The organism is Kribbella sp. NPDC023972 (assembly GCF_040639075.1).
GTDB lineage: Bacteria > Actinomycetota > Actinomycetes > Propionibacteriales > Kribbellaceae > Kribbella.
Map to the genome: position 1 here is coordinate 565,491 of NZ_JBEZZH010000001.1, position 57,671 is coordinate 623,161.

At 68.3% G+C, this 57,671-nt stretch carries 48 protein-coding genes and 1 pseudogene (2 of these 49 cut by a window edge); 20 read left to right on the forward strand and 29 right to left on the reverse strand.

Annotation, left to right across the window (positions count from 1 at the left end):
- Both uxaC and AB0F43_RS02535 read left to right on the forward strand, forming a co-directional pair.
- On the forward strand, positions 1-669 hold the end of the coding sequence (gene uxaC / locus AB0F43_RS02530) for a glucuronate isomerase (protein WP_360469571.1). Its footprint begins 750 nt before the window's first position; 669 of the gene's 1,419 nt are visible here — the last part of the coding sequence; its start codon lies beyond the left edge, outside the window; the stop codon is at positions 667-669.
- 160 nt (positions 670-829) lie between these two features.
- The gene (locus tag AB0F43_RS02535; RefSeq protein ID WP_360469574.1) at positions 830-2,368 is read left to right on the forward strand and encodes a right-handed parallel beta-helix repeat-containing protein; all 1,539 of its coding nucleotides are present in this window, start codon (positions 830-832) and stop codon (positions 2,366-2,368) included.
- A 129-nt stretch (positions 2,369-2,497) separates the two neighbouring features.
- On the opposite strand, the gene AB0F43_RS02540 is transcribed toward AB0F43_RS02535, so the two are convergent.
- Together AB0F43_RS02540 and AB0F43_RS02545 are read right to left on the reverse strand one after the other, a co-directional pair.
- A complete protein-coding gene (locus tag AB0F43_RS02540; RefSeq protein WP_360469576.1) occupies positions 2,498-3,769 on the reverse strand; it encodes a hypothetical protein in 1,272 nt (423 codons plus the stop codon).
- A gap of 2 nt (positions 3,770-3,771) precedes the next feature.
- Positions 3,772-5,397, reverse strand: a complete 1,626-nt coding sequence (locus tag AB0F43_RS02545) for a Wzz/FepE/Etk N-terminal domain-containing protein (RefSeq protein ID WP_360469578.1) — start codon at positions 5,395-5,397, stop codon at positions 3,772-3,774.
- A gap of 156 nt (positions 5,398-5,553) precedes the next feature.
- Here AB0F43_RS02545 and AB0F43_RS02550 point away from each other — a divergent pair, with 156 nt between their 5' ends.
- From AB0F43_RS02550 to AB0F43_RS02560, 3 genes are all read left to right on the forward strand, one after another.
- On the forward strand, positions 5,554-7,767 hold the full coding sequence (locus AB0F43_RS02550) for a LamG-like jellyroll fold domain-containing protein (RefSeq protein ID WP_360469580.1): 2,214 nt from the start codon (positions 5,554-5,556) through the stop codon (positions 7,765-7,767).
- A gap of 149 nt (positions 7,768-7,916) precedes the next feature.
- Complete coding sequence (locus AB0F43_RS02555; protein WP_360469583.1) at positions 7,917-9,437, forward strand: fibronectin type III domain-containing protein; 1,521 nt, start codon at positions 7,917-7,919, stop codon at positions 9,435-9,437.
- A gap of 182 nt (positions 9,438-9,619) precedes the next feature.
- On the forward strand, positions 9,620-10,561 hold the full coding sequence (locus AB0F43_RS02560; RefSeq protein WP_360469586.1) for a type IV toxin-antitoxin system AbiEi family antitoxin domain-containing protein: 942 nt from the start codon (positions 9,620-9,622) through the stop codon (positions 10,559-10,561).
- A 103-nt stretch (positions 10,562-10,664) separates the two neighbouring features.
- On the opposite strand, the gene AB0F43_RS02565 is transcribed toward AB0F43_RS02560, so the two are convergent.
- The 5 genes from AB0F43_RS02565 to AB0F43_RS02585 form a co-directional block, all read right to left on the reverse strand.
- Complete coding sequence (locus AB0F43_RS02565) at positions 10,665-11,930, reverse strand: hypothetical protein (protein ID WP_360469588.1); 1,266 nt, start codon at positions 11,928-11,930, stop codon at positions 10,665-10,667.
- A 9-nt stretch (positions 11,931-11,939) separates the two neighbouring features.
- Positions 11,940-12,689, reverse strand: a complete 750-nt coding sequence (locus AB0F43_RS02570) for a WecB/TagA/CpsF family glycosyltransferase (RefSeq protein ID WP_360469591.1) — start codon at positions 12,687-12,689, stop codon at positions 11,940-11,942.
- A 126-nt stretch (positions 12,690-12,815) separates the two neighbouring features.
- A complete protein-coding gene (gmd, locus tag AB0F43_RS02575; protein ID WP_360469594.1) occupies positions 12,816-13,799 on the reverse strand; it encodes a GDP-mannose 4,6-dehydratase in 984 nt (327 codons plus the stop codon).
- Positions 13,796-14,734, reverse strand: a complete 939-nt coding sequence (locus AB0F43_RS02580; RefSeq protein ID WP_360469595.1) for a GDP-L-fucose synthase — start codon at positions 14,732-14,734, stop codon at positions 13,796-13,798. Before AB0F43_RS02580 ends, gmd begins: the two co-directional genes overlap by 4 nt.
- A complete protein-coding gene (locus AB0F43_RS02585; protein ID WP_360469597.1) occupies positions 14,734-16,209 on the reverse strand; it encodes a sugar transferase in 1,476 nt (491 codons plus the stop codon). The genes AB0F43_RS02580 and AB0F43_RS02585 overlap by 1 nt, the downstream gene beginning before the upstream one ends.
- Positions 16,210-16,402: 193 nt before the next feature.
- Between AB0F43_RS02585 and AB0F43_RS02590 the strand changes: the two genes are divergently transcribed.
- Positions 16,403-17,083 (forward strand): phosphatase PAP2 family protein, encoded by a 681-nt coding sequence (locus AB0F43_RS02590; RefSeq protein ID WP_360469599.1) that lies wholly within the window; start codon positions 16,403-16,405, stop codon positions 17,081-17,083.
- Positions 17,084-17,098: 15 nt separating this feature from the next.
- On the opposite strand, the gene AB0F43_RS02595 is transcribed toward AB0F43_RS02590, so the two are convergent.
- Positions 17,099-17,992 (reverse strand): phytanoyl-CoA dioxygenase family protein, encoded by an 894-nt coding sequence (locus tag AB0F43_RS02595; protein WP_360469601.1) that lies wholly within the window; start codon positions 17,990-17,992, stop codon positions 17,099-17,101.
- Positions 17,993-18,617: 625 nt separating this feature from the next.
- On the opposite strand from AB0F43_RS02595, the gene AB0F43_RS02600 reads away from it, so the two are divergent.
- Positions 18,618-19,361, forward strand: a complete 744-nt coding sequence (locus AB0F43_RS02600; protein WP_360469603.1) for an SDR family NAD(P)-dependent oxidoreductase — start codon at positions 18,618-18,620, stop codon at positions 19,359-19,361.
- Positions 19,362-19,525: 164 nt separating this feature from the next.
- Here the strand turns inward: AB0F43_RS02600 and AB0F43_RS02605 are convergent, their stop codons facing one another.
- The 16 genes from AB0F43_RS02605 to AB0F43_RS02680 form a co-directional block, all read right to left on the reverse strand.
- Positions 19,526-20,497 carry a hypothetical protein gene (locus AB0F43_RS02605; protein ID WP_360469605.1) on the reverse strand — a complete coding sequence of 324 codons (972 nt, stop codon included), beginning with the start codon at positions 20,495-20,497 and terminating at the stop codon, positions 19,526-19,528.
- Between the two features lie 26 nt (positions 20,498-20,523).
- Entirely contained in the window at positions 20,524-21,462 is a 939-nt protein-coding gene (locus AB0F43_RS02610) for a glycosyltransferase (RefSeq protein WP_360469608.1), read from the reverse strand.
- A 13-nt stretch (positions 21,463-21,475) separates the two neighbouring features.
- Positions 21,476-22,813, reverse strand: a complete 1,338-nt coding sequence (locus AB0F43_RS02615; RefSeq protein WP_360469610.1) for a hypothetical protein — start codon at positions 22,811-22,813, stop codon at positions 21,476-21,478.
- Positions 22,814-22,823: 10 nt separating this feature from the next.
- Entirely contained in the window at positions 22,824-23,813 is a 990-nt protein-coding gene (locus AB0F43_RS02620) for a hypothetical protein (protein ID WP_360469613.1), read from the reverse strand.
- Complete coding sequence (locus AB0F43_RS02625) at positions 23,810-24,514, reverse strand: nucleotidyltransferase family protein (RefSeq protein ID WP_360469616.1); 705 nt, start codon at positions 24,512-24,514, stop codon at positions 23,810-23,812. Before AB0F43_RS02625 ends, AB0F43_RS02620 begins: the two co-directional genes overlap by 4 nt.
- A complete protein-coding gene (locus AB0F43_RS02630; protein WP_360469617.1) occupies positions 24,511-25,623 on the reverse strand; it encodes an NAD-dependent epimerase/dehydratase family protein in 1,113 nt (370 codons plus the stop codon). The genes AB0F43_RS02625 and AB0F43_RS02630 overlap by 4 nt, the downstream gene beginning before the upstream one ends.
- Positions 25,624-26,087: 464 nt before the next feature.
- Complete coding sequence (locus AB0F43_RS02635) at positions 26,088-27,740, reverse strand: right-handed parallel beta-helix repeat-containing protein (protein WP_360469619.1); 1,653 nt, start codon at positions 27,738-27,740, stop codon at positions 26,088-26,090.
- A 450-nt stretch (positions 27,741-28,190) separates the two neighbouring features.
- The gene (locus tag AB0F43_RS02640) at positions 28,191-28,442 is read right to left on the reverse strand and encodes a hypothetical protein (RefSeq protein WP_360469622.1); all 252 of its coding nucleotides are present in this window, start codon (positions 28,440-28,442) and stop codon (positions 28,191-28,193) included.
- Positions 28,439-29,602, reverse strand: a complete 1,164-nt coding sequence (locus tag AB0F43_RS02645; RefSeq protein ID WP_360469625.1) for a glycosyltransferase family 1 protein — start codon at positions 29,600-29,602, stop codon at positions 28,439-28,441. Before AB0F43_RS02645 ends, AB0F43_RS02640 begins: the two co-directional genes overlap by 4 nt.
- Positions 29,592-30,791: an HAD-IIIA family hydrolase gene (locus AB0F43_RS02650; protein WP_360469628.1), complete on the reverse strand. Its 1,200-nt coding sequence runs from the start codon at positions 30,789-30,791 to the stop codon at positions 29,592-29,594. The genes AB0F43_RS02645 and AB0F43_RS02650 overlap by 11 nt, the downstream gene beginning before the upstream one ends.
- Before the next feature lie 2 nt (positions 30,792-30,793).
- A complete protein-coding gene (locus tag AB0F43_RS02655; protein WP_360469631.1) occupies positions 30,794-32,098 on the reverse strand; it encodes a methyltransferase C-terminal domain-containing protein in 1,305 nt (434 codons plus the stop codon).
- Positions 32,070-32,645, reverse strand: a complete 576-nt coding sequence (locus AB0F43_RS02660) for a dTDP-4-dehydrorhamnose 3,5-epimerase family protein (protein ID WP_360469633.1) — start codon at positions 32,643-32,645, stop codon at positions 32,070-32,072. The genes AB0F43_RS02655 and AB0F43_RS02660 overlap by 29 nt, the downstream gene beginning before the upstream one ends.
- A 25-nt stretch (positions 32,646-32,670) precedes the next feature.
- Positions 32,671-33,321, reverse strand: a complete 651-nt coding sequence (locus tag AB0F43_RS02665) for a PIG-L family deacetylase (RefSeq protein WP_360469636.1) — start codon at positions 33,319-33,321, stop codon at positions 32,671-32,673.
- Positions 33,321-34,166: a sugar phosphate nucleotidyltransferase gene (locus AB0F43_RS02670; protein WP_360469639.1), complete on the reverse strand. Its 846-nt coding sequence runs from the start codon at positions 34,164-34,166 to the stop codon at positions 33,321-33,323. The genes AB0F43_RS02665 and AB0F43_RS02670 overlap by 1 nt, the downstream gene beginning before the upstream one ends.
- A 20-nt stretch (positions 34,167-34,186) precedes the next feature.
- Positions 34,187-35,419 carry a class I SAM-dependent methyltransferase gene (locus AB0F43_RS02675; RefSeq protein ID WP_360469641.1) on the reverse strand — a complete coding sequence of 411 codons (1,233 nt, stop codon included), beginning with the start codon at positions 35,417-35,419 and terminating at the stop codon, positions 34,187-34,189.
- Complete coding sequence (locus tag AB0F43_RS02680; protein WP_360469644.1) at positions 35,419-36,513, reverse strand: SDR family oxidoreductase; 1,095 nt, start codon at positions 36,511-36,513, stop codon at positions 35,419-35,421. Before AB0F43_RS02680 ends, AB0F43_RS02675 begins: the two co-directional genes overlap by 1 nt.
- A gap of 173 nt (positions 36,514-36,686) precedes the next feature.
- Here AB0F43_RS02680 and AB0F43_RS02685 point away from each other — a divergent pair, with 173 nt between their 5' ends.
- The 10 genes from AB0F43_RS02685 (at position 36,687) to AB0F43_RS02730 (ending at position 51,715) form a co-directional block, all read left to right on the forward strand.
- The gene (locus tag AB0F43_RS02685) at positions 36,687-38,009 is read left to right on the forward strand and encodes a nucleotide sugar dehydrogenase (protein ID WP_360469646.1); all 1,323 of its coding nucleotides are present in this window, start codon (positions 36,687-36,689) and stop codon (positions 38,007-38,009) included.
- Complete coding sequence (locus AB0F43_RS02690) at positions 38,006-39,235, forward strand: glycosyltransferase family 4 protein (protein ID WP_360469650.1); 1,230 nt, start codon at positions 38,006-38,008, stop codon at positions 39,233-39,235. The genes AB0F43_RS02685 and AB0F43_RS02690 overlap by 4 nt, the downstream gene beginning before the upstream one ends.
- A gap of 1 nt (position 39,236) precedes the next feature.
- A complete protein-coding gene (asnB, locus tag AB0F43_RS02695) occupies positions 39,237-41,156 on the forward strand; it encodes an asparagine synthase (glutamine-hydrolyzing) (protein WP_360469653.1) in 1,920 nt (639 codons plus the stop codon).
- Positions 41,157-41,164: 8 nt separating this feature from the next.
- Complete coding sequence (locus AB0F43_RS02700; protein WP_360469656.1) at positions 41,165-43,351, forward strand: bi-domain-containing oxidoreductase; 2,187 nt, start codon at positions 41,165-41,167, stop codon at positions 43,349-43,351.
- Positions 43,348-45,309, forward strand: a complete 1,962-nt coding sequence (locus AB0F43_RS02705; protein ID WP_360469658.1) for an alginate lyase family protein — start codon at positions 43,348-43,350, stop codon at positions 45,307-45,309. The genes AB0F43_RS02700 and AB0F43_RS02705 overlap by 4 nt, the downstream gene beginning before the upstream one ends.
- 147 nt (positions 45,310-45,456) lie before the next feature.
- On the forward strand, positions 45,457-46,674 hold the full coding sequence (locus AB0F43_RS02710) for a Wzz/FepE/Etk N-terminal domain-containing protein (RefSeq protein ID WP_360469661.1): 1,218 nt from the start codon (positions 45,457-45,459) through the stop codon (positions 46,672-46,674).
- A complete protein-coding gene (locus AB0F43_RS02715; RefSeq protein ID WP_360469664.1) occupies positions 46,671-48,299 on the forward strand; it encodes a hypothetical protein in 1,629 nt (542 codons plus the stop codon). The genes AB0F43_RS02710 and AB0F43_RS02715 overlap by 4 nt, the downstream gene beginning before the upstream one ends.
- A 76-nt stretch (positions 48,300-48,375) precedes the next feature.
- Positions 48,376-49,614, forward strand: a complete 1,239-nt coding sequence (locus tag AB0F43_RS02720) for a hypothetical protein (RefSeq protein WP_360469665.1) — start codon at positions 48,376-48,378, stop codon at positions 49,612-49,614.
- Between the two features lie 71 nt (positions 49,615-49,685).
- Complete coding sequence (locus AB0F43_RS02725; protein WP_360469668.1) at positions 49,686-51,290, forward strand: right-handed parallel beta-helix repeat-containing protein; 1,605 nt, start codon at positions 49,686-49,688, stop codon at positions 51,288-51,290.
- Positions 51,290-51,715 carry a hypothetical protein gene (locus AB0F43_RS02730; protein WP_360469670.1) on the forward strand — a complete coding sequence of 142 codons (426 nt, stop codon included), beginning with the start codon at positions 51,290-51,292 and terminating at the stop codon, positions 51,713-51,715. The genes AB0F43_RS02725 and AB0F43_RS02730 overlap by 1 nt, the downstream gene beginning before the upstream one ends.
- Positions 51,716-51,921: 206 nt before the next feature.
- Here the strand turns inward: AB0F43_RS02730 and AB0F43_RS02735 are convergent.
- From AB0F43_RS02735 to AB0F43_RS02755, 5 genes and pseudogenes are all read right to left on the reverse strand, one after another.
- Positions 51,922-52,058 (reverse strand): annotated as a pseudogene (locus AB0F43_RS02735) (IS481 family transposase); the annotation flags it as partial.
- Between the two features lie 122 nt (positions 52,059-52,180).
- Entirely contained in the window at positions 52,181-52,738 is a 558-nt protein-coding gene (locus AB0F43_RS02740; RefSeq protein WP_360469673.1) for a sigma-70 family RNA polymerase sigma factor, read from the reverse strand.
- Between the two features lie 57 nt (positions 52,739-52,795).
- Positions 52,796-54,322, reverse strand: coding sequence for a sugar transferase (locus AB0F43_RS02745; protein ID WP_360469675.1), 1,527 nt, complete (start codon positions 54,320-54,322; stop codon positions 52,796-52,798).
- 269 nt (positions 54,323-54,591) lie between these two features.
- A complete protein-coding gene (locus AB0F43_RS02750) occupies positions 54,592-54,867 on the reverse strand; it encodes a hypothetical protein (protein ID WP_360469677.1) in 276 nt (91 codons plus the stop codon).
- Positions 54,864-55,679 (reverse strand): PspA/IM30 family protein, encoded by an 816-nt coding sequence (locus AB0F43_RS02755; protein ID WP_360469680.1) that lies wholly within the window; start codon positions 55,677-55,679, stop codon positions 54,864-54,866. The genes AB0F43_RS02750 and AB0F43_RS02755 overlap by 4 nt, the downstream gene beginning before the upstream one ends.
- A 165-nt stretch (positions 55,680-55,844) precedes the next feature.
- Here AB0F43_RS02755 and AB0F43_RS02760 point away from each other — a divergent pair, with 165 nt between their 5' ends.
- The 3 genes in view from AB0F43_RS02760 to AB0F43_RS02770 are tightly spaced (at most 45 nt apart) and all read left to right on the forward strand, a layout consistent with a single transcriptional unit that may run on beyond the window.
- Entirely contained in the window at positions 55,845-56,432 is a 588-nt protein-coding gene (locus AB0F43_RS02760) for a DUF3043 domain-containing protein (RefSeq protein ID WP_360469683.1), read from the forward strand.
- Positions 56,433-56,477: 45 nt separating this feature from the next.
- The gene (locus AB0F43_RS02765) at positions 56,478-57,488 is read left to right on the forward strand and encodes an aldo/keto reductase family protein (RefSeq protein WP_360469686.1); all 1,011 of its coding nucleotides are present in this window, start codon (positions 56,478-56,480) and stop codon (positions 57,486-57,488) included.
- Positions 57,485-57,671, forward strand: partial view of a hypothetical protein gene (locus AB0F43_RS02770; RefSeq protein ID WP_360469688.1) — the 5' portion only. 23 nt of this gene lie beyond the right edge of the window; 187 of the gene's 210 nt are visible here — the first part of the coding sequence; the start codon lies at positions 57,485-57,487; its stop codon lies off the right edge, out of view. Before AB0F43_RS02765 ends, AB0F43_RS02770 begins: the two co-directional genes overlap by 4 nt.

Below are 57,671 nucleotides of genomic sequence, written 5' to 3' on the forward strand. Positions count from 1 at the left end.
CTGAGTGCGGCCGCGATCCCGCTGTCCGATGACGAGGGTGCGCGGATCTACGCGAGCGCGTTGAAGGGTGAAGTGTCGGCGGTGGATGCGAGCGCGTTCGCCGGGCACATGCTGTATCAGTCGGCGGTGATGTCGGCCGAGGACGGTTTGGTGATGCAGCTGCATCCCGGCGTACTGCGGGATCACGATCCGGCGATCCACTCGACGTACGGGCCGGACAAGGGGCATGACATCCCGGTGGCGGCCGAGTTCACCCGGTCGTTGCAGCCGCTGCTGGAGCGGTTCGGGCATGCGGACGGTTTCCGGCTGGTGCTGTTCACCGTTGACGAGACCGTCTACTCGCGGGAGCTGGCGCCGCTGGCCGGCGTGTACTCCGCAGTGCGGCTCGGGGCGCCGTGGTGGTTCCTCGACAGCCCGGACGGGATGCGCCGCTTCCGCGAGCTGGTCACCGAGACCGCCGGCTTCTACAACACCTCCGGCTTCGTCGACGACACCCGCGCCTACCTCTCCATCCCCGCCCGCCATGACCTGGCCCGCCGCATCGACGCCGGCTACCTGGCCAACCTCGTCGTCCAGCACCGCCTGGACGAGGACGACGCCTTCCGCGTCGCCCAAGACCTCGCCTACAACCTCGCTCGCGACACCTACCTGACCGGCGCCCGGACCTGAGACATCATCTGGGGAGTTGAGACCTGAAATAACCTTTGCCAAGTCCCCACTTCCTGTCTCAGGTCCCGACACTGGCGGCCGCTTGTCACCCTGGTGAGCGGTAGTCTCCGGCAATCCGTCCGCTCGAGAGGAATGGTCGTCGGCTGTGGCTGGGAGATGGGTGCGTCCGCGGATCGTCGCGGCCGGCGCTGCATTGGTGTTGTTGCTGGCTGGGTGCACGGACTCGGGCGGGGAGAGCTCGGGTCAACCGTCGGCGCCGTCCGCCACGACGACGGTGACGGTTCCTACCGCTCCTCCGGCTGCGGCCGCCGCGGCGCTGGGGCCGACAGGGCCGCGTACGGCGAAAGCGTGCCAAGGTGTCGCGATCCCGGCGGGAACCGATCCGCAGCAGGTGATTGACGCACAGCCGGCCGGGACGACCTTTTGCTTCGCCAAAGGGGTGCATCGGATCAGCCGGGCGATCCGGCCGCGGACGGGTGACACGCTGGCGGGCGGGCCGGGCGTCGTACTGTCCGGGTCAGTGCGATTGGGCGGGTGGAAGCGGGACGGCGACCGGTGGGTCGTGCGTGGGGTGCTGCCGGCGCCGTACGAGCTCAAAGGGCAGTGCGAGGACAACAAGACCAAACCGTGCCAGCGCGGTGAGCAAGTGTTTGTCGACGGCAAGCATCTGACCCGGGTGATGAGTCTGGAGCAGGTCAAGCCGGGGACGTTCTACGGCGACTACGACACCAACGCCGTGTACGTCGCCGACGACCCGGGCGACCGTGACGTCGAGATGTCCCGGACTCCGACCGCGATCGAGAAGTCCGCGGCCAAGGTCACGGTGACCGGGCTGACCATCGAGCACTTCGCGAGCCGGCCGCAGGGCGGGGCGCTGCAGGTCGGCCCGGGCTGGACGGTGACCGCGAACGAGGTCCGCTGGAACCACGCGGTCGGGATCATGGTCACCGAAGGCGATCGGGCTGAGCTGAGCCGGAACACGGTCGCCAACAACGGGCAACTGGGCATCGGGCAGTACAAGTCGGCCGGCGTACGGATCACCGCGAACCTGGTCACCCGGAACAACACCGACGGGTTCTGGATCGCCGACTGGGAGTCCGGCGGGATCAAGTCGACCCGGTCGTCGGGTGAGGTGTCGGGCAACGACATCGTGGCCAACCGCGGGATCGGGATGTGGAGTGACATCGCCGAGTACGACCGGCGGATCATCGGCAACCGGATCCGGGACAACGCCGCGGACGGGATCCGGTACGAGATCAGCTACCAGGCGGTGATCGAGCAGAACGTTGTTGAGGGCAACGGGTTCGGCACCGGCCGGGGTTCCGGCGGAAGCCTGTGGGACGGCGGCGGGATCAACGTGAACACGTCGGCCGGCGTGGATGTCCGCGGCAACCTGGTCAAGGGCAACCGCAACGGCATCTCGATCCAGTCCCGCACCCGCGGCGACGGTCCGCGCGGCGCGTACGTGCTCGCCGACGTGGTGATCGAAGGCAACCTCGTCGTGATGGATGACGCCACCGCCACCACCGGCGTGGTCGAGAACAAGGGCTCCCCGACCAAAACCGGCGCCATCATCTTCCGCCGCAACAGCTACCAGATCACCGGCAACCCGGCCGATCGCTTCGCCTACCGCGGCAAAACCCTCACCTGGACCGAATGGCAACAAGCCGGCTTCGACCAGGACTCCATCACCAGCTGACGGGGCCTCGAACACCTTCTGGTGGGCCCGCACAGTGAATAACCTGTCCCAGCCCACCAGTACCTGTTCAAGCCCCCGCCTCGGGGCCGGGCGGTCGGCGCGCTACGGCGCTGAACCGTCAGACCCGGCCTAGCCTGCGGAGGATCTGGCTCGGTGGCGTATTCGGTCGGCGTCGCAGACGGCGGCGGCTACCAGGAGGTGCACGGTCATCGAGCTGAGGTCGGAGAGGCCGCTTTCGTTCAGGGACGCGGCGGTGATGTAGCCGAGCAGGAGCGTGCCGCAGGCTTTGACGTACGGCGTGGGGGCGCGCAGGACCGAGATCCAGGCGACGATCAGCGCGATGCCGACGATGGTGACGGCGGCCAGACCGGTCTCCCAGTAGAGGCCGAGCCAGCTGTTGTCGATCGCCATCACGTCGATGTCGCCTTCACCGCGCCGTAGCAGGACCCGTTTGTTGCCCAGGCCGTGGCCGATGATCGCCGTCTGCAGCGACACCTGCTCGTCCAGCACCGCCTGCCAGCTGGTCGTGCGGCCGCTGAGCGAGCTGATCTGCTGCGTCCCCTGACCGCGCAACAACCACGTGTGCAACGACCCGATCGTCAGGAACGCGACCCCGATCAACGCCGGCACCCCGAGACTCACCAGCCGCCCGACCCAGGTCTTCCGGGTCAGGATCAGCGCGAGCACCAGCCCGAAGGCGATCGCCGCCGCCGAGGTTCGAGTCCGGCTGGCCGCGACCAGTACGACGCCCAACCCGATCAGACCGGCGGCCGGAACGAACGACAACTTCTTGCAGACGAACCCGATCAGCGCCAGCCCGAGCAGGATCGCCCCGACCTCACCGACGCGCGGCGGCAGCATCGGGATGATGACACCTTGCAGCCGGTACCCGTCGCCCAGCGAACGCAGCGGCCGCCAGGCCTGGCTCGGCGCGTACGCCAGGCTCGCCACGACTGTTGTCGCGAGCAACAGATGCGCCCACAGATGAGCCCGGATCAGCCGTTCCGGGACCCGTATCAGCGGCCGCCAGAGCAGAAAGATCAGCACCAACCCGATCAGGAACCGGGCCAGCCGCATCAGCGGCCCCATCGGCTCGGCCAGCAGGAACGCGGTCGCGGTCGCGAACATCACGTACAGCACGTACAGACTGATCGCCGGGTTGACCCGGGTCCGGAACCCGGGCCTGGTCGCCGCCAGCGCGATCAGGAAGATCGCGCCCAGCAGTAGACCCTTCATCATGCTGTTCGTCGATTCTGCGGTCCCCTGTGGCGCGGCCACGCGGGACGACCACGGCTGGACACCGAGCACGAACAGGCACCACAGCATCAGCCAGAACCAGGCCGGCTTCTGGACCTCCTGGACGGTCCCCGGCACCGGCCGCGCCAGCTGGTACGTCGACACAGTCAGCGAATCGGTGGAGCGGCCGACTCGACCGGCTTGAAGTTCAGCGGGATGCCCAGCGTCTCGTCATGTGCCGACGCCCCGATCAGTACGACGCCCAGCACCGGCGCGCCCGCGAAGTGCAGGGCTCCGGTGAGCCGGGCGACATCCATCTCCTTGTCGTGGCCCACCTGTACTACCAGGACGGACGCATCCACGGCGGCGGCCAGTGGCGTGATCCCGTGCCGGCCGACCGCGGCCGGTCCGTGAATCACCACGGAGTACCCGGGCGGCAGGTCCGCCACGATGCCCGGCACCAGCGACGGCCCGACCGCCTCGGCCGTCTCCTCGTGGTTCAGACCGGGCGGCAGGACATACAGATCGGCGACCGTCCCCGGCCGGAACAGCTTCCGGGCCCGGATCCCCCGGGTCGCGGCCGACTCGTGCACCAGGTCGGTCAGGCCCTCATGCCCGGTCACATGCGGCAGGACCGGCGTACCCTCGACGTCGGCCAGGACCAGCAGGGTCTCGCGACCGTCGCGCGCGTTGGCCTCGGCCATCGCGAGCGCGATACCCGCCGAGTTGGGTGTCGGTGAGGCGGAGACCACGAGCAGCGCACCGGGACCGCCGCCGGCGAAGGCCCGGGGGTTCAGCTCGCGCCGGGCCAGCGCACCGCTCGCCTCGGCCCCGAGGGCGGTGATCTCGTACTGCGGAAGCTCGGGGGCCGCGCGGTGCCAGAGCCGCCGGCGGTTGCCCTCGGAAGCCGCGATCACCGGCGAGCTCGCCGCCCGGGCCGCCTGGTCGCGGGTCAGGATGTACGGCGTCAAGTGGGACCGGAGCAGGGCCAGACCGAAGCCGAGCACCAGACCGAGGATGCCGCCGACCAGGATGTCGCGGGCAACCATCGGGGACGAGGTCGCGGTGTCCGTGGTGGCCGGGGTGACCAGCTCGCTGCCGGTGCCGACCGCGGTCAGGGCCTTGAGCATCGCGGCGGCGTCGTCCGCCGCCTGGCGTGCCTCGGTGGCGAGGCCGACGCGCTGGTCGCGCAGCGCGGCCGCGGTCTGCGAGTCGCCGCGCTGGACCGCCTCGTCGATCTGGCTGACCAGGCTGCGGGACTGCTGAGTGGCCGTCTTCGACCGGTCCTGCGCCTGGCTGGCCAGGGTGGTCAGCAGCACCTTGGCCTCGTCGTTGCGCTGCTTGAGGTAGATCGTCGCGATCGCGTTGGCTCGCCGTACCGCTTCCGAGGAGGTCGGGCCGTCGGTGGTGACCAGGTAGGCGTTGTCGGTGACCGCCTTGACCCGGGTCACCGCGGCCAGGTCCTGGATGGTCCGGTCGGTGGTCGGCATCCCGAGCGCCTTGGCCACACTGCGCAGCAGGGTCGGGCTGGCCATCACGCGGGCCTGGGTCTCGGCCGGGAGGTCCATCCCGAGTGGGCCGGTTTTGTCCGAGCTGGTCTGCAATTTCCCGACCAGGGCGGGCGGTACGGCGGGGCCGATCACCAGCTGGCTGGACGCCGTCCAGCGCTCGGTCTGGGACAGGGCGAAGACGGAGGCGCCGACGAGCCCGAGCAGGATGCAGCCCAGAATCAGCCACTTCTGCCGCAGCAGTGACTGAGCGGTCTCCCGCCAGACCACAGTGCCCGGTTCCATCCAGTCCTCACTTCCTCTGAGCCAACAACTCAGGATACGGTCTCGAGGCGCGGGGTGGCCAAATGGTCTCTCTGTGTGGCCTAATCTGTTCTCGGGGGTTCTCCGGGGGGATCTGGAGAACCAGGATCGGGTCAGTCCGAGGGGGGACACCGCAGGATGAAGAAGAGATGGCTGTTCGCGCGTCTGGGGATAGTGGGCGCTCTCATCGCCACGTCGTCGGTGCTGGTGCTCGCACCGCCCGCGCAGAGCATCGAGGCCTCGCTGTCGGCCACCAGCAGTCCGACCTGGCAGACCAACGCCAGTGTGCAGGGAATCGCCGTCGCGGCCGGCAAGGCGTACGTCGGCGGCCGGTTCACCAGCGTTCGCCCGCCGGGTGCCGCGGTCGGGACCAACGAGGTCGCACAGGCCTATCTGGCCGCATTCGACGCCACCACCGGCGACCTGGTCACGTCGTTCAGCCCGGTCCTCGACGGCCAGGTGTACGCCGTGGCCGCAAGCGCCGACGGCTCGCGGATCTTCATCGGCGGTGACTTCACCACCGTCAACGGCGTGACCCGGAACCGGATCGCGGCCTTCGACACCGCCACCGGCGCACTGGTCTCGAACTGGAAGCCCTCGGTCTCGTACCGGGTCAAGACGATCTCGGTCTCCGGCGGCACCGTCTACTTCGGCGGCTCGTTCGGCCTGGTCAACAACCTCGAACGGCTCCGGCTGGCCGCGGTCACCGCCGACCTGGGCACCCTGTTGCCCTGGGCCCCCGCGGTGAACGGCGACGTGTACGCCGTGGACGTCGCCGACAACGGCTCCAAGGTGTACGCGGGCGGTCAGTTCAGCACGGTCAACGGCACCAACCAGAACACCGTGACCAGCCTCGACCCGGTGAGCGGCGGCGTACTGCCGTTCCCCGGGGCGTCCGCCGTACCGCCGCCGAACGGCTCCTGCACCACGCGGGTGAAGGCGATCGACGCCAGCGGCGACACCGTGTACTTCGGCAACGGCGGTGACGGCGGCGGCTGCTTCGACGGCACCTGGGCGGTGGACATCGGCACCAACACGCTGAAGTGGAAGAACCAGTGCCTCGGCGCCACCGAGACGATCAAGGTCGTCAACGGCTGGCTCTACAAGGGCTCGCACGCGCACGACTGCGCGAACCAAGGCGCCGGCGGCTTCCCGCAGGGCTTCGGCTACCGCTTCCTGCTGACCGAGAACCTGACCGACGGCTCACTCGGCCCGTGGTTCCCGAACACGAACGCCGGCCCGCCCACCGAGGTCGGCCCGCTCGCCTTCGCGACCGGCGGCGACGACCTCTGGGTCGGCGGCGACTTCACCACCACGAACGGCGTCGGCCAGCAGGGCCTGACCCGGTTCACCAACGCGGGCCCGGGTGCCGCGCCGGCCAAGCCGGCCAAGCTGCTCCCCTACAGCGTCGAGCCGGGTGTGGTGCAGATCCACTTCCCGACCGTGGTGGACAACGACGACAGCACTCTGACGTACAGGCTGCTGAAGGGGTTCAGCAACGTCACCATCGCGACCTGGACCGCCAAGTCGACGCCGTGGGACCGGCCCTGGCTGCACTTCACCGACACCGCGGTGACCCCTGGAGAGGTGACCAACTACAGGGTCGAGGTGACCGACGGCAGTACGACGATCCGCGGCAACTACTCCGACCCGCTCACGGTCGCCAGCACGCCGTCGACGGCGTACGACCAGATCATCAGCTCCGACGGGCCGCAGGCGTACTGGCGGCTGGGTGAGGCAGCCGGTACGACGGCCTCGGTGGACTCGTCCGGGCAGAGCAACAACGGGACGTACACCGGGGTGACGCTGGGCAGCACCGGGGCGATCGCCGGCAACACGGCCATGACGATCAGCTCGAGCAGTGGCCGGATGGTCGGCGAGAAGGCGTACAGCATGCCGCAGCAGTTCACGGTCGAGGCATGGGTCAAGCAGAGCGGACTTTTCCGCGGCGGCCGGATCATCGGTTTCGGCAACTCCAAGACCGGCAACAGCGGTGGCGGCGGTGACCGGATGCTCTACATGCGCACCAACGGCTCGATCGTGTTCGGGGTGAACGACGGCGCCCAGCGCACGCTGACCAGCACCTCGGGCAAGAACAACGGCCAGTGGCACCACGTGGTCGGCACCTACGACAACGGCGCGATGAAGCTGTACGTCGACGGCGCACCGGCCGGGAGCGCGACTGTCGGATCGGCGTCGCTGTACTACGGCTGGTGGCGGGTCGGGTACGACAACACCAGCGCCTGGCCGGGCGGCGGAGCGACCCAGACCGGAATGGGCATCGACGAGGCCGCGGTCTACCCGTACGCGCTCAGCCCTGCCCAGGTGCAGGCTCACTACGCGGCACGGTGAACGCTGAGAGTCTGAGAACTGCAGCACAAAGTCATAACGCGCGCGTGAGGTCGGCTTCCGGTCGACCTCACTCAGCGCTAATGTCCGCTGGGGCCGTGCAGTGAGGCACGCCCGCCCAACGACTGATCCGCCCAGTCCAAAGGACATTGATGAAGAAGTATGTACTGGCCCTCGTCACCGCCGCGGCCGTGGTCGCCGCCGCGCTGATCCCGTCCGGACCGCCGGTGGAGGCGGCGACGCCGGGCTTCGCTTCGGCCGTTTCGGCCATCAAGCAGACGTCGTGGCAGACCAACAACAGCGTGAACGCGCTCGCGATCAGCGGCAACACGGTGTTCGCGGGTGGTCTGTTCACGAAGATCCGGCAGCCAGGTAAGCCGGCCGGCCAGGGGGAAGCCGTCCGTACCTACATCGCCGCGTTCAACCGCAGCACCGGGGCGCCGACGGCGTTCGCGCCGACGCTGAACGGCCCGGTCTACAGCATCGCCACCAGCCCGGACGGCAACTGGGTGGTGATCGGTGGCGACTTCACCACCGTGAACGGCATCAAGCGCAGCAAGATCGCGATGTTCTCGGTCACCACCGGCAAGCTGGTCGCGGCCTGGGACCCGGTCGTCTCGGCCCGGGTCAAGGCGCTGGCCATCTACGGCAACAGCGTGTTCATCGGCGGCGCGTTCGGCCGGATCGACGGCGCCGTCCGCAACCACCTCGGCGCGGTCCGGCTGATCCAGGGCGACCTGCTGCCGTGGAACCCGAACGCCAACGACGAGGTGTACGCGATCGACGTGTCCGACAACGGCACCCGGGTCTTCGTCGGTGGCCCGTTCAGCACCATCAACGGCAAGGATCACTACTCGCTGGCGATGACGAACAACACCACCGGGGCGGCGTACTCGTTCCCGGCCGCGGCGGCGATCCCGAAGCCGACCCTGTCCTGCACCACCCGGGTGAAGGACATCGACACCCTCGGCGACAACGTGTACGTCTCCAACGGCGGTGACGGCAGCGGCTGCTACGACGGCGTCCTGGCCGCCCAGGTCAGCACCGGCAAGCTGCTCTGGAAGAACAACTGCCTCGGCGCGACCGAGGCGATCAAGGCGATCGGCAACTGGGTCTACAAGGGCTCGCACGCGCACAACTGCAGTGACAGTGGCGCGTTCGGCGACGGCACCGGGACGCACTACCTGCTGGTCGAGAGCGCCATCAACGGCAAGATCGGCCCCTGGTTCCCGAACACCGACGCCGACCAGAGCAGCACCACCAAGGTCGGCCCGCTGGCGATGGCCGGAACCACCACCGACCTCTGGGTCGGCGGTGACTTCCTGAACGTCAACGGCAAGCCGCAGCGCGGCCTGACCCGGTTCACCAACGCACCGGGCGGCGCGGCTCCCGCCGTACCGAAGGCTCCGACGCTGGTGCCGGCGGCCGACAAGGTGACGGTGAGGTTCGCCGACTCGTACGACCTGGACAACATCTCGCTCACCTACAACGTGTTCCGCGGTACGACGAACATCGGGTCCTTCAGGTACATGTCGTACTTCTGGGAGCCGCGGAAGTCCTACACGGTGACCGACACCGGCGTGAAGAGCGGGCAGACGGTCACGTACCACATCGAGGTCCATGACGGCCGCAACATCATGAGGGGCCCGTCCGTCAGTGTGAAAGTGCCGTAACCGGCACACACTCACATCTCAGGGGTCAACCCCGCGGATCGTGGCTTGCGGACGAGGAATCCGGTCGCGCAACCCACGATCCCTGGGGTTGACCCCTGAGACGGTCGGGCAGTTGTCCACAGGAGCGCGTTGTTGGCTGTCATCGCGTGGGTGCCATGGACGATCCTTGTCGGGTGAATCCGATGCTCACAGTGGTAGCCGCCGGACAGGGGGGCGTGTTCAGCCGGGCGCAGGCGCTCGCCTGCGGGTACACGCCGCAGGGAATCCGCGACCGGGTCCGGGCCGGGCGATGGGAGCGCGTGCGCTACGGACAGTACGCCGAAGCGCTCGATCTGAGCTGGTTGGCTCCCTGGGACCGAGAGTTGGCCCGGCATCGGCGCTCGGCGTACGCCGTGATGAACGCGATGCGACCCGGAGCTGTTGCCGTCAGCCACCAGTCGTCCCTCGTCCTGCACGGATTGGGGTTGTGGGGACTCGACCTCTCGGAGGTACACCTGAGCCGACTGGACGAGCGCAGGCACAGCGGTCCGGTCGCGGGGCTTCGATATCACCGCGGCAGGCTGTCCCCCGACGACCTCACCGAGATCGGAGGCTTGACGGTGACCGCCTTGCCTCGGGCCGTCGTCGAAACCGCCTGTACGACGTCGTTCGAAGCGGCCGTGGTCGTCGCAGACACCGCGCTGCGCGATCACGGGATGGAAGCACACGAGGTGCACCGGCTGCTTCGGCTGACCGAGTTCTGGCCGGGAAGTGCTACCGCCCGGGCCGCGATGCGTTTCGCCGACAGCCAGGCGGAGTCGGTCGGAGAATCCCGCCTCCGCGTCCTCATGCACAATCATGGTCTGCCGGCGCCGGAGCTCCAGGTCGTCTATCGCGACCGCAACGGCATCATCGGCCGAGTCGACTTCGCCTTCCCGGAGTACGACACCGTCGTCGAGTTCGACGGAATGATGAAGTACCGCGGAGCCGTCGGCGATGTACTGATTCGGGAGAAGCACCGGGAGGACCGACTGCGCGCGATCGGGCTCGCGGTGGTGCGGACAACCTGGGCTGACCTCGACCGCCCTGCACAGACCGCTGCACGAATCCAGGCCACGTTCGCGCGATCCCGCCGTACGGCGTGAGACCGCCGCGTCCCCGGGGGCTGACCCCCGAGATGGTGGCTTTGGCCGTCAGAACCCGCGGGTGCAACCCACGGTCCACGGGGTTGACCCGTGCGACGTCAGGTCAGTTCGTACGGCGGTGGGCGGCGATGGCGCGGTGTGCCTCGTTCCACCAGAGCAGCAGGGTGCAGAAGGAGGCGCAGGCCAGACCCCAGGCGGCGCCTCTCGGGCCGCCCAGGTAGGCGCCTCCGACGCCGCAGGTGATCAGGACGACCGAGGAGACGAGGCGGACCCGGAGACCCCGGGTGGCTGCCGCCAGGGCTCGGATGATCGCGAAGGCGCCCGCGTTGGAGGCGCCGAAGGCCTGCAGCAGGATCACCGGCACCATGACCGTGCTGGCCTGCGCCCACACCCCGGGGCCGAGGAGTTGCTCGCCGACGACCTCGGGCAGCAGCAGGAAGACGGCGCCCCAAGCGAGTGCGCCCGCGCCGACGCCGAGGGAGATGGCCAGGCCTACCAGCCACAGGCGGCGGTAGGAGTGGCGGAGAGCGCGAGCGGCCTCCGGGACCGAGATCATCCGGATGCCCTGGTTGAGCACGTTCACCGGGCCGAGCAGGACCTGCGCACCGCGGATACCGGCCGTCGCGGCAAGACCGGCGACGGCCGTGATGCCGAGCATGTAGACCTGGATCGTGCCGGACACCGCGAGCATCTCCCCCATGTACTTCGGGGTGAGGTCCCGGTGCGTCTGCACCCACTCGCGGATGAGCTGCCGCCGCGGTGACACACCCGCCTGGAACCGCCCGGCCACCGCCGCGATCACCGCGCCGAGTCCCCAGCCCAACGTCAGCGAGAACGCGGACGCCGTACCGCTCAGATACAGCCCGCCGAAGATCGCGAGCATGGCCAGCAGCCAGATCAAGTCGTTGACGAACGCCCGTCGTCCCTCGCCGACGACGAAGAAGGCCCAGCGCCACGCGTCCTGCAGCAGCAACCCCGGCATCGTCACCGCGAACGCGATCAGCACCCCCCTCGACGGCACGCCCGGGAACGCCGCGATCGCCAGCCCGGCCAGCAGTCCGAGGAACCCGCACAACAGGGCGGTCGCCGTACCCGCTCGGACCGCTCGTTGCCAGGCCGGGTCGCGCTCACCGGAGTAGCGGACGGCAAGCGGCTCGGTCGAAATGGCCCGGGAGACGTTGAGCGCGATCGTGTAACCGCCGAAGGCGAGCGCGTAGACACCGAAGTCGGCGACCGTGCTGGAGCGTGCGACGACCACGCCGACGGCGAGGTTGCTCAGGCTGGACAGTGCCTGGTCAGCCAACCCCCAGCTCGCCCGGCCGGCCGGTCCGGCCAGTCGCCGGAGCTTCGGCCGCCGGGGGAACTTCACGACAGCACTCTATGAGACAGGCTTCGGTGGGTTGCGGAGGACGCCCACGAGGAAGCGGGGAATGCCCAGCACGTATCGGCGCCACAGGCGCTTGGGCTCCTTGTAGAGCCGGTAGCTCCACTCGAGGCCGGCTCGCTGCATCCACAGCGGTGCCCGGTCCAGCCGGCCGGTGTGGAAGTCGAACGCGGCGCCGACGCCGATCAGGATCGCGGCATCCAGCCGATCCCGGTGCTCGGCCATCCAGCGCTCCTGCTTCGGCGCGCCGAGCCCGACCCAGATGATGTCCGGCTTGGCCGAGTTCAGCTCCGCCACCACCGCGGCGTCCTCTGCCTCGGTCAGCGGCCGGTACGGCGGACAGTGCACACCGACGACCTTCAACGCGGGGTGACGCTCCCGGAAGGTGTCGCGCAGCTCCTCGGCGACACCCTCGGCACCGCCGTAGAAGTACTGCGTCCAGCCACGGTCGGCCGCTTCGGCCATCACCCGCTCGAGCAGGTCCGGTCCGGCGACCCGACCCATCCGCTCGAAGCCGGCCTTCCGGCCCGCCCACACCAACGGCATGCCGTCGGGCACGGTGAGACCGGAGGTGTTGAACACCTTGGTCAGCTGATCATCGGCGCTCGCGTGCAGCAGCGAGTTCATGTCCGACACGCAGACCAACTGCCGTTCGCCGCCGTCGATCCAGCGCGCGAACGTCTCGACCGTCTCGTCCAGGTTCGTGACGCTCACGTGCACGCCGAGTACGTCGACCCGGGTCATGGGGCCTCCCGGCCTGGACCGAGGAGCGTAGGGAGCGAAGCGACTGAAGCGACGAGGGAAGGCCGGGAGCCAAGGCCCCATGACCACGCCGGCGCCGAAGGCCCGGCCAAAAGCTCAGTCTGCATGTCAGTCCTCCTGGGTTAGCGCGGCCAGGTCTGCGTCGACCATGATCCCGACCAGCTCGGGCACGTGGACCTGGGCTTTCCAGCCGAGCTCGGAGTTGGCTTTGGACGCGTCCCCGATCAGCGAGTCCACCTCGGTCGGACGCTCGTACCGCGCGTCGTAGTCGACGTACTTCTCCCAGTCCATCCCGGCGTGCTCGAAGGCGAGCGAGACGAAGTCCTTGACCGAGTACGACGTCCCAGTCGCGATCACGTAGTCCGACGGGGTGTCGTGCTGCAGCATCCGCCACATGCCTTCGACGTACTCCGGGGCGTAGCCCCAGTCGCGGCAGGCGTCCAGGTTGCCCAGGTACAGCCGCTCGTCCAGGCCGAGCTTGATCCGGGCCACCGCGCGGGTGATCTTGCGGGTCACGAACGTCTCGCCCCGGCGCGGGCTCTCGTGGTTGAACAGGATCCCGTTCACGGCGAACATGTCGTACGCCTCGCGGTAGTTCCGGGTCATCCAGTACCCGTAGAGCTTCGCCGCGCCGTACGGCGACCGCGGGTAGAACGGGGTCTCCTCGTTCTGCGGGGGTGGGGTCGCGCCGAACATCTCCGACGAGCTGGCCTGGTAGAACCGGCAGTCCAGCCCGATCATCCGGATCGCCTCGAGCAACCGCGTCGTCCCCATCCCGGTGGTGTCACCGGTGTACTCCGGCTCGTCGAACGACACCCGGACATGGCTCTGCGCGGCCAGGTGGTACACCTCGGCCGGCTGGATCGACGCCAGCAACGTGACCAGGCGCGATCCGTCGGTCAGGTCGCCGTAGTGCAGGAACAACCGCTTGTCCTCAGCCTGCGGACCCTCGTACAGGTGGTCGATCCGGTTCGTGTTGAACGTCGAAGCGCGGCGGATCAGGCCGTGCACCTCGTAGCCCTTGGCCAGCAGCAACTCGGTCAGGTACGAACCGTCCTGGCCGGTGATCCCGGTGACGAACGCCTTCTTCACGATGCCTGCTCTCGGTGCGACCGGTACCAGGCGTACGTGGCGGCGACACCGGCTGCGAGGTCGATGGACGGCTTCCACCCGAGCGCGTTCAGCCGGCTCACGTCGAGCAGCTTGCGCGGGGTGCCGTCCGGCTTGGACAGATCGTTGCTGATGGCACCGGTATACCCGACGACGCGGGCCACCAGCTCGGCCAGCTCGCGGATCGTCACGTCCGCGCCGACACCGACGTTGATCGGCTCCGGCTCGTCGTAGTGCTCCAGCAGGTGCAGGCACGCGTCGGCCAGGTCGTCCACGTGCAGGAACTCGCGGCGCGGCGTACCGCTCCCCCACAGCACCACCTCGGGCGCGCCTTCTCGGCGAGCGTCGTCGAACCGCCGGATCAACGCCGGCAGCACGTGCGAGCTGGTCGGGTCGAAGTTGTCGTTCGGCCCGTACAGGTTGGTCGGCATCGCCGAGATCCACCGCAGCCCGTACTGCCGCCGGACGGCCTGGACCTGCATGATGCCGGCGATCTTGGCGATCGCGTACGCGTCATTGGTCGGCTCGAGCTCACCGGTCAGCAGACTCGACTCGCGGATCGGCTGCTCGGCGTACTTCGGATAGATGCACGACGAGCCGAGGAACAACAGCCGTGGCGTGCGCACCTCCAGCGCGGCGTCCATCAGGTTCACCTGGATGCGCAGGTTGTCGCTGAGGAACTCGGTCGGGTGGTCCCGGTTCGCCAGGATGCCGCCCACCCGGGCCGCGGCGTCGATCACCACGGCAGGCCGGTGCTCGCGCAGGAAGGCGAACGTCGCCGCCCGGTCCCGCAGGTCCAGCTCGGACGACGAGGCGCCGATCAGGTGCTGGTAGCCGGCCGCCTCGAGCCAGCGCCAGATCGCCGAGCCGACCAGGCCACGATGGCCGGCCACGTAGACGGGTGCATGAAGGTCCATCAGTACGCTCCTGCGCCGTAGATCACCGCGCGTACGGTCTTCCAGAGAATCAGCAGGTCGAGCGTCATCGACCAGTTGTCGACGTACCGCAGGTCGAGCCGGACCGACTCGTCCCACGACAGGTCGCTGCGGCCGCTCACCTGCCACAGGCCGGTGATACCGGGCTTGACCAGCATCCGGCGGGAGTCGTCCGCGGCGTACAGCGCGACCTCTTCCGACAACGGCGGCCGCGGGCCGACCAGGGACATGTCGCCGCGCAGCACGTTGAACAGCTGCGGCAGCTCGTCGAGCGAGAAGCGGCGGATCCATCGGCCGAGCGGTGTCATCCGCGGGTCGTCACGCAACTTGAAGATGACGCCGTTGCCGTCGCTCAGCGCGTACAGGTCTCCGAGCCGCTGCTCGGCGTCGGCGTACATGCTGCGGAACTTCAGCATGGTGAACTCGACACCCGCGCGCCCGACCCGTTGCTGCCGGAAGAGCACCGGGCCCGGGCTGGACAGCCGGACCGCGACGGCCAGGCCGAGCAGCAGCGGCGCCAGTACGACGATCATGCTGAGCGCGAGGACGCGGTCGAAGACCGCCTTCATCAGGTGCGGGCCGCCGCTCACCGACGGCCGCTCCAGGTGCAGCAGGGACAGCCCGGCGACCGGGCGCACGGAGATCCGCGGTCCCGCGACCTCGATGATGCCCGGCGACACGATCAGCTCGATGCCGCGCTGCTCCAGCGCCCACGACAGCCGCCGCAGCGACTGCCCGGCCAGCTCCGGGTCGGTCGCGATCGCGACCGCCTCCACCGCGTGCCGATCGGCCGCGGCCAGGATGTCCGGCTCGGCCAGCTCGTCAGGCTGCATCGGCCCGGTCGGGTGCCCGTCGCCGCGCGGCCGGCAGGTCGCCACCACGCGGAACCCGTCGCTCGGGCGGCTCTCCAGGTGCTCACACAAGGTTGCGGCCGGGGCACTGCGCCCGACCACGAGAACCCGATGCATGCAGCGCCCTCGGAGCCGATGCCGGTGCAGGTCCTTCCGCAGGGCGTACCGCAGCACCAGCGCCGATCCAACCATCACCGGAATCGCCAGTACGACGAAGCCGCGGGCGATCTCGGTCTTGGTCACGTACGACGCCATCGCGACAGCGGCGGTGAGCCCGACACCGGAGCGCAGCAGCGACCGGAACTCGTCCGGACCGGCGCCGAAGTAGCGGCGGTCGTAACCCCTCGACAGGGCCACCGCACCCACCCAGGCCAGCGGGAGCACACTGCTCACGATCAGATAGCCGCTGCCGACGTGGTAGCCGAACCGAGTCAGCAGCGCGATCGAGACACCGAGCATCGCGGCCAGCAGGTCACCACCGACGGCGGCCCAGCGATAGACACCGACCCAGCGCGGCTCGGTCGACCGCGACGGCAGCGGAACGATCGCCGGCACCTCGTGCGGCACTACCCACAGTGACTGGCGGCCATCAACCGCATCACGCACCTCTACTCCGCTCACAGCGGCCCCCCGTTCCCTCCCGCTACCACCCTGTCACTCTAAGTGTCCGACATGGCGTGCAGGGTGTCCTTGTTAACCCGCGCGTAGGCAGTGAGTCACCGAACATTACTACGCGCGCGGGGTCACACGCACGGAAACCCGGCTGCTGTGGATAGAATTTGCGAGGGGCGGGAGGCTGATGACGGACGATCCGGTGAAGGACACTGTGCGGCCGCGTGCGGCTGTGCGACCTGCCCTCGTCCCCGCGCTTCGCCGGCCTGCGGTCGGCATCGCGATTCTCGGCACCGTCCTGGTCGCCGTACCGGCAGTGCTGTTCGCCGGCAGCAGCAAGGCAAGCGCGCTGGACGCATCGGTGCAGCAGGCCGTCGGCGAGCCGGCGGCGATCGCGTGGAAGCTCGACTGGCTCGGCGAACCTGTCGGCCGGGCCCTGATGGTCCTGGCTGTCGTCGCGATCTGCCTGCTAGCGAGGCGCCGGGCTCTGGCCGCCATGGCCGCCGTGGGCGTCGTCGCGACCAGCCTGCTGACCAGCGTCCTCAAGCCGATCGTGGATCGGCGCATCCACGACAACTTCCTGTCGTACCCGAGCGGGCACACCGCGGCGGTCACGGCGGCCGCGATCGTCCTTGGCCTGCTGCTGGCCGACCTGCTGCACGCCGGCCCGATGACGGGCACGGCGATCGTGCTCGCCGCCGCCGTGGTCGGCGGCGGCCTGATGGCCTGGGCGCAGATCGCCCTGTCCGCCCATTACCCGACCGACGCTCTTGGTGGGTTCGGTTGCGCGCTGCTCGTGATACCGCTGACCGCCTCGGTCACCGACCGGCTGGTCAGGATCAGGATGGGCCGGCCGGCGCCGCGCTGACGCCGGCCGGAGAACTCACACGACCGCGCGGGCCGGAGTGTCGTAAGCGGCGACCACGTCCGCGGGGACGTGTTCCAGGTCGCTGACCCGCAGGTAGTCGCCCATCGTCGTACCCGTGCACTGGGAGTCGATGTTCGGCGCCGACCGGCCCGCTACCGCGTCACCGAGGTGCACGGTCCGCAGGTCGATGCTGAACCGCGTCCGCCCCGAGGTGTTCGGCACGCTGGAGTGCAGCTGGGCGCCGGAGAACAGGATGATCCCGCCCGGCTTGCAGATCGGCCGGATCTGCGGCACCAGCTCGACCTCTTCCTCCGGCACTGGCTGCACGCGGGTGTCGGTGCCGATCTGGGTGGCGGCGATCTTCCGGCTGGTCGCGTTCCACTCGGCGTAGTTGTAGACCCGCGAGCTGTTCTTCACCGGCGTCTGCCAGTACTTCGGGTGGAAGGCGAGCCCGTTCTCCGCGGTAATCGGGAAGATCGGCAGCCACCAGTTCAGCTGCTGATACGGCGCGGAGTACCAGGTGTCGCGATGCGGGTGGAACGCGAACGCGATGCCGGTGGTCAGGTAGTCGTCCGACGTCGAGCTGCGCATCCGCGGCACGTCGAAGTACACCTGCTCCGGGTCGCAGCCGAGGTCGACCAGCATCTCCTGGATCAGCCGCTTCGACTCCGGGTGGTGGATGAACCGCGGCTTCAGCTCAGCGAGCAGCGCGGCGTAGTCCTCGACCGTCATGTCGAACTGCGCGGTCTCCGGGTCCAGCGGTGCGAACGCCTGCCTGGCCATCTCGCCGGCGAACTCGGTCAGCGCCAGCGTCGACGGGCGCGGCGAGTAGACGAACAGATCGCCGTCGTACAACTTCTCCCGGCGCTCGTCGTCACTGACCGGCGCATCGAAGTACACAGAATGCATTGGTGCCCCCCGGGTCCTTAAAGCAACATGAGCTTAAGTACCCCACTCTACCTGCAAATCCCGGTGGCGCCCGAAAACGTTACACATCAAGCGTAGCGACGGGAGACCGGCTTGATCGATCTTCGATGAGCGCGCGCTCTGACAGGCAGCGACGGACCGATCACTTCTCGGCGTATTCACTGGCTGTTTCCATTCCCTGACATTCAGCTATTCCAAGTCTAGACCAGCACCGGCGGCGCCAAAGCGCAAACCGGTCTATCTCAGGTGCAGATTGGCGATTGCGCCGGCGATCGTAATAGATTACAGTTCTATCAAGATCTACAAGATCGCCGGAAGTAGTCAAGTTCCCTGGATTACCGAACGATCCGTGCCCGTTGGCCCTCAATCGGCAGGATTGACAACTGATCATGTGCCGTATTGCTCTTCGTGGGAATCTGACCAGGTAGCCAGGAAATGGGGAAGGGTTCTTGCGATTTGGCGAGATGAACAAAGCATGAATTCTAGCGGCGGCGTCAACCTGTCATTCACCCCGCGAAGAACTGTGTTCCGCGAACTCGGCCAAGGTACCTATCTTTGACCGCAGTTTTCTTCCCATACCCATGCCGACGACGCCACGAGGGACGAAATGCAGTCCACAAAGGCCCTTGATGGGCGCGCGGCGATGGTCACCGGCGCCAGCGGCGACATCGGTCGGGCGATCGCGGTCGCGCTCGCCGCAGCTGGAGCCGCCCTGTGCGTGGTCGGCCGCGACGAAAGCCGACTTGCTGACACGGTCAGCGCCGTCGAAGCCCACGACAGACCGATCGTCGCGCTGGCGTGCGACCTCACCGAGGCCGGCCGCATCGAGCAGCTCGTCGAACTCGTCGAGACCGCGCATGGCGGTCTGGATGTGCTTGTCCACTCGGCCGGTATCTATCTGCGCGGTGAAATTGGCGCATCGAGCGTGGACGATCTCGACGCCCAGTACCAGGCCAACCTCCGCATGCCGTACCGGCTCACTCAGGCCGTGCTGCCAATGCTCGTCCGTGACGGTGGCGACGTAGTGTTCGTCAACTCCAGCCAGGGCCTGTCCGCCGGCGCCGGCGTAGGTCAGTTCGCGGCGACCCAGTATGCGATGCGGGCGGTCGCCGACAGCCTCCGGGCCGAGGTGAATCCTGACGGCGTTCGGGTCACGAGCCTGCACGTGGGCAGGACGGCCACCACTCGGCAGGAGCGAATCTTCGCCGGCGAGGGGCGTCCTTACACGCCGGACGCGCTCATCCAGCCGGAGGACCTGGGCGAGCTGGTCGTTGCCGCGGTGACACTGCCGAGACGGGCGCAGCTCACCACACTGACCGTCTGGCCGACCCGGCCGGCTGACCGGCCCTGACGTCGCCGGCCGGCACCCCCGGCTGCGCCACATGTTCACCAGGTAGTAGTTGTATTCGCCACTGTTGTTCTCGATGGCCGCACCGAACCATCGCGGCTAGAACGCCATCAGGTTGTTCGGCGCCGCCGGCCACGCCGGTGTACACGACAATGTCTTTCGAGTCGTTACTCGTCAACTCTGCGCAACCACGCTTCGCGCCAATAGGTGTGAATTGCCCGAGGGCAGAATCGATGGTATCTGCCCACACAGGTGACTTGATCGAGAATGACGCAGTCGCGAAGGTGGAGCATTCGGCCGGTGTGCTCCTCGATGATCTTGTCGACCGACTTCAGAACCCGAGCCCGACGTCCGCAAAATGGCAGCATCTCGCCGTCGAAGATGAGACCTCGATTCTTGCTGTTCGGGCCAAGCGCGGCCATGATCTCTTCCTTGCTCTTCACCTCGACCAGCTCGCCAGGTTGCAGCCGCAAAGGCTCGGGTTTGGGCCCCGGACCGGTGCCCTTGAAGAACGGGTACGGGAGGCCATCGGCGATGCGCAGTTGGCGTGGGAGCTTACGGCTCAAAGCCTGGAACTTGTTGAACATCAGGATGAGCAGGCCGCGGATCACGAACAGCGCGCTGAAGTTGCGCGATCGCACGTCCTCGACGTACTGCCCGGGCAGATAGCTGGGCAGCGGGCTGGAAGCACGCCCGACTTCCGTCGCGGCGCAGCGATACAGCGTCGCGCCGTCATCGGCGACTCCGGCGACAGTGTCGTCGACCAGGGTCTGCTCGGTGGCCACCGGGTTCGATCCGGGCTGCCGCGCTCGAAGCGGGACACCTTCGGGTGTCTCCAACCACTCCTCCCGCCAGAACAGCAGGCAACCGGCCTGGCAGCCGCCATGGGCGCTTCCGTCGCAGCGGGCATCGGTGAGGTGCACCGTTTGATCGAGTCGGCGCAGACCGGTCGAAGGCCGGTTGATCGTGTCGCAGGTCTTGTGGGCGATCTTGTCCACCGGTAGCTCGCGGCCCGCGAACTCCAGCATTTCGGGCATGAACGGCTGCCCGTCGAGCCTTCCGTCGGCATCCAGAGTCGCCAGGATCTCCTCCCTGCTGCGAACCCGCACAAGGTCGCCTGCTCTCAGAGAACCGGACATGGAATCACCCGACTGCGTTGTTGTGGTCATGACGTGGTAGCTCCTCCTGCGGCCTTGAACGTCGCATCGCCCGGTGTCTTCGGTGGGCTCGCCACGAACAACGGGTCGCCATTTCGGCTGATCACCCGGTGGAATCCGCTTCTTGTCAAATGGGATACGAGAATCCGGTAGCAGGCCAGCCGATCACCGCGGGACAGCGGTGCTCGGGCGATGGCCTCGAGGTATCGCCACCCGTACTCGGCGAGCAGCCGAGTGGTTGTCTGGCCGGCCCGGCGTGGGTCCAGATTGGCGCACACCGCAGGTATGGACGGCCTTCGGTCGCCGCGGTCGGGGTGATCACGCCGGAAGTACAACAGCTCGGGGACCTGGTGGAAGCGACCACGGAACGCGAGCTCGGCGATCCACGGTCGGCCGGAGTGGTGATAGCTGTCCTTGGGGCGGATGCTTCGCAGCACATCGGTCCTGATCACGCCGTACTCGTCGTCCGCGCCATCGGTGACGACCAGGCTCCGAAAACGTTCCTTGGCGTCCGCCGAGCCGGTGGCCAGGGTGTACTCGTATCGCCGGACGAGCGTCCCGGTTTCGTCGATGATGGCCATGTCCGCATGGCTGAGCACAACGTCCGGGTGTGCATCGAGGGCCGCAACACAACGAGCGAGCAGGTCGCGGCCGTACAGGTCGTCGTGGGCGGCAAACTTGAAGTACTCCCCACGGGCCTCGCGGACGAGGAAGTTGTGGTTCGGGTTGGCGCCGATGTTGCGAGGTTGGCGAATGTACCTGATCCGCCGGTCCTCGGCCGCGTACCGGCGGCAGATCTCTTGGGTGTCGTCCGTCGAGGCATTGTCCGAGATGATCAGCTCGAAGTTGGTGAAACTCTGAGCGAGCAATGAATCGAGCGCCTCGCCGAGATAGCGCCGCCCGTTGTACACGGGAAGCCCGATACTGAGCCTTGGTTTGTCGGTCACGATGGTCTCGCTTTCATGGTCGTGTTGGGATCGGTGCGGAAGATGCGGTCGGGATGGTTGGTCCAGCCTCCGTCAGGCCGGGCACCGCGTCCGTTTGCCGGCGATCACGGAGGCCGGCACGGAACTGCCACCACCAGACGGCGGTGCCGATCATGGTCGCCGCGGCCACACCCCAGGCAGATCCGAGTGCACCGCCGGCGACGCCGCCCCCGACACCTCCGACCAGATAGAGGCACGCGCAGATCAACGTGGCGCGCAGGCTCCTGGGGGCTGCGGCCAGTCCTCGGAGACCGGCAGCCGCGCCGTTCCAGAAGCCGATGCCCATGAAGGCCAAGGTGGTGGGGAGCATGAGCGCCACGGCCGGGTCCCACAGGGAGCCGAGCAGGCGGGTACCGAGCGCATCGGGTACCAGGAACATGATCGTCAGCCCCCAGAGGGCGACGCCCACGGCTTGCACGATCGCCAGCGCCGTGCAGAAGACGACAAACGCGCGGAGCGAGCGGCGCAGCATCCGTGCGGCTTCGGGAACGGCAACCAGGCTGAGGCCCTGCAGGACCGCGAGCCAGGGCCCGAGCAGGACCTCGGCGGCCTTCACCTCGCCGACGGCCGACAACCCCGCGATCGCTCCCACGCTGAAGAAGCGCAGCTGGCTCACCGTGCTCATGCTCACGTTCTCGACGAGGTAGCGAGACCCCAGTTCGCGCTGCTGGGTGAGCCACATCCGCGTCCCGGTCGGGCGCGGAAGGACCCTGGCCTGGAAGATGCCCAGGAGTGCGGCGACGCCACCGGCTACTCCCCACGCGAACACGAACCAGGGCACTCCGCCCTCGTGGCTGGCAAGGACGATCAGCGGGACCAGTGCCAGCCCCCACGCAAGGTCGTTGGTGAACGACTTGCGTCCCTGTCCGGACGCGAAAAAGGCGTACCTCCAGCTGTCCTGCAGCAACAACCCGGGCAGCACAACGCCGAGGACGAGGAAGGCTGCCCCGAGGGAACCCCCCAAGACGAGGCCCAGCGCCGCGCAACCGGCACCCATGACGCATCCGACGGTGAGCGCGGTACCAGCGGCGTTGCGCACGGCACGACGCCAGCAGTCGGTCGAGACGCCGCTGTAGCGCACCACCAGTGGATCGGTGGCCAGGCCCCGCGAGACGTTGAGAGCGACGCCGTAGGTCACGTAGACCAGGCTGAAGATGCCGAACCCGCTCGGGCCGACCGCTCGAGCCACCAAGATGACGACCAAGAAGTTGGTGAGGCTGGACACCGCCTGGTCGGCGAGGCCCCAACCCAGTCGGTGCGTGGTGCCATGCCGTCGCCAGGCGCCGAGCCTCAGGCGAGCAGGTGTGTGCACAGTTGCCCCCTCAGGCCCAGATGTCTCGGTGTACGTTGAAGATCACGCGAGACCCGTGGGGGTCGATCTTGATGGGCAACTCCTTCAGCTCGGGAACCGCGCGTCGGACGGCGGCTTGGTACTCGACCGGGCAGCAGACCAGGACGAACCCGCCGCCGCCGGCCCCGGCGATCTTGGCGCCCGTCGCTCCTGCGCCGAGCACGGCGTCGACTGCCTGGTCGAGTGCGGAGCTGCTCACGCCACTGGCCAGCTCGCGCTTGGCCTGCCAGCTCTTCCCCAGGGCCAGCCCCACCGCCTCGGTCTCTCCCCTGCGCAGGCCGTCGGCGGCCTCGCCGGCCAGCATCTTCAACAGGTCCAGCTGCGCGAGGCGGTCAGCGACGTTCGCCGACTGCTCCTTGAGGATCTTGTCCGCGCTCCGCGTGATGCCGGTGTAGAAGAGCATCAGCTCGGACTGGAGGGCGCGGTGCAACTCCGGACGCAACCGGATCGGATCCACCATGACCTGGTCGCCCGGACCGAACCGCAGGTCGCAGATGCCGCCGTACGCCGCGGCGTACTGGTCCTGCTTGCCGATCGGCTTTCCACAGCGTTGGATCTCGATGTTGCAGGCGCGGTCGGCCAACTCCTCGGCGGACACTTGTACGCCCTGGTAGGCGAACAGGGCGTGCAGCAGGCCCACGGTCACCGACGAGGAGGATCCCAGGCCGGAACCGGTCGACGGGATGTCGGCGAGGGTGGTGATCTCGACACCACCGCGGATGCCGGCCATGTGCAAGGCCTCCCGGACGAGGTCGTGCTGCACGTCGGCGACCCGGCTGACGATCTCCTTGCGGGAGTAGTTGATGTAGATGTCGTCGTCGAAGCGCTGCTTCACCACGACGTACACGTACTTGTCGATCGCGGCGTTGAGCACCCGGCCACCGTGCTCGCGATAGTAGCCCGGCAGATCAGTGCCGCCGCCGACGAGGCCGATGCGCAGCGGCGTCTGGGTGATGATCATCGTTCTGCGCCTCGTGGCCAGCGTCGGCGTGCCTGCTCGAGCGCTTCTGGGGTTCCGACGTCGACAAAGAAGGCGTCTCCCACGTCCACGACCCGGGAACGGCCGACCAGCTGGGGCAACAGGTGCCGGCCGACGTCGACAGGCGGGTCTCCCTCGATGAGGCCGAGCACGGCGGCGTCGAAGACGTACAGACCGGCATTCGCCAGGTCGCTCCGTGGGTGCGCGGGCTTCTCCTCGAAGCCGACGACCAGTCCGTCCTGGACCTCGACGATCCCGCACTGCTCAGGACGCGGTGCATGGAACACGGCGATCGTGGCGAGCGACGGAGCGGCGCGATGCGCGTCCACCAGCTGCCCGATGTCGAAGGTCGTCAGGTTGTCCGCATAGATCGCCAGGAAGTGGGACTCACCGGCCACGAAGTCCCTGTTCGCGCGCAGCGTCCCGGCACTGCCGAGCAGCTCGGGCTCGTGCACCACGCGCACGAACGGGGGCCGGCCGGCGCGGGCCGCGACGTGTTTCTCGACCTTCTCGTGCAGGTGGTGCACGTTGACCAGTACGTCGTCGACGCCCGCCGACGCGAGCGCATCGAGCCAGTGATCCAGCATGGGACGTCCGCCGACCTCGACCAGGCACTTCGGCACCCGGTCGGTGAGCGGGCGGAGGCGAGTGCCCAGGCCGGCGGCCAGCACGAACGCCTTCACGACTCCACCTGCCGCACGACTCCGAGCGCACGCATCTTGGCGTCTGCCTCAGCGAGGATCTCATCGAGCCCCGGCATTCCCTCGAGCCAGTCCGCGTACTCGGCGACCGAGTCGACGGGCGTGCGCCGCGGCTTCCAGCCGAGTTCCTCCAGTGCAGCGAGGTCGGAGATGATGTGGCGGGTGTCGCCGAAGCGGTACTCCCCGCTGACCACACCCGCCTTGTCCGAGCCGTACTGGCGCCGGACGACGTCCGCGAACTCTGTGGTCGTGTACGGCGTGCCGCCGCCGACGTTGAACGCCCTGCCTGCGGCCCGCTTGTCATCCAGCGCGAGGAGGTTGGCGTCTACGACGTCGTGGATGTTGACGTAGTCGCGGACGGCCATGCCGTCCTCGTAGAGCGCGGGGGCGCTACCGAGCAGGTAGTGGAGGCAGAAGATTCGGCACGCCCCGGAGTAGGCGTTGTAGACCGACTGGCGAGCCCCCTGCACGATGCTGTAGCGCACCGCAACCGTCGGGATGTCGTAGCGGCGCCCGAGGTTCAGCGCGACCATCTCCTCGCCGTACTTGGACATGCCGTAGGCGTTCTGCGGGTTGGACACGGTCTCGGGCGTCCGCCGTAGCTCGAGCTCGCCGCCGCACTGCGGGCACGGGATCTCCCACTGCCCTCGGCGCAGCGCGGACTCGAGCCGCATGCCCGGCGTCTGGTCGCCGTCCTTCGGGCAGTGGTAGAGGCCCTCACCCATGGCGGACTGCGAGGACGCCACCACCACGCGCTGGAGATCCAGGCCCTCGGCCACGGCGATCTCGAAGATCAGCGCGGTCGAGGTGACGTTGACGTCAGTGAACCGGGAGAAGTCGGTCAGGTAGTCCTGGTAGGCGGCGAAATGGAACACTGCGTCACAACGCCGCAGCAGGTTGGCGAGCAGCTCACGGTTGCGCACGTCACCGACGTAGAGGTCGGCTCCGGGAGTCAGGTACGACGGGCGCCCGTCACGGTGCACCGGCGCCGTGAGCGCATCGAGCACCACGACGTCGTGGCCCTCGGCGACCAGGCGGTCGCAGGTGTGCGAGCCGATGAAGCCGGCCCCGCCTGTCACCAGGATCCTCATGCGCGCACCCGCTCTCCGGCGCGATGGACCTCGCGGTAGACCGCGAGGGTCTGCTCCCCGTGCGCGCCCAGGAGCACTCCGCCGCGCGGGCCAGGCCGAGCGGCCGCAGCAAGGCGCGGCCTGCCGTCTCGGCCAGCGCGAACGCGCCAAGCAGGCCGTCGCAGTTCTTGTAGGGCCACAACGACGAGACGAAGAGCACGAATGGCCGCTCGACGCCGTACGGCAACCTTCATCGCGCCCCCCAATGGCATCGATCATGTATCGAGCAGTCCTGCGTTCTGGCCATAAGAGCGCCGCGCGGTCGTTCTGATACACCCGAGGCCGAGAAAGTGCCCGGCGAATCCCGCGCCGTCCGTCCAGCTCAGATGATGCGATGACGTGGACGCAGAGCGGGGTTCGTGCGGTACCGGTCCCGATCTTGCAGACACAGGTGGTGGGTGCCTGCGAGGACCGCGGGCCCACCGCTATCCCGAGGACCCGGCATCCTGCGAGTATGGGGCGGTCTGCCACTGGGCGAGTGCCATGACCCGGCCGGTCTCGTAGGGCACGAACTGCCACGGACCGACGTAGGTGTTGTCATGCCACTTGTTGTCGTTCTTGAAAGTGATCAGTTCCTGCACCGCCCTGGCCTTGTAGGGCGACCAGTTCGGGACAGTGCCGAAGTTGGCGAACAACGCCGACCGCCCGCAGTACGCGACGGCGCAGCCACCGGCGACCTTGGCCGGGTCGAAGACGAACTTGTTGTGGTGGATGTCGAGGTGTTGGGTCTTCCACCGGCAGTCCGAGAACAGCGGCTCGGTCGCGATCGCGGGCTGCGAGCATTTCGCGAGGTTCTGCGGACCGACGACCAGGGTGCAGTCGGCAGTCACCGAGACCGGGCTGTTGCAGAACCGGTCGGCGTTCTCCCACGCCACGACGCCGCCCCAGTTGTTCTCGAAGATGTTTGCGGTGATATCTATCGAGGCCGTGCGGGCCGGCAACCGTGAGTCGCCACCGGCCTCGGACAGGTAGATCGCGCCGATCGGGAAGTTGTCGCCGCGGTTGGCGAACTCACGGCCAACGACCCAGGCGTTGTTTCGCAGCGTGTTGCCGCGAATGATCGCGTTGTAGGAGATCTCGTAGAAGATCCCCATCCCATCGTTGCCCTCGATGAGGTTGTTCTCGACGAGGAAGTCGTTGTTGTTGGTGTCCGCCCAGACACCCGAGCCGTGGTTGTTGTGGATCCAGTTGTTCCGGACCGTCGCGCCGTTCACCGCCCAGAACTTCATGGCCCCGGTGCAGCCGCATCCCGGATTCTTGGTTTCCCAGTCGCCGGTGTTGTTGCCGACGAACTCGTTGCCGTCCACCACGAGACCGGTGATGCCGTTGCCGGCCTGGAATGCGTTCATGCCGTACTGGCCGTTGTCCTTCAGGCAGTTCCGGAGAACCCGCTGACCTGCGCCGGCCATCAGCGCGGCACCCTCGTTGCCGGTTATGGTGTTGTGCTCGATCAGCCAGCCGTTGCCGGAGTCATGATTGACCACGCCCTCGTCGTTGGGCGCCACGAAGCCCCGGATCGTCAGATAGCGGATCGTCACGTTCTTGGCGTGCTGGGTGAAGGCATACCGGTTGATCCGCCGGCCGTCGAGCACCGCACCGGGCGCGCCCACGAATGTCGCGCCGTCCCCTGGGGTGATCTGCGAGAACTGGTCCGAGCCGAGGGTGTGTGTGCCGGATGCGAACCAGTACGTGGTGCCGGCGCGGCCGAAGTCGACGGCGCTGTTGTCGCCGGCCGCAATGGCTACTGCGCCCGTCGGCGGGGTGGTTGGGCCAGCATTGAGCTCGGCGGTGTCGCAAACCCGGGCCGGGTTACTGGCCGGCGGCGACGCCGAAGAGGTCGGCGCGGCCGTGGGAGCCGTCGTAGGCGCCACCGTGGTCGACGCCCGGGGTTGGGAGATCGGCGGGTCGTCATATGTCCAGGAGAACCGGATCATGCTGCTGGAATTCGGCTGGCCGTCCGGCAGCACCGCGCGGACCTGGAACCGATCTACGCGCTCCGAGCCCGGTACGACGGAGAGCTGGTAGGGCTGATCGTTCTTCGTGCGGAGCGGGGTCACCTGCACCCTGGTGGGAGCCACGCTCAGCGAATGTTTCACCCAGCAGTGGCCGTCGGGGTCGGTTCGGCACTCGGCGAGCTGATCGCCGACCGCGAGCGCGCCCCTATGCGATCTGGTGTCCCCAGCGACTGCCGCGGCTATCGCGAGCGAGCCCAGCAAGCCCAGGATTGCGATCCACAACCTGCCACGTGGAAGCCTTGCCCGCCCTCGAGCTCCGCTGCGGACAGTACTCATGAAGCGGGTCAAACCATGTGCCGCCATTTACCACCTCACCGGGATACTTCGGCCGGTTTGAGCGAGAACCGCCACCAGCCGGATCGGCTGGCGAAGCGGCAGCGGCAGGGGTCGGTGGCGCGGGTGTGGCGCTGCTCAGGTGGTCGCTTCAGCTGTGGATGTCGCGGTGCACGTTGAATCACACGTGAGCCTGGCGGCTCGAGCATGATGGGAAGCTCCTTCATATCGGTCAGCCGGTCAGGTCTGCGCCGAGGAGCTCGCGCAACCGGTGCGAAATGTGTGGTGTCGACCGCGATGTTTGGTGAGGCGGTCGCTCCCCACCAGGCGTGCGTCATCGTCGACGTACATGCCTTGCACGATGAATCGGTCGACCAGCGGAAACTCCCATGTTCGTGTTGGCGTGTCCGAACGGAAGTGATGGAGCATGACCCAGACCGCCGCCAGGATGCGCAGGCCCGTCAGGCTGTCAAGCTGCTTGCGTTCTGTCATCGGTGGTCACGTCGCCGAGCATGGACCTCGCGGTACACGGCCAGGGTGCGCTCGGCCGTTGCCGCCCAGGTGAACTCGCGCGCCCGCAGGGGTCCGCAGCTGCGCAGCCGATCGCCCTCGGCGCCACACGCCTCGACGATGGCACCGGCGATCGCCTCGGGTTCGCGGGGGTCCGCGAGCAGCGCCGCGCCACCGGCCGTCTCCGGCATCGCGCTGGTGTTCGAGGTGACCACAGGGCACGCGGATGCCATCGCCTCGAGCAGGGGCAGGCCGAAGGTCTCGCTGAAGGACGGGTACACGAAGACATCGGCGGCCCGGTAGAAGTGGACCGTCTCCTCCAGCGGCACGCCGCCGACCCACACGATGTCGCCGGCGATGCCGAGCTCATCGGCGAGGGCGCGCAGCTCGGTGACGTGCTCCACATCACGGCCGGCGCCGACCAGGACGAGCTGTCGGCCGCCGAGCTCCGACCTGGCCGCCGCGAAAGCGCGAAGCAGGCCCGCGCAGTTCTTGTACGGCCAGAGCGATGACACGAACAGCACGAAGGGCTTGGCGACGCCGTACCTCTCGCTCACCAGGCGAGAAGCGTCGTCGCGGTCACCGGGGTGGAACAGATCGTGATCCACCGCCTCCGGGATCAGGTGCAGTTTCGCCGGGTCAACGTCGAGGTATCGCAGCACCTCCTGCCGCAGGCTGTGCGAGTTGATGATGATCGCGTCGGCTACCCGGGCCGACCGGGGATAGTTCATCCGCCGGTACAGCCGCGCCGCCGGGCGCAGTGATTCCGGAGCCGTATAGGCGTGCATGGTCTTGAAGTGAATGACGAGCGACCGAGCCGGCTTGACCAGAGGCGCCATCAAGGTGTTGAACACGTCGATACCCGCGGGCGGCAGCCGCAGCGGGGAGTAGAGGTGCTCGCTCAATGTCCGTGGCCATTGGCGCTCGTTCGACCAGGGAAACATGATGTAGTGCACGTTCGGCCCGTAGCCCTCGTGCATCGGTCGCGACTTCGGGCTCACCAGCAAGTGGATCTGCTCGTCCTCGGTGAGCCGCTTGGCCATCTCGGGAATGATGCGGGTCCAGAACCAGTGCGCACCCGACGGATTGGCCGGATCGTCGGTGAGCAGGTTGATCGCAACCCGCATCGATTCAGAAGACATGCGCCGCGACCTCGGTCTCGGCCATCCGGGACTGGCGCACGTACTGCGCCAGCAGGTGCATGCAGGCCTGGTGCGCGTCCTCGATGATCCCGTAGTTGCCGGTGTCGACGTGGACCGAGACCGTGCTCAGGGAACGCGCCGGCTCGCCGTCGAAGCCCGTGAGCGCGATCGTCGACAGGCCGTTGGCATTCGCCCACTCCAGGGCCCGGACGATGTTGGGCGACCGGCCCGATGACGAGATGACAATGAGCACGTCGCCCGCGCGTGCCTGCGACTGCAGCTGGTACTCGAAGACAGCGTCGTACCCGATGTCGTTGGCGATCGCGCTGAACAGCTCGACGTTGGTGCTGAGGCTGTACACCCGGGTGTTGAGATCGGTGCCGGTGCGGACGCCCTTCACGTGATCGCATTGCAGGTGGTTGGCGATGGATGCCGACCCGCCGTTCCCGCAGGCGAAAACCGCCGCATCGCGGTGGTGGGCGGCCAGCAGGATCTCGGCGGCTCGGTGGAGCTGAGGCAGGTCGACGGTGCCGAATGCGCGGGAGAGTTCGGTGACGTACTCGCCACCGTATGCGTCGGCTCGATCGAACCGATGCGCCGGGAACCGAGGCCGACCGGTGTCCTGGCCGGTGCAGTTGGCACCGTTGGCGGCGTGTTGCCCGAGGATGAACTCGACCGCGGCCGTGAGGTCTTGGTACGAAGTCACCCCTGGCTCGGCCGCACCTGGTCGGCCAATGTGCACCGGACATGCTCCGACAGACCTGGCCAGGCCGATGTCGGCGCTGCTGTCGCCCACCACCCAAGACGCCGAAAGGTCCAGGTCGAGCGCCTCAGCCGCGGCCAGGGCCATCCCTGCGGCCGGCTTACGATCGGCGCTGGCGCGGGCGAAGGACTCGACAGTGCCGTCGGGATGGTAGGGGCAGAACAACCAGAGATCGATGTGCCCGCCCTTACGGGCCAGCTCGGCGATCATGTGCTTGTGCACCTGTTGGACGTCTTCGATCCCGTAGAGGCCGCGAGCGACGCCGGACTGGTTGGTAACCACCGCTACCGGGATGCCGGCCCGGTTGAGCGCGGCGATCGCCTCGATCGACCCCTCGATGAACTCAACTCGGTCAACTGTTCCCACGTAGCCGTGGTCGACGATGATCGTGCCGTCCCGGTCGAGCAGAACTCCTGCTTGGCCCATTGTTACCGCCTCCCGGCGTCGTTTACAGCATCCGCGGTTGTTACGGGGTGTGGCTCTGGCAGAGGCACGACGTAGGTGGCGCCCCAACCAGCGCCGTCGGCCTCGAGCTGGGACATCACCTCATCGACGATGTCCCAGGTCAGCACGAGGACGACGTCCGGCCGCGCGGCGCGCAGGTCGTCGATCGACCGGATCGGTACGCCGCTGCCAGGGATCCGGCGGCCGTGCTTGGCCGGTGACGCGTCGACGGTGAACGGCAACAGGTCGGGCCCCACCTTCGCCAGGTCGAGGAGGACGGGCGCCTTCGACGGTGCGCCATACGCGACGACGCTGCGGCCGTCCGCCTGGTAGCCGGCGAGCATGTCGTGCAGCGCGGTTGCGGCGGTGACGGCGTGCTCGTGCAGGGTGGTCAGGCGCGGCTCGGCGTCGATGCCGGCGGCCGCCTCGCGGGCCAGCACCTCGCGGACCGAGTCGTCGGCGCCGATCCCCGCGGACTCGTGCCGCAGCATCACCTGCAGGCTGCCGCCGAACAGGTTGACCTCGCGGACCGACACCACGACCAGTTCGTGGATCGCGGCCAGCCGAACCACCGCGCCCAGCGACAGGTACGACCAGTGGCCGTGCCGGATGGTGTCGAACTGGTTGCCCTCGACCAGCGGAAGCAGGTGGTGGAACTCCAGCACCAGCAATCCGGATGGGGCCAGCCGGTCTGCGCGGAGCCTGAGCATTTCCCCGACCACCGGCTCGTGCGCGATGCCGTGCACGTCGACGACCAGGTCGGCGCGCTCGTCGCCCTCGGTGGTCCGGCAGCCGGCCGCGCGCAGGTGGCCGAGCCAGGAGCCGCCGTGGTGGCTGGCGAACTCGTGCACGACCCCGCCGGCGATCTCCGGGTGGTCGCGCAGGATCTCCTTTACCGAGGTCTCGGCGTGCGCCAGGCTGGTCGCCGACTCGATCGCCAGCGGCGGCTCCGGCAACTGCGGCTCCACCGGGCCCAGCTGGACCAGTGTGCAGGACCGGCACAGCCACAGCTCGAGCGGCCAGCGCGGGTCCTCGCCGGCGGTGGCCACCGGCGGAAAGTGGTCGGCGCACGGCTGCGCCCCGAGGTCGACCACGCGCGCGGTGTCTTTCGACCCGCACCCGCGGCAAGTGAAGGTCACCACGTGAGAACCGCCTTCGCAGTTCCGCAGTTCACGGATGCCCGCTGCGGGGTCTGGAGCTGAGAGATCGACGCGATATGTGCCATGCTCCGCCTCCTTCGGTGTTTCGCTTGCTGGTGGGTCATCGGTTGCTCCGTTCTGTCCGGGCACCGCGAATCAGCGCGAGGGCGTCGGCGAGCGAGCCCGCCTCGGCGTCCCGGCCGGATCGCAAACTGACCGGCAGCGGCCAGGCGATCGCGAGGTCTGGGTCGTCGTAGGCGATCGCGACATCCTCGGACGGCTCGTGCCGGCGATCGATGCGGTAGGACACATCTGCCGGCTCGCTGAGCGCCTGGAACCCATGCGCACATCCCGCCGGAACGTAAAGCGAACGCTGACTGTCACCGGTAAGGGTGAAGCTGGCCTTGTTCAAGAACGTCGGGGATTCCGGCCGCAGATCGACGATCACGTCCAGCACCGCACCGTATGAGCAGCGAACCAGCTTCGCTTCACCTGCGCCGGAGCGCAGATGCATGCCACGCAGCACACCTTTTGCCGAGCGCGACAGGCTGTCCTGGACAAAAGCGCCGGGGTCGATCCCGACTGAGCGCGCCACATCGGCGTCGAAGGTCCGGGCGAAGAATCCGCGCTCGTCGACGTGCGGCATGGGCTCGAAAAGGTATGCGCCGGCGATCGCCTCGACCCGTGTCGCCTTCATCGGTCGCACCCGCGGCACATGAGGATCACCACGTGAGAACCGCCTTCGCAGTCGTGAACGCCTCGGCGTACTTCGCCCGGCACTCCATTCCGCGCAGCCGGGCCAGCCCGGCGAACACCTCTTCGTCGAACCAGTTGTGCGCGACCTGGGACGGGTAGGCCTTGTGCAGCAGCGCGACCTTCTCGCGGAGCTGCTCCTCGGACAGTTCGACGTACAGGCACGGCCGGCTGACGTCGCCGTCCCACTTGGGGATCTCGTAGTGCAGCACCAGGTGGTTGCGCCAGACCGTCGGCGCCAGCTCGGCGATCAGCCGGTGGTCCTGGTGCGCGTCGGTCTTGCTCGGCGCGAGCACCAGGTCCGGCCGGCGGCCGCCCCGAGCCGTTGCCTCGAGCAACTCCTTGGTCTGGTTCCAGTACGCCGGCAGCCGGCCGTCCGGCAGCTCGGCCGACGTGACGGTCACCTCGCAGTCCGGCAGGAACAGCTCCGCCGCGCGGCGGGCCTCCTCCAGGCGCAACGGCGTACCGGTCGCGATCACGAACTCGGCGGACAGCTCCGGCACCGAGTCGGCCAGCTTCAGCAGCGTGCCGCCGCAGCCGATCTCGATGTCGTCCGGATGGGCGCCGAGGGCAACCAGGTGGACAGGTCCGTCGATCAGGCCGAGCTGGAACGAGAGCATCAGAGCGCCACCGCTACCGGGCCGCCGAGGCCCGCCTTGTCGACAACCAGGCCGTTCTGCTCGCGAGTCTGGTGCGACCAGAGCGCCCACGGCTTCTTCCCGGACCGGTACAGCTCCTCGAGCTGGCTGCGTTCCTTGAGCGTGTCCATCGGCGCCCAGAACCCGTGGTGCGGGATCGCCTCCAGCTTCCTCATCGCGGCCAGCCGCGGGAACGCGTCGCCGACCAGGTCCTCGTCCTCGTGCAGGACGTCGAAGATGTCCTTCTTGAGCACGAAGTACCCGCCGTTGATCCAGACGTTCAGGTCGGCGGCCGACCGCAGGCCGGTGATCCGCGAGTCGGTGCCGAACTCGACGACGTGGAACGACGCCTGCGGCGGGACCGCGAGCAGGCTGGCGGTGATGTCGCTGGTGATCACGTGGTCGACGATCTTGTCCATCGGCGCGTCGGTCAGCACGTCGCCGTAGTTGGCCAGGAAGACGTCGTCGTCCTCCAGGTACGGCCGGACCCGGCGCAGGCGTTCGCCGATGGAGGTGTCGATGCCGGTGTCGACGAAGGTGATCTTCCACTCGCTGATGTCGGAGTCGAGCAGCTCGATCCGCTGCCCGCCCTTGGTCATCACGAAGTTGTTGGAAACCGTCTCCTCGTAGCGCAGGAAGTACTCCTTGACCGCCGAGCCGCCGAACCCCAGGCAGAGGATGAACTCGGTGTGGCCGAAGTGCGCGTAGTAGCGCATCACGTGCCACAGGACCGGCCGGTCGCCGATCGTCATCATCGGTTTCGGTGCGGAGTCCACCCCGCTGCGCATCCGCAGCCCGAACCCCCCACAGAAGATCACGACCTTCATTGCTTTTTCCCTCCCCGTCTTCAGATCACTTCGAGGCGCGGGATGGGTACGACGAACTTCGCGCCCCACTCCCGTGCGTAGGCCAACTGGTGGACGATCTCCTCGCGCAGGTTCCACGGCAGGATCACGATGTAGTCCGGGCGCGCCTCGGCCAGCCGCTCCGGCGGGTGGATCGGGATGTGCGTACCGGGCAGGAACAGGCCGTGCTTGTACGGGCTGCGGTCGACCGTGAACGGCAGCAGGTCCTCGCGGATCCCGCAGTGGTTCAGCAGCGTGTTGCCCTTGCCGGGGGCGCCGTACCCGGCGACCGACTTGCCGGCCCGGGCGGCGCTGACCAGGAAGCTGACCAGGTCCGCCTTGATCGCGAACACGTCCTTGGCGAACCCGGCGTGCCCCTCGACGGTGTGCAGCCCGGCGTCCTCTTCGTCCTTCAGGACCTTGAGCACCAGCTCGGACGGCTCCCCCGCCGTTTCGGCCGGCTGCGACATCAGGCGCAACGACCCGCCGTGGCTGACCAGCTCCTGTACGTCGACCACCTTCAGGCCGGCCTTCTCCAGCGCGGCCGCGGCGGTCTTCAAGGTCAGGTACGAGTAGTGCTCGTGGTAGATCGTGTCGTACTGGCGGCCCTCGATCAGCCGGAGCAGATGCGGGAACTCCAGCGACACCAGGCCGTCGTCCTTCACCAGCGCCCGCAGGCCCTTGGCGAAGTCGATGATGTCCGGCACGTGCGCGAACACGTTGTTGCCGACCACCAGGTCGGCCTTGCCGTACCGGGCCGCGGCGTCGGTGCCGGTCGCCTCACCGAGGAAGTAGCTCTCGGTCCGGATGCCCTTCTCGTTGGCGACCGCGGCGATGTTCGCGGCCGGCTCGATGCCCAGCACTGGGATGCCGAGCGCGACCGCGTGCTGGAGCAGGTAGCCGTCGTTGCTGGCGGCCTCGACCACCAGGCTGTCCGGCCCGAGCCCGAGCCGGTCCTGCATGTCCACCACGAACCGCCGGGCGTGCTCCACCCAGCTGGTCGAGTACGACGAGAAGTAGGCGTAGTCGGTGAACACGTCCTCGGCCGCGACGTACGCCGGCAGCTGCACGAGCAGGCAGTTGTCACAGATGCGAACGTTCAGCGGGTAGAACGTCTCACCGCTGTCGAGCTGGTCGGCCCGCAGGTAGCTCTCGCACGGCGGCGACATCCCCAGGTCGACGAACGTACGGGTCAAAGGCTCGCCACACAGGCGGCAGCCGACTGATTCCCCCATCAGTGCTTCTCCTCGACTGTGTTGGTTGCGATGAAGGCTGGCGCCCCCGGGCCCGGGAACTGGTCATCGGTCAGCCGCCGCAGCTGGTCGTCGACCAGGCCCGCCGACCGCAGTTGCTGGATCCGGCGCAGCCGGACGAACTGCGCGGAGTCGAAGTCGGCCTGGGTCAGGCCGTGCCGCTCGTACGCGGCGGCCAGCTCGTCGACGCCTTTGCGCACCGTCCACTGCAGCCGCAGGTCGGGGAAGGTGTCGTTCAGCTTGCTGAAGTCGACCTTGTAGTTGCGCAGGTCCGGACCGGCGCCGTCGGCGATCGACAGGGTCGAGCCGGGGATGGCGTCGCGGACCATCTCGGCGATGTCGCGGACCTGGACCACGTCCTCGGGCCGGCCGACGTTGAACGCCTGGTCGTGGATCACTTTCCGGGGCGACTCGAGCACCGTCAGGAACGCCCGGCTGATGTCCTCGATGTGGACCAGCGGCCGCCACGGCGTCCCGTCGCTCTGCAGCCGGATCTGGCCGCTCGTCATCGCGAGCGCGGTCAGGTTGTTCACCACGATGTCCAGCCGGAGCCGGGTGGAGGCGCCGTACGCGGTCGCGTTGCGCAGATAGGTGGGGCTGAAGTTGTCGTCGGCGAGCGTGGACAGCTCCTTCTCGGCCAGCGCCTTGGTCTCGCCGTACGGCGTGACCGGGAACAGCTCGCCGTCCTCCGCGACCGCCTCGGAGCCGGCCGCGCCGTACAGGCTGCAGGAGGAGGCGAACAGGAACCGCTCGATCCCGGCGTCCTTGGCCGCCCGGGCGACTCTGAGCGTGCCGTCCAGGTTGACCGAGTACGTCGCCTCGCGGTTCAGGTGGCCGAGCGGGTCGTTCGACAACGCGGCCAGGCAGACGACCGCGTCGTACCCCTCGAGCTCGGCCGGGCCGACGTCGCGCATGTCGCGCGGCGCGCGGGAACCGATCGGGTCCGGGCCGCCGAGCAGGTCACAGCCCTCGTAGAGCCCGGTGTCCAGCCCGTCCACCTGGTGGCCGGCAGCCCGCAGGAACGGCACCATCACCGCCCCGATGTAACCCCGATCCCCCGTGACCAGCACTCTCATCCGCCTGCTCCTCCGCTCGGCTGTCGTCGCTAGAAAAGATCACCGAGCGGGCCCCCTGATACATCGGCCCGGGATTCGATTCGGGGAATTCCGGTGTATCAGCGCCGCCTGGTGGTCGCTCCATAGAGGGCTGACAGCAGCACTGGGGGTTCCACGCTCAATTGGGGGGCGTTATGAAGGTTGCCGTATTCGGCTTGGGCTACGTGGGGTCGGTGACGGCGGCGTGTCTGGCCGCCAACGGCCACGACGTCTGGGGGGTCGATGTCGACATCGCCAAGGTCGGTCCGATCACCGAGGGGCACAGCCCGGTGGTCGAGCCGGGGCTGGACGAGCTGGTAGCGGCGGGGGTGACCGCGGGCAGACTGCACGCGACCACCGATCCGCGACCGGCCCTGGACGGAGCGGACGTCTCCCTGATCTGTGTGGGAACGCCGTCGACTCCCAGCGGCAGTACCGACCTGACCTACATCCGGCGCGCGATCCGCGACATCGCGGAAACGGCCGGGGTGGTCGATCCGCCGGCCTCCGGTTTCCACAGCATCGTCGTCCGCAGCACCGTCCCGCCGGGCACCGTCGACGAGGTCGTCGAGCAGGTGCTGGCCGAGGTGCCCGCCTCCGGCGACTTCAGCTTCGGTACGGCGATGTGCCCGGAGTTCCTGCGGGAGGGGTCCGGGCTGGCCGATTTCTACGACCCGCCGTTCGTCGTGGTCGGCACCAGGAACCCGTGGGTCGGTACCGCCCTGATCGACCTGTTCAGCTTCCTCCCGGCCGAGGTGCAGGTGGTCGATGTACGGACCGCGGAGGCGCTCAAGTACGCGTGCAACGCGTTTCACGCGACCAAGGTCTCGTTCGCGAACGAGATGGGGCGCATCTTTCGGCACTACGGCGTGGACTCGCGCGAGGTCATGCGGCTGTTCGTCCAGGACACCACCCTCAACATCTCGCCGTACTACCTGCGGCCGGGGTTCGCGTTCGGCGGCTCGTGCCTGCCGAAGGACCTGCGCTCGGTGCTGCAGCTGGCCCGGGTCAAGGACACCGACCTGCCGCTGCTGGCCGGCACGCTCGCGACCAACGAGCTGACCGTCCGCGACGTGGTCGACCGGGTCGTGGCCGGACCGGGCCGTGAGGTCGCGTTGCTCGGCCTGAGCTTCAAGACCGCGACGGACGACCTGCGGGAGAGCCCGAGTGTCGAACTGGCCGAGCGGCTGATCGGCAAGGGCTACAACCTTCGCATCTACGACGCGATCGTGAACCCGAGCCGCCTGGTCGGCGCCAACCTGCGGCACGTGCGGTCCAAGCTGCCGCACCTGCAGCGCGTGCTGACCGCCGACGCCATCGAGGCGCTGCGAGGCGCCGACGTGGCGCTGGTCTCGGCCACCGACCCCGCGGCCGTCAGCGCGCTGCTCACCACCCCGCCGGCCCGCACCATCGACCTGACCGGCCGGCTCGGCGCCGAGGTCGAGGCGCTGCCCGGATACGAAGGAGTGGCCTGGTGAGCGGTCCCCGCGTCCTCATCATCATCCAGAACCTGTGGGTTCCGTTCGACCGCCGGGTCTGGCTGGAGTGCCAGGCCCTGACGGCCTCTGGGTACGACGTGACGGTGGTGTGTCCGAAGGGCCCGGGCGATCCGTCGTACCAGGTGCTCGACGGTGTCACCGTGCACAAGTACAAGGCGTACGCGCCGGGCGGCAGCAGGCTCAGCTTCGTCGCGGAGTACGCCTACTCGTTCCTGATGACGCTGCGGCTGGTGCTGCGGGCCCGGAAGGCCGGCAAGTTCAAGGTGCTGCAGGCGTGCAACCCGCCGGACATCTTCTGGCCGATCGGGATGCTGTTGCGCCGCCTCGACCGGACCCGGTTCGTGTTCGACCACCACGACCTGTGCCCGGAGCTGTTCCAGTCCCGCTTCGGCGGTACGACGAGCCCGGCGTACAAGGGACTGCGCTGGCTGGAGCGGCGGACGCACCGCACGGCCGACCACGTCATCTCGACGAACGACTCGTACCGTCACATCGCGATCACCCGCAGCGGCAAGGCCAACCACGACGTGACCGTCGTACGCACCGGGCCGGATCCGGACAAGCTGCGCCGGGGCCAGGCCGACGAGTCGGTTCGGCGCGGTCACCGCTACCTGGTCACCTACATCGGCGTGATGGGTCCGCAGGACGGGGTCGACATCGTCGTCCGCTCGGCGGACGTGATCGTCAACAAGCTCGGCCGGACGGATATCGCGTTCACCCTGATGGGTGGCGGCGACGCCTTCGACGAGGCGGTCGCGCTGCGGGACGAGCTGGGTCTGGCCGACCATGTCGAGTTCACCGGCCGGGTGCCGGACGAGACGGTCCGCACAGTGATGTCGACGGCCGACCTCGGGCTGTCGCCAGACCCGAAGAATCCGCTCAACGACGTCTCCACGATGAACAAGACGATGGAGTACATGGCGTTCGAGTTGCCGGTCGTCGCGTTCGACCTGATCGAGACCAAGGTGTCGGCCGCCGACGCCGCGGTGTACGTCGAGCCGAACGACGTGACGAAGTACGGCCAGGCCATCGTCGACCTGCTGGACGACGAGGTACGCCGCCGCCGGATGGCCCGGCTCGGTCGCGAACGGGTCGAGCAGGTGCTCGCCTGGAACCACCAGCGGACGGCCTACCTCGAGGTGTACGACCAGCTCACCGGTCACTCGAGTGTGGCCAGGCGCTTCCCGCAGGCTGCGGGGTCCTGACGTGTGCGGCATCGCCGGTTGTTACCAGCAGCACGACGGTCTCGCCCTGGCCGAGACGATGAACGTCCGGATCGCACACCGCGGTCCGGACGCCGAGGGTGTGTACCGGTTCGAGGACGACGAAGTCCGGGCGTACTTGGCCCATCGCCGGTTGTCGATCATCGACCTGTCCTCGGGCGCGGACCAGCCGTTCAGCAAGCGCGGCCTGACCATCAGCTACAACGGCGAGCTCTACAACTACAAGGAACTGCGGGCCGAGCTGGCCCGGTCCGGTGTCGCGTTCCGCACGCACTCCGACACCGAGGTGGTGCTGGAGGCGTGGCGCCGCTGGGGTCCGGCGGCGCTGTCGCGGTTCCGCGGCATGTTCGCGTTCGCGATGCTGGACGAGGACAGTGGCAGCCTGTTCCTGGCCCGCGACCCGCTCGGCATCAAGCCGCTGTACTTCCTCCGCCGGCACGGCGGGGTCATCTTCGCGTCGGAGCTGAAGGCCCTGGTCACCGCGATCGGTCCTGAGCTGCGCACCGATCCCGGCGCGCTGATCGCGTCGATGCTCTACTACTGGCTGCCCGAGCAGCGCTGCGCGATCGAGGGCGTGGAGAAGCTGCCGCCGGGTTCGTGGGCCGAGTTCCGGCCGGACGGCACCAGCCGGCACGAGACGTACTGGCGGGTGACCGAAGTCGCCACCGAGGCGGCCGCCGGGCCGCCCGCCGACCTGCGCTCGGTGCTCGAGGAATCGGTCGCCGCCCACCTGGTCGCCGACGTCGGAGTGTCGACGTTCCTCAGCGGTGGTCTCGATTCCAGCCTGGTCACGGTGCTGGCCAAGCGGCTCGACCCGGGCATCGACTCGTACACGATCACCTTCCGGGCGCAGGACCAGCGGCTGGAGGCGATGCCGGACGACGCGATCTACGCCCGGAAGGTGGCGCAGCAGTTCGGCATCGACCTGCACGAGATCGAGATCGCACCCGACGTGGTCGGCCTGCTCCCCCGGATCGTCGACATCCTGGACGAGCCGATCGGCGACCCGGCCGCGATCAACACGCTGCTGATGTGCGACGCCGCCCGCGACGCCGGGGTCAAGGTCCTGCTGTCCGGTATGGGCGCCGACGAGCTGTTCGGCGGCTACCGCAAACACCTCGCCTGTGTGATGGGAGCGCAGTACCAGCGACTCCCAGGCGTGTTGCGCAACGGTCTCGTCGGTCCCGCCGTACGGCGGCTGCCGGTCACCGCGAACGGACGCGGGCTGCGGTACGCACGCTGGGCGAAGCGGTTCCTCACCTTCGCGGACCTGCCCGAGGAGGCCGCGTTCCGGCGCAGCTACACGATGTACGACGCCGACGAACTGGCCGGCCTGCTGAGTCCGGACCTCGAGCCGTACGTCGGCAAGCTGATCGCCGAGCACAGCGACATCTACCACGACACCACGCTCGACGATCACGTGAACCGGATGTGCCTGGCCGACGCGCGGATGTTCCTGCCCGGCCTGAACCTGGCCTACACCGACCGGTCCAGCATGGCCGCGTCCACCGAGGTCCGGACGCCGTTCGTGGACCCGATCGTCGCGCGGGCGGCGTTCTCCATCCCGGGCAGCGACAAGATCCACCGGCGGCAGGGCAAGCTCGCGCTGAAGAAGGCGGCCGAGGCCTGGTTGCCGAAGGAGATCATCTACCGGCCGAAGGCGTCGTTCAGCGCACCGCTGCGGGCCTGGGTCCGCAACGACCTGCGCGAGCTCGTGGACGACGTGCTGCTGCGCGGCGAGCTGGTCGGCAGCGGCTTCCTCCAGCAGCCGGCCGTCCAGCGCCTGGTCGACGACGAGCGGGCCGGACGGCAGGACTACTCGAAGCAGATCTGGCAGCTCTTGACTCTGGAGACCTGGACCCGCCACATGCGCGCCTCGGGCGTCACCATCACCTCACTCTGAAGGACGACATGAAACAGGTTGCACAGAACTACAAGTCCGGTGAGCTGGCGGTTCTCGACGTCCCTGCGCCCACCTGTGCGCCGGGTGGCGTGCTGGTCCGCTCGCTCTACTCGCTGATCTCGACCGGGACCGAGCTGATGAAGGTCGGCGAGGCCAAGCTGTCGATGCTCGGCAAGGCTCGCGCGCGGCCGGACCAGGTCCGGAAGGTGCTGGACTCGGTCGCCCAGCAGGGAGCGCTCAACACCTACAAGAAGGTGATGAACAAGCTCGACTCGTACACGCCGCTGGGGTACTCGCTGTGCGGTGTGGTGGTGGAGGTCGGCGCCGGTGCCGAGGAGTTCAGTGTCGGGCAGCTGGTCGCGGCCGCGGGCAACGAGTTCGCCTTGCACGCGGAGTACAACTGGGTGCCGGTCAACCTGTGCGTTCCGGTGCCGGACGGCGTACCGCCGGAGCAGGCCGCGTTCTCGACGGTCGGTGCGATCGCGATGCACGGCGTACGTCAGTCGGAGGTGCAGCTCGGCGACACCGCGGTGGTGATCGGGCTCGGCCTGGTCGGGCAACTGGTGGTACGGCTGCTGGTCGCGGCCGGCGTCCGGGTGTTCGGGATCGACACGGTCGAGGACCGGGGCCGGATGGCGGAGAAGGCCGGCGCCCTGCACTGCTCGTCGGCCGACGAGGCGGGAGTCGCCGCCCTGGAGCGGTCGTTGCTGGAGGCATCGAACGGCCTGGGCGCGGACCACATCCTGCTCGCGGCCGGCGGTCACTCCAACGGCCCGGTCGAGACGGCCGCACGACTGGCCCGTGACCGGGCCCGGGTGGTCGACATCGGCAAGACCAGGCTCGACCTCCCGTGGAACGCGTACTACGACAAGGAACTCGATGTCCGCTTCTCCCGCTCCTACGGGCCGGGCCGGTACGACGACCGCTACGAGCTCGAGGGAATCGACTACCCCGCCGGGTACGTCCGCTGGACCGAACGCCGCAACCTCGAATGCTTCATCGACCTGATCGCCCGCGAACAGATCGACGTCGGCTCCCTGGTCGCAAGAGTCTTCCCCATCGCGGACGCGACGGAGGTCTACCAGCAGTTGTCGTCGGGTGCGTTCCCGGGTGTCGGGTTCTTGTTCGAGTACCCGGACGTTCCTCTGCAGGAAACCGCACCGCACACAACGTCGGTGGCGCGACCGGCAAGTCCGACCACTGGATCTGTTCGGCTTGGGTTCGTGGGTGCCGGCAACTACGCATCGAGCATGCTGCTGCCTCATCTGCAGAAGAACGATGACGCGGTGCTGGCCCACGTCGCCACCAACAAGTCGTTGTCAGCAGCGAATGCTCAGCGGCGGTTCGGGTTCGAGCAGATCGCGACGGATGCCAACGCGGTGCTGACCGACGAGAGCCTGGACGCGATTTTCGTCGTCACCCGGCACAGCACCCACGCCGACCTTGCCTGCCGGGCGCTCGAGACCGGCAAGGCGGTGTTCGTCGAGAAGCCGTTGGCGTTGACCGACGAGGATCTGGACCGGATCGTCGCGACGGTGGATGCTACCGGCAACGATCGGCTGATGGTCGGGTTCAACCGCAGGTTCGCCCCGCTGCTGACCGATCTGCGCGACCGGTTCGGCACGCCGGGCGGCGGGTCCTCGCTGCGCTACCTGGTGAACGCCGGCCGGCTGGACCCGTCCAGCTGGTACCTCGACCAGGACAAGGAAGGCAGCCGGTTCGCCGGTGAGGGCGGCCACTTCATCGACACGTTGAGCTGGTGGCTCGACAGCCTGCCCACCGAGGTGTACGCCGTACCCGGACCGGACGCCGGCGACGTGATCGTCAGCCTGCGGTTCGCGAACGGCTCGGTCGGCACGATCAGCTATGTCGGCGGCGGCAACTCCCGGTTCCCGAAGGAGACGCTGGACATCACCGGCGGCGGCCGCAACGGCCGGCTGGACAACTTCCAGAGCGCCTCGGTGTGGACCGGCCGGAAGCCGTCCACCCGCAAGGCCCGCGGCACCGACAAGGGCCAGCGGGTCGAGCTGGAGCGGTTCGTCCGAGCGGTGAAGTCCGGCGGCCCGATGCCGATTTCGTTCGACTCGCTGGTCGCGACGACCCGCGCGACCATCGCCGTCGACAAGAGCCTCGCCAGTGGCAAAGCTGAGCACATTCTGTCCCCGCCCCACCGCCCCGGTCAGGGGAACGTATGAGCCGCCAGCCGCTGGGCTGGTACGTCCGTCGCGTACGCCGGATGTCCCCCACCGAGCTGGTCTGGCGCACCCGCGACCACGTACGGCGTACTGCCTGGGCCTATCAGCAGGTCCGGCCCGGGCAGGACGCCAAGACCCAGCTGCCGCTGCGCGGCGACCTGACGTTCCCGGCGACGTTGCCTCCGCACGCGGCTGACGGCGTACCGGAGGAGGCGCGCCGGGCGGTGATCGGGGCCGCCGACGCGATCATGGCCGGGAACCTGGAGGTGCTCGGCGTCGACCGGACCGATCTGAAGGCGCCGGACTGGTTCCGCGACCCGGTCACCGGCCGGAGTTCGGATCCGTCGGAGTACACGTTCCGGCTCAACCATCGCAACGAAGAGCTGGTCGGGAACATCAAGCAGGTCTGGGAGTTGTCCCGGCACCATCACCTGACCCAGCTCGCCGCGGCCTGGCACCTGACCCACGACGACGCGTACGCCGACCGGGTCGCCGACCACCTGAACGACTGGTGGCGGTCGAACCCGTTCCTGTCCGGTGTGCACTGGGCCAGCGGGATCGAGATCGGGATCCGGCTGATCAGCTGGGCCTGGATCCGGCGGCTGCTGGACGACTGGCCGGCGGTCACCGCGCTCTTCGAGCACAACGAGCCGGCGTTGCGGCAGCTGTACTGGCACCAGCGCTACCTGGCCGCGTTCCAGAGCCATGGCTCGTCGGCGAACAACCATGTGATCGCCGAGGCGGCCGGCCAGTTGGTGGGAGCCTGCGCGTTCCCCTGGTTCGCCCAGAGCGACAAGTGGCGTGCGGACGCGGCCGAGTTGCTGGAGAAACAACTGGACGCCAACACCTTCCCGTCCGGCGTCAACCGCGAACTCGCGACCGACTACCACCGGTTCGTCTCCGAGCTCGGCCTGTACGCCGCTCTGGAGGCGGACAACGCCGGTCATCCACTCAGTCAGCAGACCTGGTCGCTGCTGACCCGGACCGTCGATGTGGCCGCGGCGATGGTGGACAGCACGCTGCGCCCACCGCGCCAGGGTGACGACGACGAAGGCATGGTGCTCGTCCTCGATCCACCCGATGTGCACAGCTGGTCGGCGTTCCTGTCGCTCGGCGCCGCGGTGGTCGGTCGCGCCGATTGGTGGCCGTCGAGTCCGCTGACGACGACCGCCGTACTGGCCGGAAGTCTTGTCAGCGGCACCCAGCCTCATCGTCCGGCGCGGCGCCCGGATCACTTCACCGACGCCGGGATCACGATCCTGCGCAGTCGCGACGCCGGGCCGGAGATCTGGTGCCGGTGTGACGCCGGTCCGCACGGCTTCCTGTCCATCGCGGCCCACGCCCACTGCGACGCGCTGTCCCTCGAGGTCCGGGTCGGCGGCGTCGACATCCTCGCCGACCCGGGAACGTACTGCTACCACGGCGAGGAACAGTGGCGGAACTACTTCCGCTCGACGATCGCCCACAACACCGTCGAGGTCGCCGGCGCCGAGCAGTCCGTCTGGGGCGGCCCGTTCCTGTGGCTGCGCGGCGCGACGGGACGCGTACGGCGTTTTGCCGCCGATGGTGACGTGATGACCTGGGACGCCGAGCACGACGGCTACCAGTCCGGCGAGACACCGATCACGCACCGGCGCACCGCCGTACTGGAGGATGGCGTGCTGCGGGTGGAGGACCGGCTGGACGGGACAGCTGATGTCCGGATCGCTTGGCATCTCGGGCCGGACGTGGCGGCCGAACTGGACGGTGCGACCGGGCGGTTGAAGTGGCCGAACGGGGCCGCCGTCGTCGCGTTGCCGGCCGGGTTGAGCTGGGCCGCGCACTGCGGTGGTGACGACCCGTTGCTCGGCTGGTACTCACCGCGATTCGGGCGCAAGGTGCCGATCACCACTTTGGTCGGCTCCGGCGTCCTCGGGCCGGATTCCCCCGCGGTCAGCAGTTTCCAATTCCGGTCTTGACCGGAGCCAGCTGTATCAGCCTTCGTTTCCGCCCCTCTATTACTGCGAACCGATCGGGGAGGGGCCTGTGAGCGAGCGCAGCGAGCGAACAGACAAGCAGAGCAGTGCCAGCGCTCACGTCGCAACCGAGCGAAGCGAGGTGGAGACGTGAGTGCACAGCAGCTCGACGTCAAGAGATCCTGGCGTGCCATCCGGCGGCACCGCCTCATCGTCGCCGGGGTGGCGCTCGTAGGCCTGCTCGGCGGCGTGGGCTACGGCCTGCTGGTGCCGCCGTTGTACACGGCCACGTCACTCGTCGTCCTGCCACCGCCGCCGCCGGCGGCGGACCCGGACAAGCCCGAGGGCACGCAGAGCATCGAGACCCAGGTCTTCATCGCCAAGAGCGAACCGGTGCTGAAGAGCGCCGGCCAGAACCTGAGCCCGGCGCTGTCCACCAAGGTGGCGCGGGACCGGGTCAAGGTCACAGCGGTGACCGATGACGTGATCAAGATCGACGCCAAGGGCACGTCGGCCGCGCAGTCGATGCTGCTGGCGAACGCGGTCGCCGAGGTCTACCTGGTCTTCATCACGACCGACCAGGTATTGCCCGGCGACCTGGGGAAGAAGACGGGGGCGCGCGTGCTGGAGCAGGCGACGACCGCACGGGGCGGCAGCCTGGCGGTCCATCTGGGAATCTGGGGTCTGCTCGGTGCGCTGGTCGGCGCCGTCGTGGGCTCGATCGGTGTGCTGGCCAAGGAGCGCGGTGACCGGCGGCTCCGGCTGCGGGACGAGATCGCCGACGCGGTCGGCCTGCCCGTGCTGGGGTCGGTCTCGTCGTACCGGGCGACCGACGTGTCGGACTGGGCCTATCTACTGGAGCACTACTCGCCAACCGCGGTCGAGGCTTGGAGCCTGCGCAAGACGCTGCACCACCTCGGCCTGGATGTGCGGGGCGGAGCTCAACCGTCGCTGACGGTCGTCTCGTTCGCTGACGACGACAAGGCGCTGCCGCTCGGTCCGCAGCTGGCCGCGCTCGCGACCTCGATCGGCATCCCCACCTCGATCGTGGTCGACACGCACCAGGAGCCGTCCGGAAAGGTTGCCCTGGACATCCATCTGGTCGTTGTCGACCGGGACGCCCCGCGCCTGGCCGGTACCACCCGCACCACCAACACGATCATCGCTCTGTCGGCCGGCACGGTCACGGCCGAGGAACTGGCCCGGCTGGCCGTCGCGGCCGCGGCCGACGGCCGCACCATCGACGGACTGGTCGTCACCGATCCGGACCCGTCCGACCGCACCATCGGCCGCGTCTCGCAATCGCTGCGCCCCGGCTCGCGGCTGCCCACTCTCCTCACCGGTACCACCGCGAGGAGGACCAAATGAGCAACCAGCCGTACAACGAGCGAGGTGCCACCGATCCCGGCTGGACCGACGACGACGGCCTGTTCGTCAGTGAACCGACGAAGGCTTTCCCGCCGGACAGCCTGGTCACGTTCCGGTTCCTCCGCGACGCCCTGCGCCGGCACCGGCGCATCTGGCTGATCCTCGCCGCAGTCGGACTGCTCGGCGGTCTGGGGTCGACCTACGTCCTGCCGCAGTCGCAGGTGTCGGCGGCCCGGCTGCTGGTGACCCACCGCGACGGTGAGGACCCGACCAAGGCGATGGCCACCGACGTCAGCCTGGCGACCACGCACACGGTCGCACAGCGGGTGATCGAGCTGCTCAAGCTGCCCGAGACTCCCGATGAGCTGCTGAAGCGGTACACCGCGACCGCCTCGACCGACCGGGTGCTGGAGGTCACGGTCCGTGCGAAGACGACCGACCAGGCCAACAAGCAGGCGACGGTCATCGCTCAGGTGTTCCTGATCTTCCGCAAGGAGCAGATCGCACTGCAGGGCGACCCGCTGGATCGTGATCTGGCCGCGGCCCAGTCCGCGCTGTCCGTCGCGGAAGCGGCGGTGCGCGCAACCGGCGACGACCCGGACGCCCCGAAGCGGCCGAACAGCCCGGCGATGGCTCGGCTCGGTATCGCCCGGGAGCGGGTGCAGTACGTCCGGCAGCAGATGCTGGACCAGGAGTTCCAGGCCTCCCGGATGAACAGCAGCCGGATCCTCGACCTGGCCGCGCCGGTTCCGGTGTCGGCCGAGGGGACGCTGGCGATCAATGCCGGCACCGGGCTGATCGCCGGGCTGTTCCTGGGGCTCGCCTTCGTCATCGTCCGGGCGCTGATCTCCGACCGGTTGTGGAAGCGGCAGGACATCGCCGGCGCGCTGGGCGCCCGGGTCCGGCTGAGCAGCCCTCGGCCGTCTCGCTGGCGGTTGCTGCCGTTCCCGCGCTACCTGCGCGCGGCCCAGCGGCGGAACCCGGAGGTCCGGCTGATGGTGCAGCACCTCGCCCAGCGCATCTTCTGGGGCGAGCGGCCCATCCCGGCCACCGCCCTGGTCAGCGTCGACGACGTCCGCACCTGCGCCCTGGTGGTCGCCTCGCTGGCGGTGTCGCTGGCCGAGGAGGGCAAGCACGTCCTGGTGGCCGACCTCAGCGGAACGCGGCTGCTCGCGCGGATGCTCGGCGTCAAGGTGCCGGGCACCCGCGAGTCGCGGTTCAGCGAGCCGGGCCGGCGGATCGACGTACACCTCCCCGACCCCGACGGCGGTCCGGCCCAGGGCAGCTACCTGCGCCCGAGCGAGACAAGCCGACCCGAAAGCACCGGGGATCTCGCGCTCGACGCCGCCTGGGAGGTCGCGGACGTCGTACTCAGCCTCGCCACGCTGACGCCGGAGCTGGGCGCGGACCACCTGAACACCTGGGCGTCGCACGCTGCCGTCGTGGTGACCGCGGGACGCTCGACCACCGCCAAGGTTCAGGCCACCGGAGAGATGCTGCGACTGGCCGGACTGGAGATCGACACCGCCGTGGTGCTTCGCCCGGACCGCACCGACGAGAGCGTGGGCGTCGCCCAGGCCGAGGCTGCTCCGGCCCGCGTCGACGTCGAGATCTTCGGCCGATGAACGACCGGAGTGAGTTCATCACGAGGCACAGCACACCTCGTGCCTCATCCGCGCCCGGAGCGAAGCGAGGACGTGGATGAGCATCGGGCTGAGCGAACGACTGGTGACCCGGATCGGCCTCCGGCCGACCCGGCGGGTGGTTACGCCCGAAGTCCGCAGGCGTCGCCGGGTCCAACTGGTCTGGGGCCTGCTGGTCCTGAACGTGATGACGTTTTTTCCCGGCTCACCGCACCTGCTCCCGATCCCGGGCATGCTCGGCAAGCTCATCGCTCAGGCGTCGCTGGTCGCGGCCCTGATGCTGGTCCTGACGGTCAACCGGCCGGTCCAGGTCCGGCGCACTGTCTTCATCTTCCTGCTCCTCCTGCTGGCGTCGGAGGCGTGGCTGGCCAGTGTCCGGGCGGAGTTCCTGTTCGGTGCACTGTTCCGGGCGGGGCGGCTGCTCACGTTCGCGATGGTGCTGTGGCTGCTGACTCCGTGGTGGACCAGGCGCGACCTGCTGCTGGTGCGCACCCACCTGATCGTGCTGTGGTTCATCCTCGGCTCTGTCGTCCTCGGCTTGCTGGCCGCACCCGGACTCGCGATGACCGACAATCGGCTGCATGGCGCCATCTGGCCCATCCCGCCGACCCAGGTCGGGCACTACGCCGCGGTGGCGACCGGCCTGACGGTAGTGCTGTGGCTGTCCGGGCTGCTCAGACGTGGTGTCGCACTGGCCAGCGTGCTGGTGGCCGTCCCGGTGCTGCTGCTGACCCACACCCGGACCGCGCTGGTCGCGCTCCTGGCCGGCGTACTCATCGCCGGGCTGAGCCTGTTCACCGCGCGGACCCGGGCCCGGAGGTTCCTCGCGATCGGGGTCGGCGTCTTCACCGTCGGAGCGGTCACGCTCGGCTCGGTGGTGACGACCTGGCTGGCCCGTGGGCAGGACTCCGAGGATGTGGCGGCGCTGACCGGTCGCCGGGCGGTCTGGGAGTTGATCCTGGCCGAGCCACGATCGACGTTCGAGACTCTCTTCGGTCTCGGCCTGTCCAACAAGTCGTTCCACGGCTTGCCGATCGACAGCAACTGGCTCGGCACGTACTACGACGCCGGCCTGGTCGGGGTCGGGATCAGCATCACGCTCGTGGTGTTCGTCCTGGCCGCCGCATGGTTCCGGCCGCAGGGCCCACACCGTGCTCTCGCACTCTTCCTGGTCGCGTACTGCGTGGTCGCGTCCTTCACCGAGAGCGGGCTCAGCGAGGCCTCGCCGTACCTGCTCGAGCTCACGCTGGCCGCGTCGCTCGTCTATCAAGCATCCACCCGTGCGGCTCCGCGATGAACATCCTGCGGTCCCCACCCCAGAACGAGAAAGATCGCCCCCCCGCCCAGGCCCCTGGATGAGGAACACAAATGGAGCATCGCGTGTGGTACCGACGCAGACCCGTTCTGGTGGTTTGTGCGCTCGTCCTCGCCGTCGTCGCCACGGTCACGATCGTGCGCCTCGGCGATCAACAGTACAACCATGCGCAGACGCCGCGGGTAGGGTCGTCGGCCGCCACCTCCGCACCGCCGGCGCGGGCTCCGCAGACGCCGCCCGCCAAGGTGTGCGGCAACGTCGCGGTGCTCGCCGGTCCGGCCTCCGCGCCGGCCGGCGCGGTCACGGTGAGCACCACGCAGCAGCTCGACGACCTGACCAGGACGAACCCCAGCGGTACGACGTTCTGGTTGGCCCCTGGCGTCCACGTTCTGGGCGCCGGGGAGTTCAGCCAGGTGAATCCGAAGGACGGCAACACCTATATCGGCGCGCCCGGGGCGATCCTGGACGGTGCCCGGGAGAACCGCTACGCGTTCACGGGCTACGGAATCAACGTCACGGTGAAGAACCTCACCATCCAGAACTTCGGCGGCCGCGGCACCCACAGCGACGAGGGGGTGGTGAACCACGACTCGGCGACGGGCTGGGTGGTCGCGCACAACACGATCCAGAACAACACGGGCGCCGGCGTGATGGTCGGTAGCCGGAACGTGCTGCGAGGCAACTGCCTGACGCACAACGGCCAGTACGGCTTCAACTCGTACAACCCGCACAACGTCTCCGACATCACCCTCGACGGTAACGAGATCTCCGAGAACAACACCGACGACTGGGAGGCCGTCCGGCCGGGTTGCGGTTGCACCGGCGGTGGCAAGTTCTGGAAGACCAGCAAGGGCGTCGTCAAGAACAACTGGGTACATGACAACAAGGGCGTCGGTCTTTGGGTGGACACGAACAGCGTCGGGTTCCTGTTCGAGAACAACTACCTGTCCGACAACAGCGCCCAGGGCATCATCTACGAAACCAGCTACAACGCGATGATCCGCGGCAACACGTTTGTCCGTAACGGCTGGGAGGCAGGCCCGAGGGTCCAGGGCTTCCCGACCGGCGCGCTGTACGTGTCCGAGTCCGGTAGTGACAGCCGGGTGCCAGGGCCGTACAACCAGACGTTCGAGATCACCGAGAACCTGTTCATCGACAATTGGTCCGGCGTGATCCTGTGGGAGAACGCGGACCGTTTCTCCGGCTCGCCGGCCAACACCAGTACCCACGCCAACACCTTGGTGAACCCCACCGTCACGGCCGGCAGCTGCACCGAGCTGAACCTTCACAAAGAGCCGTACAAGGACGACTGCCGCTGGAAGACCAAGAACGTCCGGGTGCACGACAACCTGTTCTCGCTCGATCCGGACAAGATGGCCGGAAACTGCAGGGCCCAAACCGGCTGCGGCTACAACGCCCTGTTCTCGAACTGGGGAACGTACCCGGCCTGGAAGAACTCGCCGTATCACAAGGATGCGATCCAGAACTGGATCACGTTCAAGCAGGGCAACCGGTTCTACAGCAACACCTACGCGGGCCCGTGGCGCTTCGTGGTCCACGGCCAGGGAAACTCGGTGAGCTGGGCGACCTGGCAGGGCGCTCCGTACGGCCAGGACAAGGACAGCGTGGTCAAGATCATCACACCGGGAGGTCGCTGATGTTGCGCGGACCTGGTGAGCCTGGCGCCGACTGCGACGGCCGGGTAGAGAAGGTCGCGGCCGTGGGCCGCGCGGCCTACCTCGACCACGACTGGGACGTCGCAGTGCTCGACCTGGTGTTCGACAGCCTGGTCGACACCGTGGACGGGGCGCAGCTTCCGGTACGCCGGCTCCGGTTCGCCGGGTACGGCTGCACCGTCGAGGTCACGACCAGCGGTGACAGACTGCTCACCGTCGACCTCAAGGTCAGCCCGGACGGCCCGGTCGTGGTGGAGTCACACATGCCCGGCGTGCGCGGCCCGTTCGCGATCCTGTGGTCGCAGGGCCGGACGATGACCTGGATGCGGCCGCATCTGACCACCTTCGTCGTGCGCTGGCCTTCGGCGGGGCACCTGCCAGTCCGTACCGCCTGGGTTCCTCTCTAGGTCCCCCATGCGCGGCAGATGTGCGTCAACGCGGCGGCGCAGGCCGCTGGAGGCTGTCGAACCTCCAGAGGCCTCGCTTTGGGGCAGGGGCCGAGATCGTCCGTCGTCGGGTGCTGCTACAGCTAGCTGTGATGTCCAGGGAGGTTGGTCAGTCGGGTGATGGGTGGTTGGCCTGCGATGGCACTGTGGGGTCGGTGATCAGGCCTGGACCACTTGCGCGCCGTCTTCGGTGCGACCATGAACATTTTCGCGGCCGCCGGAGCACTCCAGCCCTGCTCGACGATCAGCCGCGCCAACCGCAGAGACGTGCGCGCGGGGTCAACTGGGCATCAGCGTGGGACACGAAGGCCTCCTGGTTCGTGAAGCGGTGACTCGACAGCTGCACTTCACAACCGGAGGCCTTCATCAGTCCTCAACGACTCGCCGACTCACCAAACCCCAGGACAACCTCCCTGGACATCACAGCTAGCCGTCGAGGAGCACCCGGAGCTTGTCCAGGCACCGGCCGCGCATCGGCCCGATGCTGCCGACCGGCAGCCCAAGCGTCTCCGAGATCACGGCGTACGGCATCGGCGGGTCGGCCATCAGCATGCCGAGCAGTTGCTGCCACCGGTCCGGCAGGCTCTCGAGCGCCCGCCGTACGTCGTCCGCACGCTCACCGGCGAGCAGGACGGCGTCCGGCTCGGGCTGGTTGCCGGCTACCGCCTCGAACGCCGTTGCCTCGTAGGTCAGCAGCACGCGCTTGCGGAACGCCAGTACCCGCAGGCATTCCCGGCGCGTGGTGACGACCAGCCAGGCGCCGACCCGCTCGGGATCGACGCGGTTGATGTGTTCGAGCAACCGCAGCCAGACCACCTGAGAGACGTCAGCCGCGTCGCTGTCGCTCAGGCGGAAGCTGCGGGTCACCGCCCAGACGAGTCGCGCATAGTGGTCGACCAACCGGCTCCACGCCCCCTGGTCCCCGACCGCGGCCTGGACCACCAGCGTCGCGGCGTCGGATCTGGCAACGGCCGACCTTTCCATTACTACAGTCACGGATTCCCCCCTCGGGAATACACATCCCCACAAACGCACCACCGCCTAGTACGCGCCGTCGCTCCCCAGCACGGCACGAGCGGTCTTCCACAAAATGAGCAGGTCCAGCGCGATCGACCAGTTGTCGGCGTACCGCAGGTCGAGCCGCATCGACTCCTCCCACGTCAGATCGCTACGCCCGCTGACCTGCCAGAGGCCGGTCAGCCCGGGCTTCACGAGCATCCGCCGCGTGTCGTCGATGGCGTATCGCTCCACCTCCGCCGGCAGTGGTGGCCGTGGCCCCACCAGCGACATGTCGCCCCGGAGCACGTTCACCAGTTGTGGCAACTCGTCGATCGAGAAACGCCGCAGATACTTGCCGACCCGGGTCACCCGGGGATCGTCACGGAGCTTGAACAGCACCCCGTTGCCTTCGTTCAGCGCGTGCAGCTCACCCTGGCGCGCCTCTGCGTCGGCGACCATCGTGCGGAACTTCAGCATCTGGAAGGGTTGTCCGCCGCGACCCACCCGGGTCTGCCGGAACAACACCGGTCCCCGGCTGCTGATTTTCACCAGCAGCGCGGTGACGAGCAGGATCGGCGCGACGCCGAGCAGCATCAGGCAGCCGACCACTCGGTCGAAGATGCTCTTCAGCAGGTGCGGCCCGCCGCTCACCGACGGCCGCTCCAAATGCAGCAGCGACAGGCCGGCGACCGGGCGGATCGAGATCCGCGGGCCGGCGACCTCGACGATGCCAGGCGAGACGATCAGGTCGATACCGCGCTGCTCGAGCGCCCAGGACAGCTTGCGCAGCAAGTGTCCGGCCAGCTCCGGGTCGGCGGCCACCGCGACCACGTCGACCTCGAACTGGTCGACCGCGGCCAGGATGTCCATCTCGGTCCGGCCGAGCCGCTCGGGCTCGGGCTCCTCGAACGCGTCACCGCGTGGCAAGCACCTGGCGACCACGACGTACCCGTCGGCCGGCCGCTCCTCCAGGTGCCGCCGCAGCGTGGTCACCTGGTCGTTGCGCCCGACAACGAGCACCCGGCGCATGCACTGGCCGGCGAACCGCCGCCGGGAGATGCTGCGATGCAGCAACCAGCGGGCCACCATCGCCGCCAGGCAGGTCATCGGCACGGCCAGAACGACGAAACCACGGGCGACCTCGAGCTTGATCGCGTACGACGTGACCGCGACCAGCGCGGTCAGTGCCACCGCGGCCCTGATGATCGAGCGGAACTCCTCCGGCCCGGTGCCGAAGTACCGGGCCTCATAACCGCGTTCCAGCGCCACACAGGCCAGCCAGGCGATCGGCAGGACGGCGCCGAGCAGGAAGTAGCCGATGTTGATCTGGGCACCGAACCGGGCGACGAGCGCCAGCGATCCACCGATCAGCGCGGCGGCGAGGTCCCCGCCGAGCGCCGCCCAGCGGTACTTCGCCACCCAGCGCGGCTCGGTCAGCCGGACCGCCCGCGGCAGGATCGCCGGGATCTCGTCCGGAACAACCCAGATCGGCCGGCGTCGATCCCCCGACGGCGCCGAACCTACGTCGGCCGGTTCGGCCAACTCCTCGGACACGACGAATTCGGTCACGCACAGTCACCCCCCACAGGTGAATCCGAAACCCGTGACCCAACTACTCCCCGTCACGAACTTCGATGAACGCCGCCCCCACAACGGCGTGATCTCGACAGTACTACGTCATTGCGGTCTCGGACATAGCAACCGCGAGTGTTTACCCGGGCGCACCCCCCAGGGCAGACAAAGACCCCCGGCGCCCGTCTTTTGGAGTCCGAGGGTCTCGCTTCGGCTACTGTCTGTGACCGGCCGCCGGGTCGGGGCGCCGATCGGGGTGTCGCCGGTCAGCCGGCGATCAGGCCGTCGCCGCTGATCAGTTCACGCATCTCGGCCAGCGAGCTGTCGCTCGGCGGCAGGATCGCGTCCGAGTCGTGCAGTTCGTCGTCCGGCACCTTCTCACCCGAGCGAACGAAGTCCAGCAGTGCGGCGAACGCGGTCTTGAAGGCGTCCTCGTCGCCGGCCGACACGGCCTTCTCCAGCTCGCCGTCAACCTTGTTGAGCTCGTCCAGCTTCTCGTCGGCCAACCGCCACTGGCCCTCACTCATGATGCGAACGATCATCGAGCGTCTCCGTCCTGAGGTCGCACCGGCTCCGCGGCCGGCTGCTGCGTGGGCTGCTGTACCTGGGCGGTTCCCTGCGTGTTGTCGCCGGCCAACTCCTTGGGGGCGCTGCCGCCGGACAGCTGGGACTTCATCGCCGCCAGCTCGCTCTCCACGTCCGAGTTGGACGACATCCGCTCCAGCTCCAGCGTGATGTTGTCCTTGCTGGTGCCGCTGGCGTCGTCGAGGGCGCCGGAGGCAAGCAGCTCGTCGATGGCACCGGCCCGGGCCTGCATCTGCTGGGTCTTGTCCTCGGCCCGCTGGACCGCCAGGCCGACATCGCTCATCTCCTCGGAGATGCCGGAGAAAGCCTCGTTGATCCGGGTCTGCGCCTCGGCCGCCGTGTAGGTGGCCTTGATGGTCTCCTTGCGGGTCCGGAACGACTCGACCTTGGCCTGCAGTCGCTGGGAGGCGAGCGTCAGCTTCTCCTCCTCGCCCTGCAGCTGGGCGTGCTGGGTCTGCAGGTCCTCGATCTGGCCCTGCAGGCCCGACTTGCGGGTCAGGGCCTCGCGGGCCAGGTCCTCACGGCCCATCGAGAGCGCCTTCTGGGCCTGTTCCTGCAGCTTCTGCGACTGGGACTGCAGCTGGGAGGCCTGCAACTCCACCCGCTTCCTGCTGGTGGCCACGTCGGCCACGCCCCGCCGCACCTTCTGCAACAGCTCCAGCTGCTTCTGATACGAGTAGTCAAGGGTTTCGCGAGGATCTTCGGCCTTGTCCAGGGCGGTGTTCGCCTTGGCCTTGAAGATCGTCGACATCCGCTTGAAGATGCTCATCGATATCCGTACCCCTTCTGTGCCGGCGAGTCGACCCGGCGTGCGTCAACCACCCTATGTCCACACGGGTCACCACACCATCAGGACCGGCCCCGATAAAGTAGTGGTCAGGTCCGGGGACCACCCCGAGTCGCGACCAGCCCTGCCGAATGAGGTTCAGACCCCGTGTTCCGTCGTACCAAGTCTGAGACAGCTACCACCGTACCCGCCGAACCCCAGGGCAAGCCGGGCGGTAAGGGACGCCCCACGCCGACCCGCAAGGAGGCCGAGGCCGCCCGGAAGGCCGCGCTGAAGAAACCGCGCAACCGCAAGGAGGCGGCGGCGTACCGGCGGGAGAAGGTCCGGGCCGAGCGGGTCAAGATGCAGGAGGCGATGCGCACCGGCGACGACCGGTACCTGCCCGCCGCCGACAAGGGGCCGGTCCGGCGGTTCGCCCGCGACTACGTGGACGCCCGGTACTCGGTGATGGAGTTCGCGCTGCCGGTCCTGCTGGTGGTGTCGCTGCTCGGCGTGGTCTTCTCGCCGGCCTTCCCATGGCTGGCCGGCATGGTCAACCTGCTCTTCCTGGTGATGATCCTGCTGATCGCCGCGGACTGGTTCCTGCTCACCGCCGGCCTGAAGAAGGCGGTCGGGGCGAAGTTCCCGAACGAGTCCACCAAGGGCATCGGGTTCTACGCCGTCCGCCGGACCATGCAGATGCGCCGCTGGCGGCTGCCCAAGCCGATGGTGAAGCGCGGCGAGAAGCCGAGCTGAGACCGTGGGCGCGTCGACTGGGCCGGGGCCAGTAGGGTCGGGGGTATGGACTTCCGCTATCTCGGCAACAGTGGTTTGAAGGTCAGCGAGATCTCGTACGGGAACTGGCTGACGCACGGTTCCCAGGTGGAGAACGATCAGGCCAAGGCGTGTGTGCGGGCGGCACTGGACGCCGGCATCACCACGTTCGACACGGCCGACGTCTACGCCAACACCAAGGCCGAGGTGGTCCTCGGCGAGGCACTGGAGGGCGAGCGGCGCGAGTCGCTGGAGATCCTCACCAAGGTGTACTGGCCGACCGGCCCCGGCGGACCGAACGACGTCGGCCTGTCCCGCAAGCACATCCACGAGTCGATCAACGGGTCGCTGAAGCGACTGAAGACCGACTACGTCGACGTGTACCAGGCGCACCGGTTCGACACCGAGACGCCGCTGGAGGAGACGATGGAGGCCTTTGCCGACGTCGTCCGGGCCGGCAAGGCGCTCTACATCGGCGTGTCGGAGTGGACCGCTGAGCAGTTGCAGGAGGGTCACCGGCTGGCCCGTGAACTGCGCATCCCGTTCGTGTCCAACCAGCCGCAGTACAGCATGCTCTGGCGGGTGATCGAGGCCGAGGTGGTGCCGGCGTCGGAGGAGCTCGGTATCGGCCAGGTGGTGTTCTCGCCGATCGCGCAGGGTGTGCTGACGGGTAAGTACCTGCCCGGTCAGCAGCCACCCGAGGGCTCCCGCGCCACCGACGAGAACGGGTCGAACTTCGTCAAGCGGTTCCTCACCGACGACGTGCTGACCCGGGTGCAGGAGCTGAAGCCGCTCGCCGACGAGGCCGGCCTCTCGCTGGCCCAGCTCGCCGTCGCCTGGGTGCTGCAGAACCCGAACGTCTCCTCGGCCATCATCGGCGCCTCCCGGCCCGAGCAGGTGGTGGAGAACGTGAAGGCCGCCGGCGTGAGGCTGGAGGAGAGCCTGCTGAAGCGGATCGACGAGACGCTGGGCAGCATCGTCGAGCGCGACCCGGCCAAGACCACGCAGAACGCGCCGCAGACCCGGCCGGGCTCATGAGCTGGAGCTGGCGGTTCGAGACCGCATCCGGCGCCATCGTCGACCCGGGCGAGGTCGGCGGGGCCGAGTTCTCCGCCCAGGGTGACGCGGAGAGCTGGCTGGGCGAGACCTGGCGCGACCTCGCCGAGCGTGGTGTCGGCCAGGTCTTCCTGCTCGAGGACGGCCGCGAGGTCTACGGCCCGA

Coding starts and splice junctions, on each gene's coding strand:
- AB0F43_RS02580 (WP_360469595.1), bottom strand. CDS start 14,734: ATGGACCTTCATGCACCCGTCTACGTGGCCGGCCATCGTGGCCTGGTC.
- AB0F43_RS02740 (WP_360469673.1), bottom strand. CDS start 52,738: ATGGAAAGGTCGGCCGTTGCCAGATCCGACGCCGCGACGCTGGTGGTC.
- AB0F43_RS02675 (WP_360469641.1), bottom strand. CDS start 35,419: ATGGGGGAATCAGTCGGCTGCCGCCTGTGTGGCGAGCCTTTGACCCGT.
- AB0F43_RS02605 (WP_360469605.1), bottom strand. CDS start 20,497: ATGTCCGGTTCTCTGAGAGCAGGCGACCTTGTGCGGGTTCGCAGCAGG.
- AB0F43_RS02555 (WP_360469583.1), top strand. CDS start 7,917: ATGAAGAAGTATGTACTGGCCCTCGTCACCGCCGCGGCCGTGGTCGCC.
- AB0F43_RS02720 (WP_360469665.1), top strand. CDS start 48,376: ATGAGCATCGGGCTGAGCGAACGACTGGTGACCCGGATCGGCCTCCGG.
- AB0F43_RS02630 (WP_360469617.1), bottom strand. CDS start 25,623: ATGAGGATCCTGGTGACAGGCGGGGCCGGCTTCATCGGCTCGCACACC.
- AB0F43_RS02645 (WP_360469625.1), bottom strand. CDS start 29,602: ATGTCTTCTGAATCGATGCGGGTTGCGATCAACCTGCTCACCGACGAT.
- AB0F43_RS02730 (WP_360469670.1), top strand. CDS start 51,290: ATGTTGCGCGGACCTGGTGAGCCTGGCGCCGACTGCGACGGCCGGGTA.
- AB0F43_RS02650 (WP_360469628.1), bottom strand. CDS start 30,791: ATGGGCCAAGCAGGAGTTCTGCTCGACCGGGACGGCACGATCATCGTC.
- AB0F43_RS02600 (WP_360469603.1), top strand. CDS start 18,618: ATGCAGTCCACAAAGGCCCTTGATGGGCGCGCGGCGATGGTCACCGGC.
- AB0F43_RS02750 (WP_360469677.1), bottom strand. CDS start 54,867: ATGATCGTTCGCATCATGAGTGAGGGCCAGTGGCGGTTGGCCGACGAG.
- AB0F43_RS02755 (WP_360469680.1), bottom strand. CDS start 55,679: ATGAGCATCTTCAAGCGGATGTCGACGATCTTCAAGGCCAAGGCGAAC.
- AB0F43_RS02590 (WP_360469599.1), top strand. CDS start 16,403: ATGACGGACGATCCGGTGAAGGACACTGTGCGGCCGCGTGCGGCTGTG.
- AB0F43_RS02700 (WP_360469656.1), top strand. CDS start 41,165: ATGAAACAGGTTGCACAGAACTACAAGTCCGGTGAGCTGGCGGTTCTC.
- AB0F43_RS02595 (WP_360469601.1), bottom strand. CDS start 17,992: ATGCATTCTGTGTACTTCGATGCGCCGGTCAGTGACGACGAGCGCCGG.
- AB0F43_RS02705 (WP_360469658.1), top strand. CDS start 43,348: ATGAGCCGCCAGCCGCTGGGCTGGTACGTCCGTCGCGTACGCCGGATG.
- AB0F43_RS02680 (WP_360469644.1), bottom strand. CDS start 36,513: ATGAGAGTGCTGGTCACGGGGGATCGGGGTTACATCGGGGCGGTGATG.
- AB0F43_RS02685 (WP_360469646.1), top strand. CDS start 36,687: ATGAAGGTTGCCGTATTCGGCTTGGGCTACGTGGGGTCGGTGACGGCG.
- AB0F43_RS02550 (WP_360469580.1), top strand. CDS start 5,554: ATGAAGAAGAGATGGCTGTTCGCGCGTCTGGGGATAGTGGGCGCTCTC.
- AB0F43_RS02765 (WP_360469686.1), top strand. CDS start 56,478: ATGGACTTCCGCTATCTCGGCAACAGTGGTTTGAAGGTCAGCGAGATC.
- AB0F43_RS02715 (WP_360469664.1), top strand. CDS start 46,671: ATGAGCAACCAGCCGTACAACGAGCGAGGTGCCACCGATCCCGGCTGG.
- AB0F43_RS02560 (WP_360469586.1), top strand. CDS start 9,620: ATGCTCACAGTGGTAGCCGCCGGACAGGGGGGCGTGTTCAGCCGGGCG.
- AB0F43_RS02660 (WP_360469633.1), bottom strand. CDS start 32,645: ATGAAGGCGACACGGGTCGAGGCGATCGCCGGCGCATACCTTTTCGAG.
- AB0F43_RS02665 (WP_360469636.1), bottom strand. CDS start 33,321: ATGCTCTCGTTCCAGCTCGGCCTGATCGACGGACCTGTCCACCTGGTT.
- AB0F43_RS02570 (WP_360469591.1), bottom strand. CDS start 12,689: ATGACCCGGGTCGACGTACTCGGCGTGCACGTGAGCGTCACGAACCTG.
- AB0F43_RS02670 (WP_360469639.1), bottom strand. CDS start 34,166: ATGAAGGTCGTGATCTTCTGTGGGGGGTTCGGGCTGCGGATGCGCAGC.
- AB0F43_RS02545 (WP_360469578.1), bottom strand. CDS start 5,397: ATGGAACCGGGCACTGTGGTCTGGCGGGAGACCGCTCAGTCACTGCTG.
- AB0F43_RS02640 (WP_360469622.1), bottom strand. CDS start 28,442: ATGACAGAACGCAAGCAGCTTGACAGCCTGACGGGCCTGCGCATCCTG.
- AB0F43_RS02725 (WP_360469668.1), top strand. CDS start 49,686: ATGGAGCATCGCGTGTGGTACCGACGCAGACCCGTTCTGGTGGTTTGT.
- AB0F43_RS02620 (WP_360469613.1), bottom strand. CDS start 23,813: ATGATCATCACCCAGACGCCGCTGCGCATCGGCCTCGTCGGCGGCGGC.